This is a genomic window from Staphylococcus sp. HMSC063A07, from assembly GCF_001836955.1.
GTDB lineage: Bacteria > Bacillota > Bacilli > Staphylococcales > Staphylococcaceae > Staphylococcus > Staphylococcus lugdunensis.
Genome location: NZ_KV830932.1, coordinates 1 through 57,671, shown reverse-complemented (window position 1 = coordinate 57,671; position 57,671 = coordinate 1). Strand labels below are relative to the sequence as shown.

The following is a 57,671-nucleotide window of genomic DNA, read 5'->3' as shown; positions in this document are numbered from 1 at the left end:
TGAACTTGTATACGGAACAATTAAACGAAAATTCACACTAGACTATTACTTGAGACCTTTTGTACAAACGAAAATTAAAGGCTGGGTGCGACAATTACTATGGATGAGCATCTATCAATATGTTTATTTAGATAAAGTACCTAATCATGCGATTATCAATGAAGCTGTTGAAATAGCTAAACATAGAGGTGGGCCACACAACGGTAATATTGTTAATGCTATTTTACGTCAGATAATGCGTAGTGATTTACCTAATGTGGATGATATAACTGATGAAAAGAAGCGAATGTCAATTGCATATAGCTTGCCTAAATGGATTGTTGATCATTGGGTAACTCATTATGGCCTAGCTCAAACGCATCGTATAGGCCAAGCATTGCTCACACCCACAGAGACGACTGTTAGGGCTAATATTGTTAAAGCGTCAATAAATGATATTATTGATGCATTAGAACAAGACGGGTACACGGTTACAAAGGATTCTGATATATTAAGTTGCTTGCATATACAAGGACGCCCCGTTATTGAGGCACGTGCATTTAAAGAAGGTTTAATATCCATACAAGATAAAAGTTCTATGTTTGTAGCACAATTGGCAAATTTACAAGCACATGATAAAGTGTTAGATGCTTGTAGTGCGCCTGGTGGTAAAGCATGTCACATGGCAGAAATTTTAGCTCCAACAGGGAGCGTCGATGCTACAGATATCCATGCACATAAAATTAATTTAATAAAATATAATATCAAAAAATTAGGCTTAAACAACGTACATGCATTTCAACATGATGCAACTCAACCATATACAGAGATGTATGATAAAATCTTGGTGGATGCACCATGTAGTGGTTTAGGAGTGCTGAGACATAAGCCAGAAATTAAATATACGCAATCCAAAGAAGGCACACAAGCACTAGTAGACTTGCAATTAAACATTTTAAATAATGTAAGACATCATTTAAAACCTGGTGGGACAATTATTTATTCAACTTGTACTATTGAACAATTAGAAAATGAAAATGTAATTTATAGTTTTTTAAAGGAAAATAAAGATTTCGAATTTGAGCCAATGATACACCCACAAACAGGTGAGCAAATCAAAACCCTTCAAATTTTGCCACAAGATTTTAATTCAGATGGCTTCTTTATCACGAAGATAAAAAGAAAGGAAAGTTAAGCATGATAACCACTCAAAAAAAGAAGAAGAATAAGTTTTTACCTGATTTTGATAAGCAATCGATTTATTCGTTGCGTTTTGATGAAATGCAACAATGGCTAGTTGAGCAGGGGCAACAAAAATTTAGAGCGAAACAAATCTATGAATGGTTATATCAAAAGCGGGTTAATTCTTTTGAAGAAATGACTAACTTATCCAAAGATTTGCGTAAACTACTGGCAGATCATTTTGTTATGACGACATTAACGACAGTGGTTAAACAAGAAAGTAAAGATGGCACTATTAAATTTCTATTTGAACTGCAAGATGGTTATACAATAGAAACCGTATTAATGCGTCATGATTATGGCAACTCTGTATGCGTAACAACACAAGTGGGCTGCCGCATTGGGTGTACATTCTGTGCGTCTACTTTAGGTGGCTTAAAACGTAATTTAGAGGCTGGAGAAATAGTGTCACAAGTACTTACGGTACAAAAAGCGCTCGATGCAACAGAGGAACGAGTATCACAAATTGTAATTATGGGCATTGGTGAACCATTCGAAAACTACGATGAAATGATGGACTTTTTACGAATAGTTAATGATGATAATAGTCTAAACATTGGTGCACGTCACATTACGGTATCTACCTCTGGAATTGTGCCGCGCATTTATGACTTTGCAGATGAAGGAATTCAAATTAACTTTGCTGTAAGCTTGCATGCTGCGAAAGATGATGTACGCTCTAAATTAATGCCAATCAATCGCGCTTATAATGTTGATAAATTAATGGAAGCCATTCGTTATTATCAACAAAAAACAAACCGACGTATTACATTTGAGTACGGCTTATTTGGTGGCGTCAATGATCAACTTGAACATGCACGAGAATTAGCACATCTAATTAAAAATCTAAACTGTCATGTTAATTTAATCCCAGTCAATCATGTTCCAGAGCGAAATTATGTAAAAACATCAAAAGATGATATCTTTAAGTTTGAAAAAGAATTAAAAAGATTGGGTGTAAATGCTACAATAAGACGAGAACAAGGTTCAGATATTGATGCTGCATGTGGTCAATTAAGAGCAAAGGAACGACAAGTAGAAACGAGGTAAGAGACAATGCTAAACGCACAATTTTTCACTAATACAGGTCAACATAGAGATAAAAATGAAGATGCTGGTGGTATATTTTTAAATAAAACGCATCAGCAATTGTTAGTATTATGTGATGGTATGGGTGGTCACCAAGCGGGTGAAATAGCGAGTCAGTTTGTAACAAATGAACTTCAATCGCGTTTTGAACAAGAAAATTTGATTGAAGAGTCTCAAGCTGAAACGTGGTTGCGTACAACATTAAAACAAATTAATCTCGAATTATATTATTATGCACAAGAAGACCCAGGATATAGAGGCATGGGGACGACATGTGTCTGTGCCTTGATTTTTGAGAAAAAAGTCGTTATTGCTAACATTGGAGATTCAAGAGCATATGTCGTCAATTCAAGAGAGATAGAACAGCTTACACAGGATCATTCATTTGTTAATCATCTAGTGATGACAGGTCAAATTACTGAAGAAGAAGCATTTCATCATCCGCAAAAAAATATTATTACACGTGTAATGGGAACAGATAAACATGTGACACCTGATATTTATTTTAAGCGAATCAATTACTATAATTATTTATTATTATGCTCTGATGGATTGACAGATTATATAAGAAATGACGTAATCAAGGATGCGCTTTTAGAAGAGTTAACTATAGAACAGTTAGGAAATAAGCTCATACAATTAGCACTTGATTATCAATCTAGAGACAACATAAGTGTAATTCTTGCAGCTATAGAAGGTGACAAAGTATGATCGGAAAAATAATTAGTGATCGTTATAAAGTGATTGATAAGCTTGGTGGCGGCGGAATGAGTATGGTTTACTTGGCTGAAGATATGATTCTTGAACGTCAAGTAGCGATTAAGGCAATTTCTATTCCACCAAACGAAAAGGAAGAAACTCTTCGCCGTTTCGAGCGTGAAGTGAATAACTCGACGCAACTTTTCAGTGAAAATATCGTCAATGTTTATGATGTTGATGAAGAAGACGATTGTTTCTATTTAATTATGGAATATATTGATGGACCAACGTTATCTGAATATATACATACACACGGGCCACTTAACATTGATACTGCAATTCAGTTCACGCAACAAATATTGAATGGAATTCAGGAAGCGCATCATAAAAGAATTGTTCATCGTGATATTAAACCCCAAAATATTTTAATCGATAAAAATAAAACACTAAAAATATTTGATTTTGGGATTGCAAAAGCGCTAAGTGAGACATCATTAACTCAAACAAATCACGTATTAGGTACCGTGCAATATTTATCACCAGAACAAGCAAAAGGTGAGCCAACAGATGAATCAACCGATATATATTCGATTGGCATCGTATTGTATGAAATGTTAGTTGGTGAGCCACCTTTTAATGGAGAAACGGCAGTTAGTATTGCAATTAAACATATCCAAGATGCAATTCCGAACGTTACAGATATTAGACAAGATGTACCTCAAGCACTTAGCAATGTTATCTTAAAAGCGACGGAAAAAGATGTAAGCGATCGTTATATTAATATACAAGCTATGATGGATGATTTGAGTAGTGCACTTATCGATAGCCGTGCAAATGAGGATAAATATCAACACGAAGAAGAAACTGTAAAAACATTGGCTATCGATAAAAATGATATTAAAAGTAAAATGAAAGAATCTGACAATAAAGGTAAAATTGCGCAAACAATGCAAATACCTATTGTAAATCAACGACAATTTCAATCAGCAGAGGAGCATGTTTTTGTTCCTCAAAAGAAAAAATCGTCAAAAGGGAAAAAGTTTTTAATTGCTTTAATCATAATATTATTAATTGCTAGTTTAGCTGGTTTTATCGCATGGGGTGTCTTTGGAGATAAATATGAAGAAACACCAGATTTAAGTGGTAAAACGGAAAAAGAAGCAGAACAATTACTCAAAGAGAAACATTTGAAGTTAGGCAATATATCTAGAAGTTATAGTGATAAGTATGCGGAAAATCAAATCATTAACTCTAAGCCAGAAGCAGGTTCACGTATCAATCAAGGTGATGCAGTAGATATTGTGTTATCAAAAGGTCCTGAAAAGGTCACAATGCCTTATGTTGTTGGAATGACAAAGGCAAAAGCCCAAGAAAAATTAAAGTCATTAGGTTTGAATCATATCTCTATCAAAAAAGATTACAGTCGCACAGTGGCTAAAGGATTGATAGCAAAACAAAATCTACCAGCTGACAGCAAGGTTAGGCTTAATGACCATCATATTGAACTAATTGAATCACTAGGTGTTAGACAAGTATTTGTTAAAGATTATGAGGGCAAAGCCTATTCAACTGCGAAAAAAGAATTAGAAGAAGATGGTTTAAAAGTTAAAGTAACTACAGAAGCAAGTGATAGTGTCAAAAAAGGAAACGTCATTTCACAATCACCAAAAGATAAAGAAGTAGATGAAGGTTCGACGATTCAATTGAAAGTTTCAAAAGGCGAAGATACAGATTCAGACGAGGATAAAAATGATGAAGATGGTGATTCAGATGATGTTAAAACCCATTCTGAAACAGTAGATATTCCATACTCTGGAAAAGATGATGAAAGCCAAACAGTAGATATTTACATTCGTGATGAGGACCATAAAGCGTCAGAAGTTGCACGAAGTTTTAAAATTAAAGATGATAAAAGCACTACGATTTCTTTGAAAATAAAAAAAGGAACAACGGCAGGCTATACAGTGCGTGTTGATAATAAAATTGTATTGGATAAAGATGTGGATTATTAATATCATTAAGTGTTGAGTCACCATTATATGATTACCGGATAAACAAAGATAATGTTAACTTTGTTTATCCGTTTTTTTAATGTCTAGACAACAAAATATTATATAATAAGTGAATTACAGATATATTAATATGATGCATTTTGATATAATAACCTCGTATCATAAAAATTGAGAGGTGTCAGTTTGAAAACAGGACGCATCGTTAAATTAATAAGTGGCGTGTATCAAGTAGATGTCAATGGTGATCGGTTTAATACTAAGCCACGCGGATTATTTAGAAAAAATAAGTTTTCACCAGTAGTTGGAGATATTGTAGATTTTGAAGTACAAAATAACACGGAAGGTTATATTCAGCATGTTCGAGAGCGTAAAAATGCTTTAAAACGTCCGCCAGTTAGCAATATTGATGGTTTAGTTATCGTGATGAGTGCCGTAGAACCGCAATTTTCAACACAATTGTTAGACCGTTTTATCGTTATTGCACATTCTTATCAACTTCATCCATCTATTTTAGTAACAAAAAGAGATTTAGCAAATTCTCAACAAATTAAAGATATTGAAGAAGTATTAAACATATATAAACAAATAGGTTATATGACTCAATTTGTTGGTATAGATGATGATAAAGCAACAATGATGCAACAATGGCCATCAGGATTAATCGTATTGAGTGGTCAGTCTGGCGTTGGAAAAACGACGTTTATCAATCACTATCGTCCCGATTTACAATTAACCACAAATCATATCTCAAAATCTTTAAATCGCGGTAAACATACAACACGACATGTTGAATTATTTGATCGTAATCAAGGATATATTGCCGATACACCAGGATTTAGTGCTTTAGATTTTAATCATATTGAGAAAGATGAAATCAAACATTATTTTGTAGAATTTAATCAGTATGGTGAACATTGTAAGTTTAGAAATTGTAATCACATTAATGAACCCCAATGCCAAGTAAAAGCTGCACTATCAGAAGGCAAGATTGCACAATTTAGATATGATCATTATTTACAACTTTATAATGAAATTGCAGACAGAAAGGTAAGATACTAGTGAAAAAATTATATCCATCGTTATTATCAGCTGATTTCAGCCAATTAAATCAAGAACTTCACAAACTAGAACAAGCAGGCGTTGATGGTCTTCACTTTGACGTGATGGATGGTCAATTTGTGCCTAACATATCGGTTGGGTTTCCAGTATTAGAGGCTGTGAGACGTGAGACTACTTTACCAATTGACGTACATCTGATGATTGCGCAACCTGAACGTTATATAGAACAATTTGCTCAAGCTGGGGCCGATTTTATTTCTGTTCATGTTGAAGCAACGCCACATATTCATCGTGCACTTGAACTCATCAAGTTACAAAATATTAAAGCAGGCGTTGTAATTAACCCAGGTACACCAGTAGAACTGATAAAGCCGGTGTTAAGTATTGTTGACTATGTCTTAGTGATGACAGTAAACCCGGGATTTGGTGGACAACATTTCATTCAAAGTTGTGTTGCAAAAGTTCAACAATTGGCAGAACTTAAAGCAATCAATTCCTATGATTTTGATATTGAAGTCGATGGTGGCATTAATGATCAAACAATTAAACTGTGTGCTGAAGCTGGTGCATCAATGTTTGTCGCTGGTTCTTACTTCTTTAAACATCATGACTATGCAGTTGTAACTCAAGATTTGAAAGGTTGAGACGTCATGAAAATCAATTTGCTTTGTGCGGATAGACATTTACCTATAGGTGTATTAGAACAGTATCGTAATGAAGCGTGGGCAGGTATTGACCGTGGTGCGCTTATATTGGTCGAACATGGAATAAACCCAGTTTATTCGGTTGGAGATTTTGATTCAGTTAGCGAGCATGAGCGACAACAATTAATTGAAAAATTAGATATTCATCCTGTTAAAGCAGAGAAAGATGATACGGATTTAGCTTTGGGAGTGGAGCAAGCTGTAGCACATGGTTATACGGATATTTTTATCTATGGCGCTACGGGTGGACGTTTAGATCATTTTATGGGAGCACTTCAGATATTACTTAAAAAACATTATCGTCGCCACGGAATTGCTATTAAAATGGTTGATGCCCAAAATGTCATTCAATTGTTGGAAATGGGACGACACAAAATAGCTAAAGATGAACATTTCCCTTATATTTCATTTATACCTGTCAACGGTGAAGTCGTACTTTCATTAGAAGGTTTTAAATACAATTTAGAACGACGACAATTAGAAATTGGTTCGACTTTAACAATTTCAAATGAAATTAATCATCCATATGCATGGATCGACATACATCAAGGACAAGTATTGCAAATAAGGAGTCGCGATAATGATTAACATAAGAGTAAACATAAAAGGAGCACATCGACTTAAAACGATGTGCTCCTTTATGACTAGATAATCAAACTAGTGAATTAACATGGTCACCACATATGATCATGTTAATGTGTGCATTATATTTATTAAACTCTAGTAACTTTACCAGATTTTAAAGCACGTGCAGAAACCCAAACTTTTTTAGGTTTTCCGTCTACAAGGATTCTAACTTTTTGAAGGTTAGCGTTCCATCTGCGTTTGTTCGCATTTAAAGCGTGTGAACGATGATTACCTGTTGATGCTTTACGACCAGTTACGTAACATTGTTTACCCATCAAAGTACCTCCTTTAATAAATATAAATACACTTAGATACTTATATACTTGAATAAGATACCATAATCACACTATATAAGCAAGAAAATTTCGTTTGATTTTCATTATTATCTATCGTTTACAAATTTTTGTGATATAATTGTTAGCTGTGGAGTTATATAGTATGATACTTTTAAAGATAAGTTAAAGTATAGTGAATGTGAGGACATAGCTAAAGCAAATAGCAAAGTTCCAAAATGAATAAGTAAATAAGATGAATCGGTCAGAGTTTGTCGACCAAGTTAAATTCAAGTTGAAAGAGATGTAATGGCTTGTCATAAGACAATGTTTAGCCATCATCTCAGCATGCGTCATTTTATATTTAACCAATAATCAGGAGGACTTTAAGATGACATTAGAAATTTCAAACGAATATGGCAAAATTGATATTTCAAATGAAGTAATAGCATCTGTGGTCGGTAGTAAAGCCGTAGAAAGTTATGGAATTGTAGGCATGGCTTCCAGACAGCAAGTGCGCGATGGAATTGCTGAAATATTAGGTCATGAAAATTACGCTAAAGGCATTGTAGTTCATGAAAACAATGGTATTTTAGATGTTGATATGTATATCATTGTTAGCTATGGTGTGAAAATTTCTGAAGTAGCTAATAATGTTCAATCTACAGTGAAATATACATTAGAGCAAGCACTTAATGTAAAGGTAAATTCAATTAATATATTTGTACAAGGTGTACGAGTGAATACTAAGGGCAAGAAGGTTTAGGAGGACAATCATAATGATTAGCGAAATAAATGGTAAATTATTTGCCGATATGATTATACAAGGGGCACAAAATTTATCTAATAATGCAGATTTGGTAGATTCATTAAACGTTTATCCTGTACCCGATGGTGATACAGGCACAAATATGAATCTGACGATAACGTCTGGAAGAGAAGAAGTTGAAAATAATCTTTCTCAAAATATTGGAGAATTGGGCAAAACGTTTTCTAAAGGTTTATTGATGGGTGCACGAGGAAACTCAGGCGTTATTTTGTCTCAATTATTCAGAGGTTTTTGTAAAAATATCGAAGATGCTAAAGTCATAGATGCACAACAATTTGCAGCTAGTTTTCAAGCGGGGGTAGATACAGCTTATAAAGCAGTGATGAAGCCGGTTGAAGGGACAATTTTAACTGTAGCTAAAGATGCTGCTAAGGGTGCTGTAGCAAAAGCGGAAGAGACTAGTGATATTATTGAAATTATGACACATACAATTGAAGAAGCTAAAAAATCATTGGATAACACTCCTAATTTATTAGCAGTACTAAAAGAGGTTGGTGTTGTTGACAGCGGTGGCAAAGGTTTACTATGTGTTTATGAAGGCTTTTTAAAAGGACTTAAAGGTGAGCAAGTTGAAGCTCAAGCACCTAAATTAGATACAGAAACATTTGTCAATGAGGAACATGATTTCCATGGTGTAATTAATACAGAAGATATTATTTATGGTTACTGCACAGAAATGATGGTGCGCTTTGGCAAAGACAAAAAGCCGTTCGATGAACAAGAATTTAGAAGTGATATGAGTAAATTCGGCGATTCGTTACTTGTCATTAACGATGATGAAATTGTAAAAGTTCATGTACATACCGAAACGCCAGGTGACGTTTTTAACTATGGACAACAGTATGGTGAGTTAATCAAGCTAAAAGTAGAGAACATGCGTGAGCAACATCGAGAAGTAATTCGCAAAGAAGCTAGTGGGAATCAAAAGAAACAAGATAAGCACGAAACAGTTGAAACAGCAATTATTACTATTTCTATGGGTGAAGGCATTTCAGAATTATTTAAATCGATGGGTGCAACACACATTATTAGCGGTGGACAAACGATGAATCCATCAACAGAAGATATTGTTAAAGTAATCGAACAGTCACAATGTAAACGTGCTATTATTTTGCCAAATAATAAAAATATTCTAATGGCTAGTGAACAAGCAGCAAGTATCGTTGATGCTGAGGCAATCGTAATTCCAACCAAATCCATTCCTCAAGGCATCGCAGCTTTATTCCAATATGATGAAGGCTCGTCATTAGAAGATAATAAGGCGCACATGGAAACGGCACTTGAAACTATTCAGTCTGGTTCTTTAACGTTTGCAGTTCGAGACACTAAAATTGATGGTGTTGAAATTAAAAAAGATGAATTTATGGGCTTAGCAGAAGATAAGATTGTGATTAGTGATGCCGATGAATTTGCTGCATTACAAGGCTTATTAAAGCAATTGCTAACAGATGATAGCGAAATTTTAACGGTTATAACTGGGAAAGATGCAACACAAGCCGTAACAGATGAACTTTCGGAATGGCTTGAGGAAAGTTATCCAGACTTAGAGGTTGAACTCCATGATGGTGGTCAACCAATATACAACTATTTATTATCAGTTGAGTAGTCTGTAACCATCTGTTCTCAATTGCAGATATGTGAAGATAATTTATTAGTGAACGGTTGACAATTTAAATGATATATAGTGAGATTTGTATTATTTGTACGATGTGTATCCATAAGTCAACTCATATGATGAGAGTGTTACAGAATTTTTATCTGTGCGCTCTCTTTCTATTTTAAAATATAAGATGGTAACATAAGTGTAGTGAATAATATGAAAAATAAACGAATCAAATATAAATAAAGCTTGTCATAATTTAGATATAATAAGGTGATTGATATGACTAAGGTAAATTTAATAGAGAGCCCGTATCCATTGTCTCATATAAAAGGACTAGGCCCTAAACGTATAGCAATATTAAATGAACTAAATATATATTCAGTTGGTGACTTAGTGTTGTATTTACCTACACGCTATGAAGACAATACAGTAGTTGATTTATCGACGGCTGAAGATCAAACGATGGTAACAGTTGAGGGTGAAGTTTATTCAATGCCAACCGTTGCATTTTTTGGACGTAATAAATCAAAATTAACGATACATTTAATGATTAACAATATTGCTGTTAAATGTGTGTTTTTCAATCAACCTTATTTAAAAAATAAAATCGCCTTAAATCAACGAGTTACGGTTAAAGGGAAATGGAATCGTGCTAAGCAAGAAATAAATGGTAACCGTATGTTCTTTAATCAGTCTAGCAGTAAACAGGACGAACTCGAACCCATTTATCGTATTAAAGATGGGATTAAACAAAAAAATATGCGGGATATGATACGCGAAGCGCTTCGTGATGTGAAAATTCATGAATGGCTTTCTGAGGATCTAAAAGCAAAATATAAGCTAGAATCTCTCGAATCAACAATCAAAATTTTACACCACCCAAAAGATAAGGCTGCGTTATTGCGTGCAAGACGTACATATGCCTTTACGGAATTGTTCATGTTTGAGTTGCGCATGCAGTGGTTGAACCGATTAGAAAAGGCCGCAGATAATGCAATAGAAATTAATTATGATTTAAGGCAAGTTAAAGACTTTATAGATGTGTTGCCTTTTGATTTAACAGATGCACAAAAACAAAGTGTGAATGAAATATTTAGAGATTTAAAAGCACCTATTCGAATGCATCGTTTATTGCAAGGTGATGTAGGATCAGGAAAGACAGTAGTTGCTGCGATTTGTATGTATGCCTTAAAAACAGCTGGATATCAGTCTGCACTTATGGTGCCAACGGAAATTTTAGCTGAGCAACATGCAGAAAGCTTAGTTAAACTTTTTGGTGAACGTATGAATGTTGCACTGTTAACTGGTTCGGTTAAAGGTAAGAAACGTCAGCTGTTATTAGAGCAATTAGCACAAGGTACGATTGACTGTGTAATTGGTACACACGCTCTGATTCAAGAAGATGTTCAGTTTAATAACATAGGATTAGTAATCACTGATGAACAACACCGTTTTGGTGTTAATCAACGACAATTACTGAGAGAAAAAGGTGCAATGACTAATGTCTTATTTATGACTGCAACACCTATTCCAAGAACACTAGCTATATCTGTTTTTGGAGAGATGGACGTATCCTCTATTAAACAGTTGCCTAAAGGACGAAAGCCTATTAAAACAAGCTGGGCGAAACACGAGCAATACGAACAAGTATTACATCAAATGACTTCAGAGTTACAAAAAGGTCGCCAAGCTTATGTGATTTGTCCGTTGATTGAGAGTTCTGAACATCTCGAAGATGTGCAAAATGTTGTCGCTATTTATGAATCGCTGCAGCACTATTATGGAGCTGAACGTGTCGGACTATTACACGGGAAATTATCAACAGAAGATAAAGACGACGTAATGAATCAATTTAGTTGTCATCAAATAGATATATTAGTATCAACAACCGTCGTTGAAGTAGGCGTAAATGTCCCAAATGCGACATTTATGATGATTTATGATGCTGATCGTTTTGGATTGTCGACATTACATCAATTGCGTGGTCGTGTGGGTCGTAGTGAACATCAAAGTTATTGCGTATTAATCGCTTCCCCAAAGACTGAAACTGGTATTGAACGCATGACGATAATGACACAGACGAATGATGGATTTGAGCTAAGTGAACGAGATTTAGAAATGCGAGGTCCAGGTGACTTCTTCGGTGTCAAACAAAGTGGTCTACCTGACTTCATGGTTGCCAATGTAGTTGAAGACTATCGCATGCTAGAAGTTGCCCGAGATGAAGCATCTGAATTAATACAATCTGGTGAATTTTTTACAGCAACATATCATCATTTACGCAGCTTTATAGAAGATCATTTGTTGCATACAAGTTTTGACTAATGACATATGCAAATTTTAAGCTCAACTTAGGTTATTTGTTGAGCTTTTTAAATATAAAATGTTATGATATGTGAAGATGTTTAAGACTTGGTACTAAATAAAAGGGGGGATGGCATGAAATTGAAAAAAAATGAACGACGCATCGCCATTCAACAAGCGATTGAGCATAACCCTTTTATCACTGATCATGAACTTTGTGAGCAATTCAGCGTCAGTATACAGACGATACGACTAGATCGTACACATCTCAAAATTCCAGAGTTGCGCAAGCGAATCAAATTGGTTGCTGAACAAAATTATCAACATTTAGAATCACTAGAAGCAAATGAAATATTTGGTGATATCATTAAGATGAATCCCAATATCGAGGCAGAATCGATCATTCATATTGCCTCAGATTCTGTCTTTTCAAAGAATAATATCGCACGAGGACATATTTTATTTGCACAAGCGAATTCATTATGTGTTGCTTTAATTCATAAACCGACTGTATTAACATCTGAAAGTAATGTAACGTTTGTCGAGAAAGTGAAATTAAATGATACAGTAAGAGCACGCGCTAAAGTGGTAAAGCATAGTGAAAACTATTATCATATTGATGTTACATCATATGTTAAAGAAATATTAGTTTTTAAAGGTCATTTTAAAATGTTCTATATAAGCGAGGATGAATATAATGGTTAAAATTGCAATTGATATGATGGGTGGCGACGATGCACCTGGTATTGTTTTAGAAGCAGTTGATCAAGCAATTAAAGATTTCAAAGATTTAGAAATCATTCTATTTGGGGATAAGCAACAATATACACTCAATCATGAACGTATAGAATTTAGGCATTGTACGGAAAAAATTGAAATGGAAGATGAGCCTGTAAGAGCAATTAAACGAAAAAAAGATAGCTCTATGGTCCGCATGGCTGAAGCAGTGAAAAATGGCGAAGCAGATGGTTGTGTTTCTGCTGGTAATACAGGTGCTTTAATGTCAGCGGGATTATTTATTGTTGGACGTATTAAAGGTGTTGCAAGACCAGCACTTGTTGTTACTTTGCCAACAATAAATGGTAAAGGATTTGTGTTCTTGGATGTAGGCGCGAATGCTGATGCTAAGCCAGAACATTTATTGCAATATGCACAATTAGGTAATATTTATGCACAAAAAATACGCGGTATTGCTGAACCTAAAGTATCATTATTGAATATTGGTACAGAAGCAGCTAAAGGCAATACCCTAACGAAAAAATCTTATACATTATTACAAGATGATGGTAGTTTTAATTTTACTGGTAATATTGAGGCTAAGACGTTGATGGATGGCACGACAGATGTTGTTGTTACCGATGGTTATACCGGAAACATGGTATTAAAAAATATTGAAGGTACAGCAAAGTCAATTGGCAAGATGTTAAAAGAAACATTATTAAGTAGCTTTAAAAATAAATTAGCTGCTTTAGTGTTAAAGAAAGATTTAGCTCATTTTGCTAAAAAAATGGATTATGCCGAATACGGTGGTTCAGTGCTATTAGGCCTTGATGGTACGGTAGTCAAAGCACATGGAGGATCAAATGCTAGAGCATTTTACTCTGCAATTAGACAAGCAAAAATTGCAGGGGAACAACATATTGTGCAAACAATGCGAGAAACGGTAGGTGCAAACGATGAGTAAAACAGCAATAATTTTTCCAGGTCAAGGTGCGCAAAAAGTTGGTATGGCTGAAGATTTATATCAACATAATGAAGCTGCAACGAAGATACTTAATCAATCCCAAGAAGTGATGGATTTTGATTTATTCGAAACCATGTTTACAGACCAAGAACAAAAATTAAGTCAAACAGAATATACGCAACCCGCGCTTGTTACGCATAGTATTGCATTACTGCATGCATTAGAACATATTGATGCAGATTATACGTTAGGACATAGCCTAGGCGAATATGCTAGTTTAGTGGCAGCCGGCGTACTTGACTTTGAGGATGCTGTAAAAATTGTGCGCAAACGTGGTCTATTAATGGCTCAAGCTTTTCCTAATGGTGTAGGTAGCATGGCAGCTGTCTTGGGGTTAGGCTATGAAGAGGTAAACCACATATGCCAAACCTTATCTACACAAGATGAAATCATCGAACCAGCAAACATTAATTGTCCAGGACAAATTGTAGTATCTGGCCATAAAACTTTAATAGATAAGCTTGTAGAAGAAGGAAAAGCTTTAGGAGCAAAACGCGTAATGCCTTTAGCTGTTTCTGGACCATTTCATTCTTCAATGATGCAGGTCATTGAAGATGCATTTTCTACATATATTGATCGATTTGAATGGCAGAATGCCAAATTCCCAGTAGTACAAAATGTGAATGCACTGGGTGAGACAGATGCACAAGTGATTAAAGAAAATATGGTTAAGCAATTATATTCACCAGTACAATTTATTCAATCTATTGAATGGTTGCTTGCACAAGGTGTCGATCATTTTATTGAAATAGGACCAGGAAAAGTACTATCAGGGTTAATCAAAAAAATTAACCGAGATGTTAAATTAACGTCAATTCAAACTATAGAAGATGTGAAAGGATGGAATCAAAATGGCTAAAAGTGCATTAGTTACAGGTGCTTCTCGCGGAATTGGACGAAGCATTGCATTACAATTAGCAAGTGAAGGTTACAATGTTGCAGTAAATTATGCTGGCAATAAAGAAAAAGCAGAGGAAGTCGTATCCGAAATAAAAGAACTTGGTGTGGATGCTTTTGCGATACAAGCAAATGTAGCAAATGGTGATGAAGTAAAAGCGATGATAAAAGAAGTTGTAGCACAATTTGGCGCGATTGATGTGCTTGTTAATAATGCTGGTATTACAAGAGATAATTTATTAATGCGTATGAAAGAACAAGAATGGGATGATGTGATTGATACCAACTTAAAAGGTACATTCAATTGTATTCAAAAAGTGACGCCACAAATGTTGCGTCAACGCAGTGGTGCAATTATCAATTTATCTAGTGTTGTTGGAGCAGTAGGAAATCCAGGACAAGCGAATTATGTTGCTACTAAAGCAGGTGTGATCGGCTTGACTAAATCTGCTGCACGTGAGCTTGCTTCACGAGGTATTACTGTTAATGCAGTAGCCCCAGGATTTATTGTGTCAGATATGACCGACGCACTTAACGATGATCTTAAAGAACAAATGCTACAACAAATACCATTAGCTAGATTTGGTCAAGATACTGATATCGCTAATACTGTCGCCTTTTTAGCATCAGATAAAGCTAAATATATTACAGGTCAAACCATTCATGTTAACGGCGGCATGTATATGTAAAGTATATATCGCATGTTCATTTAAAATATTTACGTCATGCTAAGTAGAATAACCAGATTTAACTATGTCTAAAATTCAAGCAGCATTTTAAAATTACCATAAAACTTTAGCTTGTATTTTGGCTTTTAAAATGGGAAAATGTAATAGTCTATGAATGGACTTTTTAAAGGAGGTGAATCGACGTGGAAAACTTCGACAAAGTAAAGGATATCATCGTTGACCGTTTAGGTGTAGATGCTGATAAAGTAACAGAAGACGCATCTTTTAAAGATGATTTAGGCGCTGACTCACTTGATATCGCTGAATTAGTAATGGAATTAGAAGACGAATTTGGTACTGAAATTCCAGATGAAGAAGCAGAAAAAATCAACACTGTTGGTGATGCTGTTAAATATATTAACAGTCTTGAAAAATAATAAAATGACATCTGGGTCGTCGAGGAGATGGCTCAGATTTTTTCTTTAGTTTTTAATTTAATTCACTTAAAATAGGGAGTGAAGTGTTTTATTATACACTGAATTAGGAGGTATCTGTGTGGCTAACGTAAAAAAAGATGAGATGATTAAAGATTTCAGACAACGGTTTGAACAAAAGATGAATGAATTAGGTATCCATTTTGATAATATAAAATTGTACCAACAAGCGTTTTCTCACTCTAGCTTTATTAATGATTTTAATATGAATCGTTTGGAGCATAATGAACGATTAGAATTTTTAGGAGATGCGGTATTAGAAGTGACGGTTTCACGTTATTTATTTGATAAACATCCGAACTTACCGGAAGGCAATTTGACAAAAATGCGTGCAACAATTGTATGTGAGCCCTCACTTGTAATATTTGCTAATAAAATTCAATTAAACCAATTAATATTATTAGGTAAAGGAGAAGAAAAAACGGGTGGTCGCACACGCCCTTCACTTATTTCTGATGCCTTTGAAGCATTTGTCGGTGCACTTTATTTGGATCAAGGATTAGGAGCTGTGTGGCATTTTGCTGAAAAAGTAATTTTCCCTTATGTAGAAGATGATGAACTTATTGGAGTTGTAGATTTTAAAACGCAGTTCCAGGAATTTGTTCATAGTCAAAATAAAGGGGATGTGATGTATCGTCTTGTTAAAGAAGAAGGGCCAGCACATCACCGTTTGTTTACATCTGAAGTGATATTAGAACAACAAGCGATAGCACATGGTCAAGGAAAGACTAAAAAAGAATCAGAACAAAAAGCAGCTGAACGCGCATATCATATTATGCGACAACATAAATAATGGCATTTCGACAATGTTTAAAATAAGCTGTTAACAAGCTTTATGTTTATAACTTAACAACGAGGTAAAGATTGAGGAGATTAACATGGTTTATTTAAAATCAATAGATGCCATTGGCTTTAAATCATTTGCAGAACATACAAATGTACAGTTTGATAAAGGCGTCACTGCTATCGTAGGGCCAAATGGAAGCGGTAAGAGTAATATCACCGATGCGATTAAATGGGTGTTGGGTGAACAATCAGCCAAATCTTTACGTGGTTCTAAAATGGAAGATATTATTTTTTCTGGTGCAGAACATCGTAAGGCACAAAATTTTGCTGAAGTAAAACTACATTTGGATAATGCCAAAAAAGATTTGCAAATAGATGCAGATGAAGTCGTTGTCACTCGACGTTTATATCGCAGTGGTGAAAGTGAATATTTTTTAAATAATGAGCGTGCTAGATTAAAGGATATTGTAGATTTATTTTTAGATTCTGGGTTAGGTAAAGATGCTTTTAGCATTATTTCACAAGGTCGAGTTGATGAAATTTTAAACGCGAAACCAATAGATCGTCGTCAAATTCTTGAAGAATCTGCAGGTGTATTAAAGTATAAAAAGCGTAAGGCAGAGTCAGTTCAGAAACTTGATCAAACTGAAGATAACCTCACACGTGTGGAAGATATTCTATATGATTTAGAGGGACGCGTTGAGCCTTTAAAAGAAGAAGCTGCCATCGCAAAAGAATATTTGCAATTGACGAAAGAAATGAAAGAAAGCGATGTAATCGTTACTGTTTATGATATCGATACTTATACTGAAGACAATGAGCAGTTGGATGGACGCTTGAACGAGCTAAAAAGTCAACAAGCTCAAAAGGAAAGCAGTCAAGCACAAGTAAAACAACAATTACAAAAATATAAAGGTACTCGTCAACATATAGACAATCAACTGGAACAGTTAAATAAAGATTTAGTACAGACAACTGAAGATTATGAAAAATTTTCTGGTCAATTGAATGTACTTGAAGAGCGCAAAAAGAATCAGTCGGCTACCAATGCCCGTTATGAAGAAGAACAGGACAATTTGCAACAACAATTAGACAAGCTAAAGATAGAAGAACAGCAAGCAAAGGAACAACTTGAAACACTAAAAAAGAAACAAAAAGAGTTAAATTCAATAATTCAAACGTTAGAGAGTCAGTTATATTCTTCGGATGAACAACATGATGAAAAATTAGAGAACATCAAAAACGACTACTACGCTTTGATGTCTGAACAATCAGATGTCAACAATGATATTCGCTTTTTAGAACATACAATTAGTGAAAATGAAGCTAAAAAATCACGTCTTGATTCACGATTACTAGAAGCGTTTAACCAATTAAAAGAAATACAAAATGATGTGGCAGAAACTACAAAAGCATATAAGCAAGCTAAATCAAAGTTAACCCATGCTGAAAATGAAATTAAACGCCTTGAGCAACAAATGACCCAAGCTAAAAAACGTCAAACAGAACAAGAAAATCAATTATATCAAGCCTATCGTTATACAGATAAGTTAAAGTCAAGAATTGATAGTTTAGCTATTCAAGAAGAGGATTATACTTATTTCTTTAATGGGGTCAAACATGTGCTAAAAGCGAAAGATAAAGCATTAGATGGAATCCATGGTGCTGTAGCCGAAGTTATCCAAGTACCTTCGCAATTAACTCAAGCGATAGAAACGGCTCTAGGTGCTTCACTTCAACATATTATTGTGACATCTGAACAAGATGGGCGTCATGCAATTCAATATTTGAAGCAACGTAACTTAGGACGTGCAACGTTTTTACCGCTGAATGTGATACAACCTCGCCGAGTTGCGCAAGAAATTAAACAAACTGCACAACAAGCAGAAGGGTTTGTGAATATTGCTGCAGATGCGGTTAATGTTCATGCATCATATCGCAATATTGTTGAGAATTTATTAGGAAACACGATTATTATTGATAATTTAAAACACGCGAATGATTTGGCTCGTCAAATTCATTATCGGACGCGTATTGTGACGTTAGAGGGAGATATTGTTAACCCAGGCGGCTCTATGACTGGTGGAGGCGCTCGTAAAACGAAAAGCATATTGACCCAAAAAGATGAATTAAGTCAAATGCGTGCACAACTACAAGAATATGAAAGACAAACTCAACAATTTGAACAAGCGTTACAACAACAGAAATCGCAAACTGAACAGTTAGGTAATCAATATTTAGAAGTAAGTCAACAGTTTAATCAATTCAAAGCGCAAGTACACAATTACGAATTATCATTAGACCGCTTAACAACACAAGAACAACATTTAAAAGATGAACATGAAGAATTTGAGTTTGAGAAAAATGATGGCTACCGAAGTGAAAATAGTCGTCAAACCTTAGTAGAGAAACAACAGCGTTTACAGACAATACAAACAAAGTTAACTCAATTAGAAAATGACATTGAGCATTATACGCAATTAACAAAAGAAGATAAGGCATCAACGACTCAAACACAGCAAACATTGAACCAAAAACGTTCAGATCTTGCAGTTATCAAAGAGCGAATTCAAACGCAACGTGATGCTTTAGAACGTCTCACACAGCAACAAGCACAAACAACAAAAGAAATGACCAATGTTGCTGACAAAATTAAATTATTTAATTCAGATGAGATGATGGGGCAAGAAGTATTTGATAAATTACAAGCTCAAATCAACGATAAGCAACAAGAAAGAACCATATTAAACGATAAATTAACGGAACTTAAAGAACAGCGACAATTATTAAATAATAATATTGAAGACAGTGAACAGCAATTACAAAGCTATCATCAAGATATTTTATCAATAGAGAGTTATTACCAAGATATTAAAGCAAAGCAATCTAAACTTGATGTGCTGATTAATCACGCAATTGAACACCTTAATGAACAGTATCAATTGACTGTTGAGCGTGCACGTGATTTATATAAAGCTGAAGAGCCGATTGAGTCATTGCGTAAAAAGGTTAAACTTACAAAAATGTCTATCGATGAACTAGGACATGTCAATATCAATGCAATTGAACAATTTGAGGAACTCAATGAACGCTATACCTTTTTAAATGAGCAGCGTACCGATTTAAGAGAAGCTAAAGAAACACTGGAACAAATTATTTCAGAAATGGACCAAGAGGTTGCAGGACGCTTTAAAGCAACATTCCATCAAGTACAAACACATTTTACAAACGTCTTTAAATCGCTATTTGGTGGTGGACATGCTAAGTTAGAATTGACCGAAGATGATTATTTAGCAGCAGGTGTAGATATTATTGTGCAACCGCCAGGTAAGAATTTACAACATCTATCTTTACTTAGTGGTGGTGAACGTGCATTAAGTGCGATTGCTTTACTCTTTGCAATATTGAAAGTTCGTTCTGCACCTTTTGTTATTTTAGATGAGGTTGAAGCAGCGCTTGATGAAGCTAATGTTATTCGCTATGCCCGGTATTTAAATGAATTATCAGATGAAACACAGTTTATCGTTATTACACATCGTAAAGGTACGATGGAATATGCTGATAGACTATACGGTGTTACGATGCAAGAATCTGGGGTATCGAATTTAGTTAGCGTAAACTTAAACACTATAGATGAAGTAATGAAGGAGGAACTAGAATGAGTTTTTTTAAAAAATTAAAAGATAAGTTTTCTAGTAAGCCTAATGATGATAAAGAAAGAGATTTAACAGATAAAAGTGATGAGGAACAACAACTCTCATCAGATACATCGGCCGATAGTCCAGCTGATTCAGAACCAGCTAAAAAGAAACCGAGAAAATTGAGCGAAGCTGATTTTGATGAAGATGGCTTAATATCAATTGAAGACTTTGAAGAAATTGAGGCACAAAAAATTGGTGCTAAATTTAAAGCTGGTCTTGAAAAGTCACGACAAAATTTCCAAGAACAATTAAATAATCTTATAGCACGCTATCGTAAAGTAGATGAAGATTTCTTTGAAGCTTTAGAAGAAATGCTAATCACTGCTGACGTTGGTTTCAATACGGTAATGCAGTTAACTGATGAATTGCGTACGGAAGCACAACGACGTAATATTCAAGACACAGCTGATTTAAGAGAAGTAATTGTTGAAAAAATTGTCGAAATTTATCATCAAGAGGATGACCAATCAGAAGTGATGAATCTCGAAGATGGTCGCTTGAATGTTATTTTAATGGTTGGTGTTAATGGTGTGGGTAAAACAACAACTATTGGTAAATTAGCATATCGTTATAAAATGGAAGGCAAAAAAGTAATGCTCGCTGCTGGAGATACATTTAGAGCCGGCGCTATTCAACAACTTAAAGTATGGGGAGAACGTGTTGGCGTTGATGTTGTAAGCCAAAGTGAAGGTTCAGACCCTGCAGCTGTCATGTATGATGCTATTAATGCAGCGAAAAATAAAGGCGTGGATATTTTAATTTGTGATACGGCTGGACGTTTACAAAACAAAGCGAACTTGATGCAAGAATTAGATAAAATGAAACGTGTTATTGGTAGAGCTGTGCCAGGTGCACCGCATGAAGCATTACTATGTCTGGATGCTACGACAGGACAAAATGCGTTATCACAAGCCCGTTCATTCAAAGAAGTTACAAATGTATCAGGTATTGTGCTTACGAAACTTGATGGTACTGCTAAAGGTGGTATCGTCTTAGCCATTAGAAATGAATTGCATATTCCAGTGAAATACGTGGGTCTAGGTGAACAACTTGACGATTTACAACCTTTCAATCCTGAAAGCTATGTATATGGTTTATTTGCTGATATGATTGAACAAAATGAAGAAATACCTGAGCAACAACAAGAAACAGCAGCTAATGAGGGAAATAACCATGAGTGATTATGATTTAGTCAAAACGTTACGCATGAATTATTTATTTGATTTCTATCAAGCATTATTAACCAAAAAACAACGCAATTACTTGGAACTCTTCTATTTACAAGATTTTTCATTAAGCGAAATTGCGGATACATTTGAAGTGAGCAGGCAAGCAGTTTATGATAATATAAGAAGAACTGGTGATCTAGTAGAAGATTATGAGCAGAAGCTTAAACTATATGAAAAATTTGAACAACGACGTCAACTATACTATCAAATGAAGCAAGTCATACATCAACCAGATAAAGTAAAAGACTATATTGAACAATTAGAAGAACTAGAATAAATAAGGAGGGCAATATCATGGCATTCGAAGGATTGTCCGAGCGATTGCAAGCCACGATGCAAAAAATGCGTGGTAAAGGAAAAGTAACAGAAGCTGATATTAAAACAATGATGCGTGAAGTACGACTCGCATTGTTAGAAGCAGATGTTAACTTTAAGGTTGTAAAACAATTTATTAATACTGTGTCAGAACGCGCATTAGGCTCAGATGTCATGCAGTCATTAACGCCTGGTCAACAGGTAATAAAAATAGTCCAAGATGAGTTAACACAGCTCATGGGTGGTGAAAATACGACGATTAAAATGGCAAACAAACCACCAACTGTAGTGATGATGGTAGGTTTACAAGGTGCAGGTAAAACAACTACTGCTGGTAAATTAGCCCTTTTAATGCGTAAAAAATACAATAAAAAGCCAATGCTTGTAGCAGGAGACATTTATCGTCCAGCTGCTATAGATCAGTTACAAACAGTGGGTAAACAACTAGATGTTCCAGTATACAGTGAAGGTGATCAAGTTAAACCACAACAAATTGTTGAAAATGCTTTAAAACATGCCAAAGAGGAACATTTAGATTTTGTCATTATCGATACAGCTGGTCGTTTGCATATCGATGAAGCATTAATGAATGAATTACAAGAAGTTAAAGCGATTTCTAAACCAGATGAAGTCATGTTAGTTGTCGATGCAATGACAGGTCAAGATGCAGTTAATGTAGCACAATCATTTGATGAACAGCTAGATGTAACTGGTGTGACATTAACAAAGTTAGATGGGGACACACGCGGTGGTGCAGCGTTATCTATTCGTTCAGTGACACAAAAACCAATTAAATTTGTCGGTATGAGTGAAAAAATGGATGGACTAGAGCTGTTCCATCCTGAACGTATGGCTTCACGTATTTTAGGTATGGGTGATGTTCTAAGTTTAATAGAAAAAGCGCAGCAAGATGTTGATCAAGAAAAAGCGAAAGATTTAGAGAAAAAAATGCGTGATTCCTCATTTACGTTAGAGGATTTCTTAGACCAATTAGATCAGGTGAAAAACTTAGGACCGCTAGATGATATTATGAAAATGATTCCTGGTATGAACAAGATGAAAGGTATGAATAAGTTAAATATGGACGATAAGCAAATTGACCATATTAAAGCAATTATTCAATCCATGACGCCAATGGAAAGAGCAAATCCTGCAACGTTAAACGTATCACGTAAAAAGCGAATTGCTAAAGGTTCTGGACGTTCATTACAAGAGGTCAATCGTTTAATGAAACAATTTAATGATATGAAGAAAATGATGAAACAATTTACTGGTGGTGGCAAGGGTAAAAAGGGTAAACGTAGCCAAATGCAAAATATGCTAAAAGGTATGAATTTACCATTTTAAACCCATTAAAATCAGTCTGGAAATAAATAATTGTTAACAAGTTGAAGCAGGCAATTTCTATTAATTTTCAATAGAAATTGCCTGCTTCTTTTTTTATATTAACCGCTATTAAAACAATGTTCAGTGCTTTTAACTACTATCATAGGAGCATAAAGACGATTTTTAATTTCAAATCATTTTATGCGCTTATTTTGGAATTATGTCCCCATTTGTAATCTTAGTATGTTTTTTTAGCCAAAAAGTAATAGCATCATGTATAATTGTAAACACGAAATTATTTATAGTTAACAATATGGTGATGATAATGATTGAAACAATGACAAAAATAACGCAATATAGTAAAACACAACCTCATAATCGTGCATTAATCATAAATAATAATCATTTAACATATAAAGAACTTAATCATAAAATAATACAAGCATGTGGTGAGATGCCTTACTCGATACATAATAAAAGAGTAGGCTTAATGCACCCATCGTCAATGGTGAGAATAGTACATTATTTTATGGTGCATCAACTTGGAGGTATTCCAGTAATGATGAATTCGCAATGGCATCAGTCTATGGTTGCTGATGTAACAACTCAATGTCATATTCATATGATTATTGATGCTTCAGGCTATCATAAAACGGAATACTATGATGATGATACGTTAATACAACAGCCTAATCAGTTATTGCACATTGGTTTTACTTCAGGGACAACAGGGTTACCAAAAGCTTATTACAGAAATGAACCTTCTTGGATAGCGTCTTATAAAATGAACGAAACACTCATCAGTCAAAATCATGATGTTTTAGTGGCACCTGGGCCAATAGAGCACTCATTAACACTTTACACATGTATGTATGCACTTTATAGTGGGCGTACTTTTAGCGGGCAAGATGATTTTGATGCTAAGCAATTAATTCAATCACTTGAATCCACAAATCAGGCAACAATGGCCTTATTTGTTGTACCTACCATGTTGTCGACAATCCTTACTTATGACTTGTCGCATATTTCAATAGGCACGATATTGAGCAGTGGCGCAAAATTATCTACATCACTTTATCGTCGTATTCAAGATATAATGCCATCGGTTCATGTTGTAGAATTCTTTGGTACTTCTGAAGCAAGTTTTATCAGTTATAACTATAACCGTCATGCGCCATTAGATTCGGTTGGAAAGATATGTGAAAGTGTTGATATAAAGTTGACACACGTAGATAAACAAGGCATTGGTATGTTATCCATTAATAGTAAAATGGCTTTCAGTGGCTATATAGATCATACAAACTACAATCATATTGATTGGCTAGAGACGGGAGATTTTGCTTATGTGGATAAACAAGGCTTTCTCTATTTAATGAGTCGGCACAATGAACGTTTAATCATTGGTGGTAACAATATTTATCCGGCACGTATTGAACGGCTGTTACATAATCATCCGGATATAGATGAAGCAATCATCATTGGTAGACCGCATGCTAAATTTGGTGAAGTAGCAGTTTTGCTTTATACGGGAGAGGTTGCATTAACTTACCAAGATATTCGACAGTATTTAATTTCAAAAGTGACAAGATATGAAATACCTTCAATCGTACAACGTGTTAAAGAAATGACTTATACAGAAAGCGGTAAAATAGCACGGCATATGATGCAAGAAAAATACATAAAAGGGGAATTATCTACATGAGAGAAGCCGTTATTGTTGCAGCCAAACGCACAGCATTTGGTAAGTATGCGGGTCAACTTAAACATTTAGAACCAGAACAATTATTACTTCCACTATTTCAATTTTATCAGAATAAATATCCCAATATATGTGGTCATATTCAGGATGTTATCATTGGTAATACAGTAGGGAATGGAGGTAATGTGGCACGTAAATCATTGTTGACGGCAAATTTAGAATACGGCATACCTGGTTTAACATTGGATCGCCAATGTGGTTCGGGGTTGGAAAGTGTCATTTATGCATGTCGGATGATTCAATGTGGTGCAGGGTCAGTATATCTAGCTGGTGGCGTTGAAAGTACAAGTCGTGCGCCTTGGAAAATTAAAAGACCTCAATCAGTTTATGATACTAACTTACCTCAATTTTATGAGCGTGCTTCTTTTGCACCTGATAATCAAGATGTTTCAATGATTCAAGCGGCTGAAAATGTAGCGCAACATTATCATATAAGCCGTGATGAACAAGATGAATTTGCTTTTCGCAGTCATCAGAAGACTGCATCCTTTTATCAAAACGGTAAAATTAAGAAAGAGATTGTTCCGATTCACTCAAAAGGACAAACTTTTGCGCAAGATGAAAGTTTAAAACCACGATTAACACCAGCTAAATTTAGTCGATTTAAGCCACTTTTGCCAGGAGGAACGGTAACTGTAGGAAATAGTTGTATGAAAAATGATGGTGCAGCTTTGATATTGGTCTTAGAGAAACAACTCGCAAAACGATTTGGATTTAGCGAAGGACTCGTCTTTAAGCAAGCTGTAACAAAAGGTGTTGATCCAACCATGCTAGGCATTGGTCCAGTTGCTGCTGTCCAACAATTATTAACACAAACGCCTTTTTCTATAAATGATATTAATACATTTGAAATTAATGAGGCATTTAGTTCACAGGTATTAGCTTGTCAGCAACAATTACATATACCTATAGATAAACTCAATATTTGGGGAGGTGCGATAGCGACTGGTCATCCATACGCAGCGAGTGGTGCAGCGCTAATAACACGCTTATTTAATATGGAAGATAAGATGACGAGCATTGCTACAATGGGCATTGGAGGAGGAATGGGTAATGCGGCCCTCTTACAACGAGAACACTTTTAAAACCATTCAATTTATTGAAGCGGATGTACGTGCATATTGCGCTTTATTCCAACAACAATATACCGGCAAAGTACCTGTATTGATGTGTGCACAACTATGGCCTCATTTTGATTTATTTAGCCAGTTTCTTAACGATAAAATCATATTAACTGAAACTCGTGTGGCTAAAAATAAAGAGTTAATTGTCGATCAGTCATACCATGCACATTTAACGTGTATATCACAACGTCAAATCAAGAATATTACAAAATATCAGTTTTGTTTACAGCTTATTATACAAGAAGAGGTATGTGTTGAAATTGAGCAAACCTTTATTAAAGAAGGTGGTAGCGGTGCAGTTTGATTCAAAGATGGTACACACATATTTAAGGCTTGTTCATGATAAAAATCCATTACACTCACATATTGTGCCAGGACAACTTGTTTGTGAATATATTTTTCAAAATTATCAACTGACATGGTCTTCCTTCAAAGTAAAATATCAACGACCTATTCAGATTAATGAAAAATTATATATACAAAAAGAGCAGCAATCGGTAAAAGTATTCAATCAGCAACACGAACTAAAATTAATCATTTATAATAGACTTTAATAAGCGATGGCATTGAGATAATATTATCTTCAAATTTAACAGATGATTTAAGCTTTATGATAACAACACTTTTAATAGCACATTGGTCAAAAAAGTGAGATACATTTACAGAGTTAAAATTGGTAAAGAAAAAACTCTTTACAAAGTATAATAGACCTGTTAATATTTATTCTTGTAGAAAATAAATATTGAAATTTAAAGGAGCGTTTTATCAATGGCAGTTAAAATTCGTTTAACACGTTTAGGTTCTAAAAGAAATCCATTTTATCGTATCGTAGTAGCAGATGCACGTGCACCACGTGATGGACGTATTATCGAACAAATCGGTACATACAATCCAGCACATGTTAATGCACCAGAAGTTAAAATCGATGAAGAATTAGCATTAAAATGGTTAAAAGATGGTGCAAAACCAACAGATACAGTTCATAATATTTTATCAAAAGAAGGTATTATGAAAAAATTTGACGAACAAAAACACGCTAAATAATTAGCTTGTACTATAATTGCTGAATTTTATAAAGGCCGGGACAAACATAACTGTCTCGGCCTATTTTAAAAAGGTAAAAGTATATAGTTAGCGGCATTCATAACTTTAATGACCGAGGGAGCGAAGATAATGCAAGTTGAAGTTGGACAGATTGTAAATACGCATGGTATTAAGGGCGAAGTAAAAGTAAAATCTCATTCTGATTTTACAGATACGCGTTTTCAACCAGGAGAAGTATTAACCTTAAAGCACAATAACGACAATGTTGAGTTAACAGTGACATCATATCGTATTCATAAAGGCTTCCACATGCTAAAATTTGAAGGATTTGATAATATCAATGATGTTGAATCATATAAAGGTGACTATTTGTATCAAGAGCGAGATCATGAAGGCATTGAATTAGCAGAGCATGAATTTTATTATTCTGACATCATAGGATGTACGGTTTTTAATGGAGAAATACCTATTGGGCGTGTCACAAATATTATTGAAACCGGTGCGAATGATGTCTGGGTAGTAAAAGGCGATAAGGAATATATGATTCCTTATATTGCTGATGTAGTTAAAGATGTTGATATTGAAAATAAAACGATTATGATCACACCGTTAGAAGGGTTGTTAGATTAATGAAAATTGATTATTTAACGTTATTCCCCGAAATGTTTGAAGGCGTGCTTAACCATTCGATTTTAAAACGTGCACAGGATAAAGGAATCATCAATGTGAATACAATTAATTTTAGAGATTATGCAGTCAATAAACATAATCAAGTTGATGACTACCCTTTTGGTGGTGGGCAAGGTATGGTGCTGAAGCCAGAACCTGTGTTCAATGCAATGAAAGATATTCAGCATAATGATGAGACACGTGTTATCCTGATGTGTCCTCAAGGGCGTCCATTTACACAAAAGATTGCGCAAGAACTAAGCTCGACTGAGCATATTGTCTTTATTTGCGGTCATTACGAAGGATATGATGAACGTATTCGAGAACATCTTGTTACAGATGAAATTTCTATGGGTGATTATGTCTTAACAGGTGGTGAGCTACCAGCTATGACTATGACGGACGCTATTGTGCGCTTAATTCCTGGTGTCCTTGGTAACCAACAATCTCATCAAGACGACTCGTTTTCAGATGGCTTACTAGAATTCCCGCAATACACGCGTCCAAGAGAATTTCAAGGTATGACTGTACCCGACGTATTATTATCAGGAAATCATGCACACATTGAAAAATGGAGACATAAACAAAAACTTATACGCACATATCTTAAGCGTCCGGATTTATTAATGGCTTATCCTCTAAGTGAACAAGATAAAGAAATAATAGAAAGCTTTAAAAAGCAATTGAAAAAAGGCTGACCATGTGCTAACATAGTTTAAGTGTGAAAAGACACTAAAAATCACTATGATCCGCTGCTATACTTTTGTCTAGGCAAGAACATAGGTTGAAGGAGAGAAATTATAATGAGTAATCATAAGTTAATTGAAGCAGTAACAAAATCACAATTACGTACAGATTTACCTTCATTCCGTACAGGTGACACTTTACGTGTACACGTACGTATTATTGAAGGTTCACGTGAACGTATCCAAGTTTTCGAAGGTGTTGTAATTAAACGCCGTGGTGGAGGAATTTCTGAAACATTTACAGTTCGTAAAATTTCTTCAGGTGTTGGTGTGGAACGTACTTTCCCATTACACACGCCAAAAATCGAAAAAATCGAAGTTAAACGTCGTGGTAAAGTTCGTCGTGCTAAATTATACTACTTACGTAATTTACGTGGTAAAGCTGCTAGAATCCAAGAAATTCGTTAATCAGCATATCGAAGGTAATGATAAGACAAGGGTTAGTGTAATGCTTGTCATATACAAGAACTTCCAGCCTCATGTATGGTTTGCAGAGGCTGGAAGTTTTTCAATTTGAAATAGGCTATAAAAGTGCTCATAGAATAAAAAGTCACAGATACATGTTAATATTTAGTCCTATAATAAGGAGCGGAACAGACTTGATTATGAATCTGTGCCGCTCCTTATAAATTTTAGGTTTTCTGTCCCGGTTTGTTATACTTTTCTTTTAACCCAAAAACGAAATGCAATACTTAAAAATATTCCAAGTATACTCATGATGAAAAGTAAATGCCAGTGTGGAGGTGTATAGGTTAATCTGATATGTGTGTCTCCTTTGTTAACTGGAATTGCTGTCATAATACCATTCACTTTCTTAACATCTTCGTGGCGACCATTTACAGTAGCCTTCATGCCATCTGCATAAACCATAGGGAGAACGACATAGCCAGATGTTGATTTTGATTTCGAAATCGTATAACCGTTTTTATTTTCTTTTACACTAACAGCTTTTAAGTCTTTTGCTGATTGTTGCAAGGACGAGTAATCTTCGCCATATATTCCTTTAACTGATAAGCGATAAGTTCCTTGAGATAGATGTATATTTAGCTTATCAGCCGCTTTTACACGCATCGTGACGGGTGTAACAAAACGACGATATTTGTATGTTAATTCATTACGATTTTGCGCATATTCATTTACACCAACTTCATGATTTTTATCAGGTGTGAGCAACTCAACATCCATTTCAACATATAAATCTTTATATTTTTTAGCTACGTTTTTAGGTAAGGTATACGTAACGCCACCGTTATTTTTATCTACTTTTAAATGAGAATGATTTTGCCAAGTTGCATTATGAGTAGACCGCTTTGCTTCATCTATTAAATTTTGATTAGCTTTAAACGCTGTGTTTGCTTTAATTGAAGCATCGCTAGGGACGATGCCTTGTAACATGGCTTGCTCTCTATCTAACGGTGATTTTAAATCAGACGCATTAAATACTTTATTTGTTACATGGGCTGCAGGATAGTTTATTGTGTTTTTAGAATGGATTAATGTATCATTACCGTATTTAATAGTGTCTATCTTTTTAAATCCATAGGGTATATTGAGATCATTTGGATGTCTAAAACGATCTTGAACATTCCAGAGTGCTTCTAAATTCGCACGATTACTCAAATAACGATATGTACTATTTTTATCAACCGGCATATTGATTTGCATAAGATGATCATAGTAGTTTAAGATACTTCCATCAAAAATACTTGAATATAAGGATATGCCGTTATAATGATAAATAAATGGTGAGTTTAAAGCATAGAATGACATATAATCAATACGATGTAGTGGATTGTTATTTTTGTGATTAATCTGCTGAATTACTTTTGCAAGCTTCGTATTATAATAACTTGGATCTGTGATCGTTGACATCGTCGTTGAGTATGGACCTATCGTACGTTTACTTGATTCAATTGTCATCACGACTTGTTGAACAAAGAAGATGACAACGATACCAAGTAAAACCAATGGATGATAAAGCCATTTTTTTCTCCAAACTAACAAGGCTAAGATAATAATAAGTATGAGTGAGATTAGCATCCAATTGACAAAATGTTCCGCAAATAGATATCGACATAAGCCAAAGATAAATACAGGAATAGCAGTAAAGCAATACTGTTTTATCGATAATTCTGATATATGTTGGATATATAAAGCCATTAAAGCACTTGTTGAAAGCACTAAGAAGTATACCCAACGCCTTTGAGGCAATGAAAAGCCATTAAATGCGCTATCAAAATATTGTGTTAATGATCCGATTAATAAAAACCAAGTGATGATCGCGAATAATTTATAATAATAATGCTTATACAACTTGAAGCTTAACAAAGCGACAAGTGCAATAATCGAAATTGTGATGTAAAAGCCATTAGAAAAAATATAATAATTATCCTGTGTTAAATCGGTAAACAGACTGATTTTAAAATCAGAGTTTTGTTGTCTGTCATTATTTAAAAAGGATGATACTCCCGTATAAAAGCCAATGATACTTGAAAATAGTGCTAGTATCGTACCAAACATAAGTAGATAAAACTTTTGCCAACGTGTAACGATATCATAGCGATATTCAAAAATAATACGTAATAAGAAATATATTCCTAAAACAATCGCTTGATAATAACTAAAATAGAAATTAGAAAATAATGTTATAGCTATTGCGACGATAAAAACGCCTATCTTACCACGTTGAAAAAATCTTTCCATCCCCCACAATGAGAGTGGTAAAAAAATTAATAAATCTCCATAAAATGACCACGTGAAATTATAATAAAGACCAACAGTTGATGCGCCATATAAAATCGTGGCTATCATCAAGGGTGCTTGTTTTAATTTTAAATATCTAAAATAATAAAATGCACAAATAAATGTCAATAGTGAACGACCTAAAGCAACAATAAGTTGATTGAATGGCCAAAATCCAATGACATGAGGATTCCAATGTAATAAGCGTTCGCCCAACCATATCATGATAAAGTTACACCACATTGTTGGCGATAGCGAATAATAATAGGCAAGACTTTTAACATAATCGCCACCCAAACCAAATGAGTGATCATAAAATCCTTTTAATTGTGTGTAATGTTCATATAAATACATTTGAAAAGGCATCATTTGTCTAAAACCATCACCAACACCACTAAATACATATCCCTTACTTATCCAATCTTTAATAAAAGGAAAATAAATGATTAGTGTTGCTATAAATGAGATTAAAGTGATCATTACAAATGTCTTCATCGCTTGAACAGTTCTTTTTTGCATCACGTTATTCCTCATCTTTCCTTTTTTTAGTGAAAATACGTGTGATCATTATGCTACAAAGGATACTTATTGATGATAACAGCAGCATGACTATCCAATGTGGTGGTAAATATTTAATGATAATTGAAGTTGTACTTTTCTTAACAGGAATACCTGTCATCATGGTGTTTACTCTGATTGGATTGATACGTTTACCATCTACATACGCCATCATACCTTTACGATAAGGTATATTAACAACCGCCATTCCTTGTAAATGTGGAGCTAAAGTAATACGAACGCCATCGTGAATATCTTGATAACGATGGTCAAAATTAGCTTGACGATGCGTCTGAACTAACTTATGATAATTTTCACCATGTAACGAAATTAACTTCATATCAAATGTACCAGAAGGTGTGAGCTGAATGCTAATATTACCATTCTCATCAGGTTGCGTGCGATACAATTGTGTATTGACGCCTGTGCGATACGTAGATTGATTATACAACCTGTGATTAACATAACCATTGATAGCTACACTATAATTACTATCGGGTTGACCACGTTTAATATACATAGTGAGATAAAAATCAGTGTAGTGTTGACGTATTGATTTGGGTACATGTAATTTAATCATGCCACCTTGTTGGCTGTTTACTTTTATATGTTTATTAGATAAGCATTGAATATGTTGGGATGATTGTGAAACTTTATTTAATAAATTTTTACTGTGCTTACGATAATTGTTTCCACCATTATGTACAATGACACCATCTAACATGGCATGTTCTCTATCAATCGAAGTTTTTATTGACTGGTCATTATAAAGATGGTTGGTCACTTTCACTGCAGGTAAATTCAATTTATTTTCATATATGGCATATTGTCCACTTGATTTTATCTTTTGAAAATAGGCAGGTAAATTATTTTGATAGTCTTTTAACATCATATAACGAACAGAGAATAAACTTGCAATATTTTGACGTCCATTAGTAGATTGATAACGACTTAATGATTCTTCAGCTAAATTAATTTTCAAGTTATCATAATATAAATCTAAAATATTATGATGAAAAATACTTGAATACAGACTTAAGCCTTTAAACTTCTGATACATAGGTGTATTATCTTGCTCATTGACACGCCAATCAATACGCTCCCATGGCTCTTTTGTATGTGTCATATATGATAAAAGCTGCTGTTGTAACTCAGAATTGTATAGGCTAGAATGGATATACATATTATTCGCACGCTGTTCGTGATCTTTAAAATAAATTTGATTTTTAATAAAAACAGCAGAAACAAGAATACTTAATGAAATAATGGAAAATACATAAATCTGCTTTATTATTAAACGTGATGTAGCATCTTTTATGATTAAAGTGAATAGTCCAATCAAAGAAACTATGGGCACTAAAACTAACCAAGGGACATATTGATGATAAACAATGACGCTAATAAAAACAGCTGATTGTGCTACAATATTTGTCCATATATACGTTTTTAAACGAATTGTACTAAAATATTTTATAAACAGTCCGATAACCATCGCAGAATTAAACGCTAGTAAAAAATGCCAACGTTTTTGCGGTGCCGAAAAACCATTAAATATTTGATCTACGATAGGCATAAAATTAAAAAGGATAGTAATACACGTTAAAAATGCAAAAAGTCTAAAATAATAGTGCTTATATAGCTTAAATGTTAGCAATGCTTGTATCGTGATAAATAACAAGATGATTAAGTAATTGTCAATAAAGATATTATTATTAATATTTAAAGATTCGAATACAGGAACATGATCTTTATACGGAATACGGCGATTGTTAATATAACTTTGAGCACTATAATAAAACATAAATAAGGCATTAGCTAAACCTAGAAACGCGCACAATACAGATAGCCATAAAGCTGTTATGCGTTTCATCCTATCATCTTTATGTGGAAAGGTGATGCGAATAAGCAAATAACCTGCACCAATGAGTAAAAAGTAATAGGCGAAATAAAAGTTATTTATCATGATGATGGTAATGGCTAAAATTAACAGACCTATCTTTTTTTGTTGTAGCATGTGTTCGATTGCATAAAGTAATAAAGGTAATCCGATAAATACATCACTAAAGAATGGCCAATAGACAGTAAAACGATAATACAATGGTGACATAACAAAGAGAAAAGCAATTAAACTACTGTTCACTCGATGTTTAACAATTCGCATACTAAATAAATATGTAACAAGCATCGCAATTGTAGCTTTGACAATTGATATAACAATTGCATTTATGGTCCAAAAAGTAACATTTCCGGTAGGTAACGATACTATTAAGTTAGTAATATATATTATGATGGCATTTATAATGAACAATAAATTAGTTGAAAAATAGTAACTTAAATCGCTAAAAAAGTCTCCTCCTAGACCAAAGTCAGTAGCATAGAAAAATTGACCTTGACTCCATTTGTCATATAGATACATTTGCATTGGAATCATTTGTTCTATGCCATCATTTGGACCAGTAAACAAAATACCATCGTGAATGAAGCGGTAAAGAATATATGTATGTCCAATAATAGCAAGTGTTAAAAATAGCATAATCATGAGTAACTTTTTTGTCATAACTTAGCCTCGATTAAGTCAATTTGTTATTGTCTTTTTGTGACTCTGTTTAAATTGTAGGGGATGCTGGTTACGATGAAAAGTATTTGTACTTAGCAATATGCATTTAAACATAACATTAAATTTTTACTATTACAGTTAAATTCTATAAAATAAAAGTGATAGTTGACATAAATTCTTTCTCAATGTTGGGAAGCACTGTGAATATACAGTTTAATCAAACAGTTAACAATACATAGGAAGTAAGGTGACAATGATGGCAATACAATGGTATCCAGGACACATGGCAAAAGCAAAAAGGGAAGTGACGGAACAACTAAAAAAAGTAGACGTGGTGTTTGAATTAGTAGATGCAAGAATACCATATAGCTCAAGAAATCCAATGATAGATGATGTCATCAAACAAAAGCCACGTGTGGTTATTTTAAACAAAAAAGATATGACTAACTTAAAAGAAATGTCAAAGTGGGAACACTATTTTGTTGAACAAGGATTCTATCCAGTTGCTGTAGATGCAAAACATGGTAAAAATTTAAAAGGCGTTGAAGCAGCAGCGATCGAAGCAACCAAAGATAAATTTGCGAAAGAACAAGCTAAAGGTCTTAAACCAAGAGCAATAAGGGCAATGATTGTAGGCATACCCAATGTAGGGAAATCGACATTAATTAATAAACTCGCGCGCAAAAATATTGCGCAAACAGGTAATAAACCAGGTGTTACAAAGCAACAACAATGGATTAAAGTTGGAAAAGTATTGCAATTACTTGATACACCAGGTATTTTATGGCCAAAATTTGAAGATGAACTTGTAGGTAAAAAGCTCAGCTTAACAGGTGCAATCAAAGATAGTATTGTACATTTAGATGATGTAGCTATCTTCGTACTTAATTTTCTTATCCAACATGATATCGAAACACTGCGCCAACATTATCATATTTCTGTAGAAGAAGACGCAGCAATTTTGGAATGGTTTGATGCAATTGGACGGCGTCGAGGATTATTACAAAAAGGGAACGAGGTCGATTATGAAGCGGTAATTGAATTGCTCATTAATGATTTACGTAATGCCAAAATGGGTACCTACTGTTTTGATTTATATTCAGAAATGAAAAGGGATATTGCACATGAAAATAACGATTAAAGAAGCTAAAGCTCAGTTAAATAAGGTAACAACATTAGAAGCACTTTCAAATCATGCTTTACACCTTGATGAACGTAAAGGTGTAAAGCAAGCAATTCGTGTTAGACAGCGCCAACTTGAAAAAGAGTTAAAGTTAGAGCAGGATTATCAAAGAATGATGAAGTATGAACAAGAAATATTGCAGCAACAACCAGACGCTATAATATGTGGTATCGATGAAGTAGGTCGAGGTCCATTAGCTGGGCCAGTAGTTGCATGTGCGGTTATTTTAAATGCAAATCATCATTATTTAGGATTAAATGATTCAAAGAAAGTTTCGGCGGTTAATAGAGCACAGCTGAATCAAGATTTAATGGCTAATGTTAGGGGTTATGCCTATGGAATTGCTTCAGCAGCTGAAATTGATCAATTAAACATCTATAGAGCAACGCAAGTAGCGATGCAACGTGCTATTAATCAACTACAAGTTCGTCCAACACATTTATTAATTGATGCAATGTCAATAGATAGTACGATTTCACAAACAGCTATCATCAAAGGAGATGCCAAAAGTGTATCCATTGCTGCAGCGAGTATTATGGCAAAAGAATATCGTGATCATTTAATGCGTGACTACGCACAAGTATATCCATATTATGGATTTGATAAAAATGTAGGATATGGTACAAAAGCACATTTAGCAGGTTTAAAACAATATGGTGTCACACCTATACACCGAAGAACCTTTGAACCAGTTAAATCTATGTTATAATTATTAGAATTTTAAATAAATTGCAAAAAGTAAATGACTTACAGTTTACAATAGCGCTTTCATTTTTTATAATTGAGTAGAACTTAACCTAAGAAACAGGAGGATGGAAGATGAATATCCACGAGTATCAAGGTAAAGAAATATTTCGTTCTATGGGCGTAGCTGTTCCAGAAGGACGTGTCGCATTTACTGCTAAAGAAGCGGTGGAAAAAGCGAAAGAATTAAATTCAGATGTATATGTGGTTAAAGCACAGATCCACGCTGGGGGTAGAGGTAAAGCAGGTGGTGTTAAAATTGCTAAATCACTTTCTGAAGTTGAAACATACGCAAATGAATTATTAGGTAAACAATTGGTAACGCATCAAACTGGTCCAGAAGGTAAAGAAGTGAAACGCTTATATATAGAACAAGGTTGCGATATTCAAAAAGAGTATTATGTCGGTTTTGTTATTGACCGTGCAACCGATCGTATCACTTTAATGGCTTCTGAAGAGGGCGGTACTGAAATTGAAGAAGTAGCTGCAACAACACCAGAAAAAATCTTTAAAGAAACGATTGACCCAGTGGTAGGTTTATCGCCTTACCAAGCGCGTCGAATTGCATTTAATATTAATATTCCTAAAGAATCTATCAACAAAGCTGCAAAATTTTTAATTTCTTTATATAACGTATTTGTAGAAAAAGATTGTTCTATTGTGGAAATTAACCCGTTGGTAATAACTGGAGACGGTGAAGTATTAGCTTTAGATGCTAAAATTAACTTTGATGATAATGCATTATTCAGACATAAAGATATTCAAGAATTGCGTGATTTAGAAGAAGAAGATCCAAAAGAAATCGAAGCATCTAAATATGACTTATCATACATCGCATTAGATGGAGATATCGGTTGTATGGTTAACGGTGCTGGTTTAGCAATGGCAACAATGGATACAATTAATCATTTTGGTGGAAATCCAGCTAACTTCCTAGACGTAGGTGGCGGTGCTACGAAAGAAAAAGTTACTGAAGCTTTTAAAATTATCTTAGGTGATGACAATGTTAAAGGTATCTTTGTAAACATTTTCGGAGGAATTATGAAATGTGACGTTATTGCAGAAGGTATTGTAGCAGCAGTGAAAGAAGTAGAATTAACTTTACCATTAGTTGTGCGCTTAGAAGGTACGAATGTTGAACGCGGTAAAGAGATTTTAAATGATTCAGGTTTAGCAATCGAGCCAGCAGCTACTATGGCTGAAGGTGCTCAAAAAATTGTTAAGCTTGTTAAAGAAGCGTAAGGAAAGGATGGGAACACTAAGATGAGTGTATTTATAGATAAGAATACTAAAGTAATGGTGCAAGGTATTACAGGGTCTACTGCCCTTTTCCATACAAAACAAATGCTTGATTATGGTACACAAATTGTCGCAGGGGTAACACCAGGTAAAGGTGGACAAGTTGTTGAAGGCGTACCAGTATATAACACTGTAGCTGAAGCTAAACAAGAGACAGGTGCTAACGTATCTGTAGTATACGTACCAGCTCCATTTGCAGCAGACTCTATTTTAGAAGCAGCAGATGCCGATTTAGATATGGTAATCTGTATCACGGAACATATTCCTGTAGTGGATATGGTCAAAGTGAAACGATATTTAGAAGGCAGAAAAACACGTTTAGTAGGACCAAACTGTCCAGGCGTTATTACTGCTGATGAATGTAAAATTGGTATTATGCCAGGCTATATTCATAAAAAAGGTCATGTTGGTGTCGTATCACGGTCTGGGACATTAACTTACGAAGCAGTTCATCAATTAACTGAAGAAGGTATTGGTCAAACAACTGCTGTAGGCATTGGTGGTGACCCAGTTAATGGAACAAACTTTATCGATGTACTTAAGGCATTTAATGATGATGAAGAAACTAAAGCGGTTGTTATGATTGGTGAAATCGGTGGTACTGCGGAAGAAGAAGCAGCAGAATGGATTAAAGCAAATATGACTAAACCAGTTGTTGGTTTTGTTGGTGGTCAAACGGCCCCTCCAGGAAAACGTATGGGACATGCTGGTGCAATTATTTCAGGAGGAAAAGGAACTGCAGCTGAAAAAATTAAAACATTAAATAGCTGTGGCGTGAAAACAGCTGATACACCATCTGAAATTGGTACAACATTAATTGCAGCTGCTAAAGAAGCAGGCATTTATGAACAATTATTAACAATAGATAAATAACTGTCTAATAAAGATAATATTTGATTAGCAGATAGATGACTAATAAGCCATCTATCTGTTTTTTTGTTGGGCATTTAATCTTAAAGAGTAATACTTAGATTTTATTTTTGTCACATATACAAACTACAAAGTTGATTATATATCTTAAAGTGATATTATAATATTGTAAACAATATTAACAAGAAGGTAGATCATCATGGAAAGACAACAACTATATTGTAAAAAAGTTATCAATCCCAAAGTATTGATAACTAGCTTAATTTTTTTTGCTAGTTTTCTAATGATAGGAGAATTAAATCATGCATGGGCAGCAGAAGAAACTGTAAATAGTCAAAAGAATATTAATGTAAATAATACAATTAATTTAGTTGAAAAAAATTCACTAAAATCTGTAGACGATAAAGCAAGCTATAAAGAAACTATTAACAATAAAATTTCTGTTTTTAATAATGAAAATAAAAAAGGAAATTTAATAGGTAATAAAACTAAAAAAAGAAATATTATAGTGAATTATAGCGACTCGAAACATAATCAAAAGACGACAAAGAATAATAAATTTAAATTATCCAATGATTATTTAAATAGAAAAGATAGAAATAATACTAATATCAAAATAACTAAATCTAAAGATTCAAAAGAAAAACCGCAAAAACAATTGTTGAATAAAACATTTAGTAATAGTGGCTTAGTCGGTTTTAGATCTGCTGAAAACTATAATGAAAGAACTCAAAATTATGTTGTGAAAAAAGGAGATTATTTAGGAGCTATCGCAAAAAAATTTAATACAACTGTTTCCAAAATACAAAAATTAAATAATATTAAAAATCCTAATTTTATATTAATAGGGCAAGTTTTGAAAGTTCCTTTCATTTCAAGCAATAATTCTAGTACTAATACCAATAGAAGAAATAATAGCTCTAGTACACTTAATTATTTGAATAGTTTAGCTTATAAAGGCTGGGACTTTGATGGTGCATATGGTAACCAATGTTTTGATTTAGTTAATGTTTATTGGAATCACTTATATGGTCATGGCTTACGTGGATATGGAGCAAAAGATATACCTTTTGCAAATAACTTTAGAGGAGAAGCTACGGTATATAGAAATACACCTACTTTTAAAGCAGAACTAGGAGATGTTACTGTTTTTAGTGGTCGATATGGTGGAGGCTTTGGTCATACTGCGATAGTTTTAAATGGCAATTATGATGGAAAACTAATGAAATTTCAAAGTTTAGATCAAAACTGGTATGGTGGTGATTCTAGAAGAGCTGATATCGCACATAAGGTAGTTCATAACTATGATTATGATATGTATTTCATCAGACCATACAAAAAAGCATAAAAGGTAGGGAACAATGAATTTTACAACTTTGACTTGTGAGGAGTTTAATACCTATGTATCAAAACACTTCTCACATTATACTCAATCAATACAACTATATGAATATCGTAAGCAGCAGCATAAAGGGGTTCATCTCGTTGGTGTGAAAAATATTTATGGGGAAGTTATAGCAGCATGTCTATTAACAGAAGCACGGGTACTCAAAATATTTAAATATTTTTATAGTCATCGTGGACCTGTGATGGATTATAATGACTTATCACTTGTTAAATTTTTCTTTAAGCATCTTACGCGCTACCTAAAGAAACAGCGTGGTTTATTTGTTCTTATTGACCCTTATATTTTAGAAAATATTCGTAATGCAGAGGGGGAAATTATTCATACGTATAACAATGAAAAGTTGATTGATACGATGCATCGTTTAGGATATGAACATCAAGGTTTTAGCGTTGGATACTCCGATATGAGCCAAATTAGATGGCATTCAGTACTTAATTTACAACAAAAATCTGAAGATCAATTGTTAAAAGAAATGTCGTATCAAACAAGACGTAATATTAACAAAACCTTTGAAATGGGTGTTGAAGTCATTACCTTACCTATAGAAGAGACGGATAGATTTTATCGATTGTTTAAAATGGCTGAAGAAAAACATGGCTTCAATTTCAGAGAAGAGTCATACTTTGAAGAAATGCAAAAGATTTATCATGACAATGGATGTATTAAATTAGCGTATATCAATTTAGCTGAGTATTTGACGCGGCTTGAAAAACAACGACAAAAATTAATAGTATTATTAAACGATGTAAAAGAAACTTTAGAAATTAATCCAAATTCTAAGAAAAGTAAAACAAAATATCAACAGTTAACACAACAATTAGCGAGTATCGATAAAAATATTGCTAAAACTCAAGATTTACAACAGGAAGATGGTAATATTCTTGATTTAGCAGCTGCATTATATGTCTATAACAATCATGAGATGTATTATTTATCAAGTGGTTCAAATCCTAAATATAACCAATATATGGGGGCATATCGTTTACAATGGGATATGATTTGTTTTGCCAAGTCTCATCATATTCATCGTTATAATTTTTATGGTATAACAGGTGATTTTAGTTCACAGGCGGAGGATTATGGTGTGCAACAATTTAAAAAAGGCTTTAATGCGTTTGTAGAGGAATATATTGGTGATTTCATTAAGCCTTTGCGACCATGGTTGTATAAATTCTATTTAAGAAAATAGGATAATTTATAAAATGGACTAGAATTAAAATAAGCTTATTATAAGCGCATTTTCAATCCGGTCAACTACTGCCAATATGGAGTTAAGAGCCTAAAGCACAATCATTATGTTTTAGGTTCTTCTTTATTTACAATACTTTGAATTATCGACTTGTATAGAAGATAGCCGAACCCCAACTTGCTTTGTTTGTCGAATTTCATTTCGAAATTCTCTCTGTTGGGGCCCCTTTAAATAAGGCCTTTTTGTCTCATTTATAAACTAAATGAATGAGGTGTTTTATGAATAAGAGTCAATATAGGCTGCCAATAGAAACTTCAATTTTAATACTTTCAAATGATGTTTCATATCATATTAACTATATTGTGGAGATAATATTGAAGAAAAGGTTTTGGCATCACAATTTTAATCTGTTACTTTTATTTTTAGACTGTTTATTTTATGTAGATGCATCACAATCAGTCATTTATATAGAAGAAACTGATATAGAAATAAGCATTTTTACTCGTTTCAATTAGATTAAATTAAAGCTAGAATTGTTAAACAATTGAGATATAGATTGTTGCATTGGCAAGTTATAATGAGTAAAAAAGGAAGTGGCCTAGTGGACGATATTGTTTTATTAAAATTACGTTATAGTGGCATACAAGCGCCTCAATTTCAACGGCTTATACATGCGTACCCTAACTTTTTATCATTTTCAGAGTATGATTTACTTAATTTATTATCGAAGACAGAAATTAAAAAATGGTTCGGAGACATAGCTGCACAATACAAACGGATTTCTGAAGATTATATTTTAACATCATTATACGATGCCTCTGTCAAATTTATCACTATCAATAGCCAATGTTATTCTACCTTATTAAAAGAAATTTATGATTTTCCACCAATCCTATTTTATCGTGGTGATATTTCACTCCTTAATTCAAACACTACATTAGCCGTTGTCGGTTCTCGTAAAGCCACAAGTTATTCCTACAAAGCTTTAGACTTTTTATTTAGCCAATTTAATCGTCGCTTCACGATTGTTTCAGGTTTAGCTAAAGGAGCCGATAGCATGGCACACGAATTAGCTATACAACACCATCATGCGACAATTGCAGTACTTGGATTTGGACATCTCGCACATTATCCTAAAGAAACATATATTTTACGTCAAAAAATTGAAGCACATCACTTATCAATCAGTGAATATTTACCTTTCGAACCAGTAACGAAATATCATTTTCCACAACGAAATCGCTTAATAAGCGGTATTTCTAAAGGTGTACTGATTACCGAAGCTGAAAAACGTAGTGGTAGTCAGATTACAATCGCACATGCACTTGACCAAAATAGAAATGTTTATGTTCTTCCAGGAGATCTATTTAATCCACTTACACAAGGTAATTTATATCGTGCACGAGAAGGAGCGTGTATTGTTACAGGAGCTGAAGATATTTTAATGGATTATGATATTAATAAAGTTTTTTGAAATTATTAAATAATGTGTGCTCAGATAGAAAAAATATAGTATCTTAATTTATGCAATTTTTTTAACAATATCGTTATAAAATGAAAAATAGAACATTAAAAGATTGACAAAAACAAAATTAAGCGTTTATCATTTATCTTTAGTAATTAGTTCAGCGAGGGGGAAATCACTTTGGCAGATAATTTAGTCATTGTTGAATCGCCTGCAAAAGCAAAAACCATTGAAAAATATCTAGGTAAAAAATATAAAGTTATCGCTTCAATGGGACACGTACGTGACTTACCACGTAGCCAAATGGGCGTGGATGTTGATGATAACTTTGAACCGAAATATATAACGATACGCGGTAAAGGGCCGGTAGTAAAGGAATTAAAGAAACATGCGAAAAAAGCTAAAAAGGTTTTTCTTGCTAGTGACCCCGACCGTGAAGGTGAAGCGATTGCTTGGCATTTATCAAACATATTAGAACTTGAAGATTCAAAAGAAAATAGAGTCGTATTTAATGAAATTACAAAAGATGCGGTGAAAGAAAGCTTTAAACATCCACGAGATATTGAAATGGATTTAGTTGATGCGCAACAAGCACGACGTATTTTAGATCGACTTGTAGGATATAACATTTCACCTGTATTGTGGAAAAAGGTAAAAAAAGGATTGTCAGCAGGGCGTGTACAGTCTGTTGCTTTAAGATTAGTCATAGACCGTGAAAATGAAATTCGCAATTTCAAACCAGAAGAATATTGGACAATTGAAGGTGAATTTAGATATCAAAAATCCAAATTCACGGCTAAATTTTTACATTATAAAAATAAACCATTTAAATTACAAAACAAAGATGACGTTAATAAAATAACTGCTAAATTAGATGGTGACCAGTTTGAAATAACAAATGTGAATAAAAAGGAAAAAACTAGAAATCCAGCACAACCTTTTACAACTTCAACATTGCAACAAGAAGCAGCGCGTAAATTAAATTTCAAAGCGCGTAAAACAATGATGATTGCACAACAATTATATGAAGGTATAGATTTAAAACGGCAAGGTACTGTTGGTTTAATCACATATATGCGTACAGATTCTACTAGAATATCAGACGCTGCTAAAAATGAAGCTAAATCATATATTACAGAGAATTATGGCAGCAATTATGTATCTAAGCGTCAAGCCAAAGGTAAACAGGGGGACCAAGATGCCCATGAAGCAATTCGTCCTACAAGTGCAATGCGTACGCCTAATGAAATGAAATCATATTTATCAAGAGATCAACATCGTTTGTACAAATTAATTTGGGAACGTTTTGTTGCAAGCCAAATGGCCCCAGCGATACTTGATACCGTTGCCTTAGATGTAACGCAAAATGACATTAAATTTAGAGCGAACGGTCAAACGATTAAATTTAAAGGCTTTATGACATTATACGTAGAAGCAAAAGACGATAAAGAAAATGATAAAGAAAATAAATTGCCAAATCTTAAAGAAGGAGATAAAGTTACTGCAACTCAAATAGAGCCAGCACAACACTTTACTCAACCACCTCCACGTTATACCGAAGCTAGATTAGTCAAAACGTTAGAAGAATTAAAAATTGGTCGACCTTCAACATATGCGCCAACAATAGATACAATCCAAAAACGTAACTATGTCAAATTAGATAGTAAGCGTTTTGTGCCTACAGAATTAGGTGAAATTGTCTATGAACAAGTGAAAGAATACTTCCCTGAAATCATTGATGTTGAATTTACAGTTAATATGGAAACATTATTAGACAAAATTGCGGAAGGCGATATGAAGTGGCGCAAGGTTATTGATGACTTTTATAATAGTTTTAAACTAGATGTCGCTAGAGCAGAAAAAGAAATGGAAAAAATAGAAATTAAAGATGAACCTGCTGGCGAGGATTGTGAAGTATGTGGGTCTCCAATGGTCATTAAAATGGGGCGTTATGGCAAATTTATGGCATGTTCTAATTTTCCAGATTGCCGTAACACTAAAGCGATTGTTAAAACAATTGGTGTTACATGTCCAACTTGTAAAAAAGGCGATGTTGTTGAAAGAAAATCTAAGAAAAATCGCATATTTTATGGTTGTTCTAATTATCCAGAATGTGATTTTATTTCATGGGATAAACCAATTGGAAGAGACTGTCCAAAATGTGAGCATTATTTAGTAGAGAAGAAAAAAGGACGCAGTAGTCAAGTAGTTTGTTCTAATTGTGATTATCAAGAAGAAGCTCAAAAATAGTATTATCAATAAAGCCTTAAAATAAAGTATGGCTAAAATAGGAGGATTGAAATGACACAAACAGTCAATGTGATTGGTGCTGGACTTGCAGGTTCTGAAGCTGCGTATCAATTAGCCCAACGCGGGATTAATGTCAATTTAATAGAGATGAGACCAGTGAAACAAACACCAGCGCATCATACAGATAAATTTGCTGAACTCGTGTGTTCCAATTCTTTACGTGGAAATGCATTAACAAATGCGGTAGGCGTGTTAAAAGAAGAAATGAGAAGGCTTGATTCGTTAATAATTAAAGCAGCGGATCAGGCTAAAGTCCCTGCTGGGGGTGCATTAGCAGTAGATAGACATGATTTTGCTGGTTATGTTACCGACGCATTACGCAGTCATCCCAATGTAACTGTATTAAATGAAGAAATAACACAAATTCCTGACGGGCATTCAATTATTGCCACCGGACCATTGACAACTTCAAGTTTAGCGCAAGAAATCGTTAATATAACTGGTAAAGATCAACTTTATTTTTATGATGCTGCTGCACCTATCATTGAAAAAGATTCAATTGATATGGACAAAGTATACTTAAAATCACGTTATGACAAAGGTGAAGCTGCTTATTTAAATTGTCCGATGACTGAAGAAGAATTCAACCGTTTTTATGATGCGGTATTAGCAGCAGAAGTTGCGCCAGTTAATGAAGTTGAGAAAGAAAAATATTTTGAAGGATGTATGCCATTTGAAGTTATGGCAGAACGTGGGCGTAAAACATTACTATTTGGTCCAATGAAGCCGGTTGGGTTAGAAGATCCTAAGACTGGGAAACGCCCATTTGCAGTTGTGCAACTCAGACAAGATGATGCCGCAGGAACGCTCTACAATATTGTAGGGTTCCAAACGCATTTGAAATGGGGCGCACAAAAAGAGGTTATTCAATTAATTCCAGGATTAGAAAATGTTGAAATTGTAAGATATGGTGTAATGCATAGAAATACTTTTATTAATTCGCCGGATGTACTCAATGAAAAATATGAACTTATTGGGAATGAACACATACAATTTGCTGGTCAAATGACTGGTGTTGAAGGATATGTTGAAAGTGCGGCGAGTGGTCTTGTTGCTGGCGTCAATTTAGCACATAAATTACTTGCAAAAGGTGAAGTGATTTTCCCTAGAGAAACGATGATTGGTAGCATGGCTTATTATATTTCGCATGCGAAAAATGACAAAAACTTCCAACCAATGAATGCTAATTTTGGCTTATTGCCGGTGCTTGAAAAGCGTATAAAAGATAAAAAAGAGCGGTATGAAACACTTGCAAACCGTGCATTAGAATATCTTGAAAAGTATAAAAAAACATTATAATTTATACAAAAACAAGTCTTAAATTGTAAACTAATTTTGACAAATTCTCAAAAAATTTTGAATAAAATATCAAATTATTTTAGCCCCCTTCATGTAATATGCTACAATGCATATGATGGAGGGGATTTTTGTTGAACGAGATTCAGAAAGCGTTTTTATATATGTTAAAAGTAGAAAGAAATTTCTCCGACCATACGATTAAGTCCTATCATGATGATTTGATGCAATTCAATGAATTTTTAGCACAAGAGATGTTGACTTTATCAACGTTTGAATATAAAGATGCTAGAAATTACTTGAGCTACTTGTATAATAAAAATTTGAAAAGAACAACAGTTTCACGCAAAATTTCGACGTTGCGTTCGTTCTATGAATATTGGATGACACAGGACGAAACTGTTATTAATCCATTTGTGCAGTTAGTACACCCTAAAAAAGAGCAGTACTTACCACAATTTTTTTATGAGGCAGAAATGGATGCACTTTTTGAAACGGTATTACACGATGCTAAAAAGGGATTACGTGATCGAGTAATATTAGAATTGCTTTATTCTACTGGAATGCGTGTTTCAGAACTTGTCCATATTAAGAAAATGGACATTGATTTAACATTGCCAGGAGTTAAAGTGCTAGGAAAAGGGAGCAAAGAGCGTTTTCTTCCTTTTGGAGAGTTTTGTAAGCAAAGCATAGAACAATACTTATTAGAATTTGGTCCTGTAAAACAGAATGACCATCCATTTTTATTAGTAAATATGAATGGACAACCGATAACTGAACGTGGTGTGCGCTATGTGTTAAATGATATTGTAAAACGTACGGCGGGTGTTACAGACATACACCCTCATAAACTACGCCATACCTTTGCAACGCATTTGCTTAATCAAGGCGCAGATTTACGGACAGTTCAGTCTTTATTAGGACATGTTAATTTATCGACGACAGGACGATATACACATGTTTCAAAAGATCAATTACGAAAAGTGTATTTAAATGCTCATCCTAGAGCAAAAAAGGAGCGTAATTAAATGAGTACATCAATACATGCAACAACAATATATGCTGTAAGACATAATGGTGAAGCAGCAATGGCTGGGGATGGCCAAGTGACGCTAGGGCAACAAGTCATCATGAAACAAACAGCACGAAAAGTTAGACGGTTATATGATGATAAAGTTTTAGCAGGATTTGCTGGAAGTGTCGCGGATGCCTTTACCTTATTTGAAAAATTCGAAACTAAATTACAACAATTTAGCGGTAATTTAGAACGTGCAGCTGTTGAGCTTGCCCAAGAATGGCGTGGTGATAAACAACTACGCCAATTAGAGGCAATGTTGATTGTTGTGGATAAAAGTGGCATTTTAGTGGTGAGTGGTACAGGAGAAGTTATTGCACCTGATGATGACATTATTGCGATTGGTTCAGGTGGCAATTACGCATTAAGTGCTGGTCGCGCATTAAAACGCCATGCAGCACATTTGTCTGCTAAAGAAATGGCTTATGAAAGTCTTAAAGTAGCATCTGACATTTGCGTCTTTACTAATGATAATATCATTGTTGAAACACTATAAAAATAATACTACACATGATTTGAGTTAAATTGATGGAGGTAACAAAATGGATACAAATGGGATTAAACTTACACCCAAAGATATTGTTTCTCAACTTAATGAATACATCGTCGGTCAAGATGATGCTAAAAGAAAAGTAGCCATTGCTTTAAGAAATCGCTACAGACGAAGTTTATTAGATGAAGAAACAAAACAAGAAATCGCGCCTAAAAATATTTTAATGATTGGGCCAACTGGTGTGGGTAAAACGGAAATTGCTCGGCGCATGGCTAAAATTGTTGGTGCCCCGTTTATCAAAGTAGAAGCAACAAAATTTACTGAAGTTGGCTACGTGGGACGCGATGTTGAAAGCATGGTCAGAGATTTAGTAGACGTAGCAGTTAGATTAGTTAAAAATCAAAAGAAAGCCATGGTTAAAGATGAAGCTGTGGCCAAAGCAAATGATAAATTAGTTAAATTGCTAGTTCCAAGTATGAAGAAGAAAGCAGCACAAGGCAATAATCCTTTAGAAAATCTTTTTGGTGGTGCCATTCCAAATTTTGGAAATAACCAAGAAGATGAGGAAGAACCACCAACAGAAGAAATTAAAACTAAACGCTCTGAAATAAGACAGCAATTGCTAGCAGGAAAACTCGAAGACGAAAAGGTGCGCATTAAAGTAGAGCAAGATCCTGGGGCCTTAGGAATGCTTGGTACAAATCAAAATCAACAAATGCAGGACATGATGAATCAGTTGATGCCTAAGAAAAAGGTTGAACGAGAAGTGCCAGTAAAAACAGCAAGAAATATTCTAGCCGATGATTTTGCCGATGAACTTATCGACCAAGAAACAGCCAATCAAGAAGCAATAGAACTTGCAGAACAGATGGGGATTATCTTCATTGATGAAATTGATAAAGTAGCTACAAATAATCAAAGTAGTGGCCAAGATGTTTCTCGTCAAGGCGTCCAAAGAGATATTTTACCAATACTTGAAGGTAGCATGATTCAAACTAAATATGGTACTGTTAATACTGAACATATGCTCTTTATTGGTGCTGGCGCGTTTCATGTCTCTAAACCTAGCGATTTGATTCCAGAATTACAAGGACGCTTTCCAATTAGAGTAGAACTCGAAAGTTTAACGGTTAATGATTTCTATCGTATATTAACTGAACCTAAACTTTCATTAGTTAAACAATATGAAGCATTATTGAAAACTGAGGAAGTAACTGTTAACTTTACAGATGGAGCAATTACGAAATTGGCAGAAATTGCGTATCAAGTTAATCAAGATACGGATAATATTGGTGCACGTCGCTTACACACAATTTTAGAAAAAATGCTTGAAGATTTATCATTTGAAGCACCAAATATGCCTAATGCAGTCGTCGATATTACACCGCAATACGTGGATGAAAAATTGAAGTCTATTTCAACAAACAAAGATTTAAGTGCATTTATTTTATAATATATATAAAGGAGAAAAATTATGAGCTTATTATCGAAAACGAGAGAGTTAAACACATTATTACAAAAACATAAAGGTATTGCAGTTGATTTTAAAGATGTTGCACAAACGATTAGTAACGTGACTGTAACCAATGTATTTATAGTATCACGAAGAGGTAAGATATTAGGTTCAAGTTTAAATGAGTTATTAAAAAGCGAACGCATTAATCAAATGTTAGAAAGCAAACATATCCCAGAAGAATATACAGAGCAACTTATGGAAGTAAAACAAACACAATCTAATATAGATATAGACAACGTGTTGACTGTTTTCCCACCAGAAGATAGAGAAACATTTATTAATAGCAGAACAACTGTTTTCCCAATATTAGGTGGGGGAGAACGTTTTGGGACGCTTGTTTTAGGTCGAGTTAAAGATGACTTTAATGAAAACGATTTGGTTCTAGGAGAATATGCTGCAACAGTCATTGGTATGGAAATTTTACGTGAGAAACACAATGAAGTAGAAAAAGAAGCGCGTGATAAAGCAGCAATTAATATGGCTATCAATTCTTTATCTTATTCTGAAAAAGAAGCTATTGAACATATTTTTGAAGAATTAGGCGGAAATGAAGGATTATTAATCGCATCTAAAGTAGCAGATAGAGTAGGCATCACACGTTCAGTTATTGTCAATGCATTACGTAAACTTGAAAGTGCTGGTGTCATAGAATCTCGATCCTTAGGAATGAAGGGTACATTTATTAAAGTTAAAAAAGAAAAATTTCTTGATGAATTAGAGCGAAATAAATAAAGTAACGTATTAGTAAGGAAGTCATACACAATATGATAAATTTAAAATGTCAAAATATGTACTCAAGTATTGCTTTGACGTACTATTTATGATATATTAATTTTCGGCTATAAAGCCAATACACACATAATAAATGAATATATAAAGGGTGCAATCCGAGGATTGTCTTTATATTAGTTTGTTATGGAGGTAAATAACCAAACAGGAGGAAATGAAACATGGCAGTTATTTCAATGAAACAATTGTTAGAAGCTGGTGTTCACTTCGGTCACCAAACACGCCGTTGGAACCCAAAAATGAAAAAGTATATCTTCACTGAAAGAAATGGTATTTATATCATTGACTTACAAAAAACAGTGAAGAAAGTTGAAGAAGCTTATAACTTCATTAAACAAGTATCTGAAGATGGCGGTAAAGTCTTATTTGTAGGTACTAAAAAACAAGCACAAGAATCAGTGAAAGCAGAAGCTGAACGTGCTGGACAATTCTACGTTAACCAAAGATGGTTAGGTGGAATCTTAACAAACTATAAAACAATCTCTAAACGTATTAAACGTATCTCTGAAATCGAAAAGATGGAAGAAGATGGTTTATTCGACGTTTTACCTAAAAAAGAAGTTGTTGAACTTAAAAAAGAATATGACCGTTTAATCAAATTCTTAGGCGGTATCCGTGATATGAAATCAATGCCTCAAGCATTATTCGTTGTTGACCCTCGTAAAGAGCGCAATGCGATTGCTGAAGCACGTAAATTAAATATTCCAATCGTTGGTATTGTTGACACTAACTGTGATCCTGATGAAATTGATTACGTTATCCCAGCAAACGATGATGCGATTCGTGCCGTTAAATTATTAACTGGTAAAATGGCTGATGCTGTCTTAGAAGGTCAACAAGGTGTATCTAATGAAGAAGTAGCTGCAGAGCAAAACATCGATTTAGATGAAAAAGAAGAAGCTAAAGATGCAGAAACAACTGAAGAAAACACTTCTGTTGAATCAAACTAAGAAATAGTTTAAATGGGTGATAAGATGTGATGCTTATCACCTTTTTTTCAAATCAAATTGATTGAGTCGGCAGTAAAGTGAAAAAATATTTAAATGACAATAGAGTATTGGAAATATCACTACTAATAATGGTAATATTTAAGTATATTGATTATTACAATGAAAATATTGGAGGAATAATGAATGGCAATTTCAGCAAAACTTGTTAAACAATTACGCGAAAGAACTGGCGCTGGTATGATGGATTGTAAAAAAGCGCTTACTGAAACTGATGGTGACATCGATAAAGCAATTGATTACTTACGTGAAAAAGGCATTGCTAAAGCAGCTAAAAAAGCAGACCGTATCGCTGCAGAAGGTTTAGTACATGTTGAAGTTAAAGGCAATGAAGCAGCTATCGTTGAAATTAACTCTGAAACAGACTTCGTAGCACGTAACGAAGGTTTCCAAGAATTAGTAAAAGAAATTGCTAATCAAATTCTTGATACTAAACCTGAGTCAGTAGATGCATTAATGGAAACTAAATTACCAAACGGTCAATCTGTTGATGAAAAAATGAAAGAAGCAATCTCAACAATTGGTGAAAAACTAAGCATCCGTCGTTTCGCAGTAAAATCAAAATCAGATAACGATGCATTTGGTGCGTACTTGCACATGGGTGGACGCATTGGTGTATTATCAGTAGTTGAAGGTTCTACAGATGAAGAAGCAGCTAAAGATGTGGCAATGCACATTGCTGCTATTAACCCTAAATATGTTTCTTCTGAACAAGTTAGTGAAGATGAAATCAATCATGAAAGAGAAGTATTAAAACAACAAGCATTAAATGAAGGTAAACCAGCAAATATCGTTGAAAAAATGGTCGAAGGTCGTTTACGTAAATATCTTCAAGAAATTTGTGCAGTTGATCAAAACTTCGTTAAAGATCCAGATCAAACAGTTGAAGCTTTCTTAAAATCAAAAGGTGGAAAACTTGTTGACTTCGTACGTTATGAAGTAGGCGAAGGCATGGAAAAACGTGAAGAAAACTTTGCTGACGAAGTTAAAGGACAAATGAAATAACCCGTCATAAAGTTTACAAGGAAGAAGGCACCTTTGAGGTTTTCTAAATATAAATGATTATATTTATTTTAGAAGACGCGACCGTGTCTTCTTTACTTGTATCTGTTACATATTTTTTAATGGAGAGGACAAAAAAATGACTCAAACTTCTAAATATAAACGTGTCGTATTAAAATTAAGTGGTGAAGCACTAGCTGGTGAAAAAGGTTTTGGCATTAATCCAATTATCATTAAAAGTGTTGCTGAGCAAGTAGCTGAAGTTGCCAAAATGGATTGTGAAATTGCAGTCATTGTTGGTGGTGGAAATATTTGGAGAGGTAAGACAGGTAGCGACTTAGGTATGGATCGCGGTACAGCAGATTACATGGGTATGTTAGCAACTGTGATGAATGCACTTGCCTTGCAAGATAGTTTAGAACAACTTGATTGTGATACTCGAGTATTAACATCCATTGAGATGAAACAAGTAGCTGAACCCTATATTAGACGTCGAGCAATTAGACACCTTGAGAAGAAGCGGGTAGTCATCTTTGCTGCTGGCATCGGCAATCCATACTTCTCAACTGATACAACCGCAGCTTTACGTGCTGCTGAAGTTGAAGCAGATGTTATTTTAATGGGCAAAAATAACGTGGATGGCGTATATTCTGCTGATCCAAAAGTTGACCCTAATGCAGTTAAATATGAACATTTAACACATATTCAAATGTTACAAGAAGGATTACAAGTTATGGATTCTACTGCTTCGTCATTCTGTATGGACAACAATATTCCATTAAATGTATTCTCCATTATGGAAGAAGGCAATATTAAGCGCGCAGTAATGGGCGAGAAAATTGGTACGTTAATAACAAAATAATCATATTGAAATTTTAATAAATGGCATATAGTATATATAGTGAAGTATATAATATTATAGTCGAAAACTTTGAGGTGTAAAAAAATGGCTGACATAATTAAAGATACAAAAGCAAGAATGAACAAATCAATTGAAAATTTATCTCGTGAACTTGCGAATATTAATGCAGGTAGAGCAAACTCTAATCTTTTAAACGGTGTGACAGTTGATTATTATGGTGCACCTACGCCTGTACAACAATTAGCCAGCATTAATGTTCCTGAAGCACGTTTATTGGTGATTTCCCCATATGATAAAACATCGGTAAAAGACATTGAAAGAGCAATTATCGCTGCGAATTTGGGTGTAAACCCTACAAGTGATGGAGAAGTGATTCGTATCACAGTTCCTGCATTAACTGAAGAACGTCGTAAAGAATTAGTTAAAGATGTTAAAAAAGTTGGAGAAGATGCAAAAGTATCAATCCGTAACATTCGTCGTGATATTAATGATCAATTGAAAAAAGATGAAAAAAATGGCGACATCACTGAAGATGATTTAAGAAGTCAAAGTGATGATGTACAAAAAGCAACTGATGATTCAATCAAAGAAATTGATCAATTAGTTGGAGACAAAGAAAAAGATATTATGTCTGTTTAAAACTAATTTCAACAGATTTATTACAAAAATTAGATATAAACACGAATAGTCTGAGTCTTAACTGTATCAAGCTGTATGTGTTATTTCACTTGAGGTTTAACAAGAAATGTACCTTTTTTAGAGAAATATTGCATCAGACTTTGGTACAGTTTTTCTATTTGCTTATTCAATGCCATGAATGAGTATGATAAAATGATAGATGATTTCTTATATAATGATATTTATAATACTACAGAGATGATCAGGCTCGGAGGAAAGACCATGTTCAAGAAGCTAATAAATAGAAATAAGATTGAGATAACAGATGATATTGATTTAGACATGCGTAATATACCTGAACATGTAGCAATTATCATGGACGGGAATGGTCGATGGGCTAAAAAGAGAAAGATGCCGCGTATAAAAGGCCACTATGAAGGTATGCAAACAATCAAAAAAATAACAAGAGAAGCCAATAACCTTGGTATTAAGTATTTAACACTTTACGCTTTTTCAACAGAAAATTGGTCTAGACCTGAAAGTGAAGTTAACTATATTATGAGTTTACCTGTTAATTTTTTAAAAACATTCTTGCCAGAGTTGATTGAAAAGAATGTTAAAGTAGAAACGATTGGATTTATGGAAGGATTACCAGAGTCTACGATAAAGGCTATTAATGAAGCCAAAATTAAAACAGAACATAATACAGGATTAAGATTAATTTTTGCGATTAACTATGGTGGGAGAGCAGAAATTGTACATAGTGTGAAAGCAATTTATAAAGAACTTCAAGCTCAAGGTTTAGATGAAGAAAGTATTAATGAAAATATGATTTCAAGTCATTTAATGACTAAATCATATCCAGAACCTGAATTATTAATTCGAACTTCTGGAGAACAACGGATCAGTAATTTCTTAATTTGGCAGGTTTCATACAGTGAATTTATTTTTAATGAAAAGTTATGGCCGGATTTTGATGAGCAAGAATTGAAATCGTGCATAAAAATATATCAATCTCGCCAACGACGGTTTGGAGGATTATAGTAAGGAGTCTTTTATGAAAGTTAGAACACTGACGGCAATTATTGCATTACTTATATTTCTGCCCATTTTATTAAAGGGTGGATTTATTCTCATGTTATTTGCATTCTTATTAGCGTTGATTGCGCTGAAAGAATTGCTCAATATGAATATGATAAAGTTTTTATCTATTCCAGGCATTTTTAGTGCTATTGCTTTAATAATTATCATGTTACCGCAAGATGCGGGAGCATGGGTTCAAATGATTCAACTTAGAAGTTTAATTGCAATGAGTTTTATCTTATTAAGCTATACTGTTTTATCAAAGAATCGATTTAGTTTTATGGATGCAGCATTTTGTTTAATGTCAGTTGCCTATGTAGGCATTGGTTTCATGTATTTTTATGAAACGCGTTCAGAAGGTTTACATTTCATACTCTATGCATTCTTAGTTGTTTGGCTTACAGATACAGGTGCATATATTTTTGGGAAATTATTAGGAAAGCATAAATTATGGCCGGTTATCAGTCCAAATAAAACAATTGAAGGTTTTATTGGAGGATTATTTAGCAGTTTAATCGTGCCGTTAGTTATGATATTCTTTGTGGATTTTAACATGAATATTTGGCTCATCTTGCTCATCACCATTATATTAAGTATGTTTGGTCAACTTGGAGATTTAGTTGAGTCTGGTTTTAAAAGACACTTTGGTGCAAAGGATTCAGGAAGAATTTTACCAGGACATGGTGGTATTTTAGATCGTTTCGATAGTTTTATGTTTGTCTTACCTTTATTAAATATTTTGCTTATTCAAATTTAAATTTTGGAAATGGCTCATTTTATGTGATAGTGTAAAATGAGTCATTTTTGTGTATATTCAAAAACTTAATAATTGATTTTATTGAAATTTGCCTGTATAATGCTATCTTATTGCATAAACGTTAATTAAAGTCTTATTCTATAAATAATACAATTATTAGTACACGTTTAAATTAGGGGCATAATCATATCAATCAAAGGAGAGATTAAATGAAACTAACAAAGAAAAGTTTTCAATTCGGAAGCATAAATTTGGCGTATCATCCATACTGGTAGGTAGTATTATTGGTCTGACAATGTTAATGACTAAAGAAGCTGAAGCTGAAGAAGTGGAGCGTAATTTGTCAAAACAACAAATACAGCATAATAATGATGCTACTGGTGACACTCAAGATGATAATAATTATAATAATGAAATATCAAATCAGGAAGCAACAACGCAGAACAAACAAATAACTCAGTCTGACAATGTAAATAGCGAGGCACAAGCAATAAATGAAATAAGCGACAGCCATCGTACAGTAAATAAAGCCACTGAAGCACTAGACAATAACTCTACTTTAAATACATCCACCGATGTATCACCTGCAACGAAACAAGATACAACTACTAGCAATCAAACAACTCAGGAAAACAATGATGCAACAACACAAACCAAAACAAATTATAAGCAAGATGGTAATAACAACGTATTATCCCAAGTAGCAACCAATGACAATCAGTCTTCAAATCAACCACGTAACAGTCACCTAAATACATCCACAGTAACATACAACAATAATCATCAAGTAAGAAGATTAGCAAAAGTTGAAGCAACAAATACAGATAATAACGTTACTCAGACTTCAGACATATCGAATAAACTCTCAAATGTAACAGCGACAATTGAAGCGGCAGATACGATTTACCCACATAAAGCAGAATATGTAAATTTAAATTATCGTTTCCAAGCCCCAGATGATGTTCAAGCAGGAGATAGTATTAAAATTACTATTCCTCAAGCATTAAACTTAAATGGTGTAACAGCTACTGCTAAAGCACCTAATATTATGGCAGGTGACCAAATATTAGCTACTGGGACAATCGATGAAGAAGGAAATTTAATTTATACGTTTACAGATTATGTAACAAATAAAAATAATATTACAGGACAGATATCAATTCCTGGGTATATTGATCCTAAAAATGTAACACATACGGGTAAAGTGAATTTAGAGACATCTATTGGCCAAACAACTGCAAAGAAAACTGTGACAGTTGATTATGAAAAGTATGGAGAGTTTCGTAACTTGTCAATCAAAGGAACTATTGATCAAATTGATAAGGTGAATAACACATATAGACAAACCGTATATGTAAATCCTAGTAGTGATACTGTAGTGGATCCTTATTTAAGAGGCGGTTCAATACCGGGTACCAATAGTAATGTAATTATAGATGAGCAGAATACATCAATAAAAGTTTATAAAGTTAAAGAAAAAGCGCATCTAACAGACAGCTATTATGTTGATCCATCAAATTATGAAGATGTTACAAGTGACGTCAAAATTACTTTCCCTGAAAAAGGAATATATCAAATCAACTTTAATACTGAAGATGATCAAATTAATTCTCCATACGTAGTTGTTATTAATGGTCATGTTGATCCGAATAGTAATGGCAATTTGTATTTACGTTCTACATTATATGGTTACGATTCTAATTTCACTAGAGTTTCTATGGCATGGGATAATGAAGTAGAATATCATGCAGGAAGTGGTAATGGTGACGGTATAGATAAACCTGTAATACCGGATCAACCGGGGGATTCCGATAGTGATGCAGATTCCGATAGCGACGCAGACTCCGACAGTGATGCGGACTCCGATAGTGACGCAGATTCCGACAGCGATGCGGACTCCGACAGCGACGCAGATTCCGATAGTGAT

Annotated in this window: 50 protein-coding genes and 1 pseudogene (1 of these 51 running past the window's edge); 48 read left to right on the top strand and 3 right to left on the bottom strand. The window is 34.1% G+C overall.

What is annotated here, in order from left to right; all coding sequences use genetic code 11:
- The 7 genes from rsmB to HMPREF2597_RS10210 all read left to right on the top strand — a co-directional run.
- Positions 1-1,174 carry the 3' portion of a 16S rRNA (cytosine(967)-C(5))-methyltransferase RsmB gene (gene rsmB / locus HMPREF2597_RS10240; RefSeq protein ID WP_002478311.1) on the top strand. Its footprint begins 134 nt before the window's first position, so only the last 1,174 of its 1,308 coding nucleotides appear in the window; the start codon falls outside the window, past its left edge; the stop codon is at positions 1,172-1,174.
- 2 nt (positions 1,175-1,176) lie between these two features.
- Positions 1,177-2,271: a dual-specificity RNA methyltransferase RlmN gene (gene rlmN, locus HMPREF2597_RS10235; RefSeq protein WP_012990871.1), complete on the top strand. Its 1,095-nt coding sequence runs from the start codon at positions 1,177-1,179 to the stop codon at positions 2,269-2,271.
- A gap of 6 nt (positions 2,272-2,277) precedes the next feature.
- Positions 2,278-3,021: a Stp1/IreP family PP2C-type Ser/Thr phosphatase gene (locus HMPREF2597_RS10230; RefSeq protein WP_002478309.1), complete on the top strand. Its 744-nt coding sequence runs from the start codon at positions 2,278-2,280 to the stop codon at positions 3,019-3,021.
- Positions 3,018-5,021: a Stk1 family PASTA domain-containing Ser/Thr kinase gene (pknB, locus tag HMPREF2597_RS10225; RefSeq protein ID WP_002478308.1), complete on the top strand. Its 2,004-nt coding sequence runs from the start codon at positions 3,018-3,020 to the stop codon at positions 5,019-5,021. Before HMPREF2597_RS10230 ends, pknB begins: the two co-directional genes overlap by 4 nt.
- Before the next feature lie 183 nt (positions 5,022-5,204).
- Positions 5,205-6,080, top strand: coding sequence for a ribosome small subunit-dependent GTPase A (rsgA, locus tag HMPREF2597_RS10220; RefSeq protein ID WP_012990870.1), 876 nt, complete (start codon positions 5,205-5,207; stop codon positions 6,078-6,080).
- Positions 6,080-6,724 carry a ribulose-phosphate 3-epimerase gene (gene rpe / locus HMPREF2597_RS10215; protein WP_002478306.1) on the top strand — a complete coding sequence of 215 codons (645 nt, stop codon included), beginning with the start codon at positions 6,080-6,082 and terminating at the stop codon, positions 6,722-6,724. The genes rsgA and rpe overlap by 1 nt, the downstream gene beginning before the upstream one ends.
- 6 nt (positions 6,725-6,730) lie before the next feature.
- Positions 6,731-7,372 (top strand): thiamine diphosphokinase, encoded by a 642-nt coding sequence (locus tag HMPREF2597_RS10210; protein WP_002478305.1) that lies wholly within the window; start codon positions 6,731-6,733, stop codon positions 7,370-7,372.
- Positions 7,373-7,497: 125 nt separating this feature from the next.
- Here HMPREF2597_RS10210 and rpmB read toward each other — a convergent pair whose 3' ends face one another.
- Positions 7,498-7,686 carry a 50S ribosomal protein L28 gene (gene rpmB, locus HMPREF2597_RS10205; RefSeq protein WP_002459324.1) on the bottom strand — a complete coding sequence of 63 codons (189 nt, stop codon included), beginning with the start codon at positions 7,684-7,686 and terminating at the stop codon, positions 7,498-7,500.
- A 388-nt stretch (positions 7,687-8,074) separates the two neighbouring features.
- On the opposite strand from rpmB, the gene HMPREF2597_RS10200 reads away from it, so the two are divergent.
- From HMPREF2597_RS10200 to rplS, 21 genes are all read left to right on the top strand, one after another.
- A complete protein-coding gene (locus HMPREF2597_RS10200) occupies positions 8,075-8,449 on the top strand; it encodes an Asp23/Gls24 family envelope stress response protein (protein ID WP_002459323.1) in 375 nt (124 codons plus the stop codon).
- Between the two features lie 13 nt (positions 8,450-8,462).
- Complete coding sequence (gene fakA / locus HMPREF2597_RS10195) at positions 8,463-10,118, top strand: fatty acid kinase catalytic subunit FakA (protein ID WP_002478304.1); 1,656 nt, start codon at positions 8,463-8,465, stop codon at positions 10,116-10,118.
- 276 nt (positions 10,119-10,394) lie between these two features.
- Positions 10,395-12,440 (top strand): ATP-dependent DNA helicase RecG, encoded by a 2,046-nt coding sequence (gene recG / locus HMPREF2597_RS10190; protein WP_002478303.1) that lies wholly within the window; start codon positions 10,395-10,397, stop codon positions 12,438-12,440.
- Between the two features lie 114 nt (positions 12,441-12,554).
- On the top strand, positions 12,555-13,124 hold the full coding sequence (gene fapR / locus HMPREF2597_RS10185) for a transcription factor FapR (protein WP_002459320.1): 570 nt from the start codon (positions 12,555-12,557) through the stop codon (positions 13,122-13,124).
- A complete protein-coding gene (gene plsX, locus HMPREF2597_RS10180) occupies positions 13,117-14,103 on the top strand; it encodes a phosphate acyltransferase PlsX (RefSeq protein WP_002478302.1) in 987 nt (328 codons plus the stop codon). The genes fapR and plsX overlap by 8 nt, the downstream gene beginning before the upstream one ends.
- On the top strand, positions 14,096-15,022 hold the full coding sequence (gene fabD, locus HMPREF2597_RS10175; protein WP_002478301.1) for an ACP S-malonyltransferase: 927 nt from the start codon (positions 14,096-14,098) through the stop codon (positions 15,020-15,022). Before plsX ends, fabD begins: the two co-directional genes overlap by 8 nt.
- On the top strand, positions 15,015-15,749 hold the full coding sequence (fabG, locus tag HMPREF2597_RS10170; RefSeq protein WP_002459317.1) for a 3-oxoacyl-[acyl-carrier-protein] reductase: 735 nt from the start codon (positions 15,015-15,017) through the stop codon (positions 15,747-15,749). Before fabD ends, fabG begins: the two co-directional genes overlap by 8 nt.
- Positions 15,750-15,931: 182 nt before the next feature.
- Positions 15,932-16,165 (top strand): acyl carrier protein, encoded by a 234-nt coding sequence (locus tag HMPREF2597_RS10165; protein WP_001830184.1) that lies wholly within the window; start codon positions 15,932-15,934, stop codon positions 16,163-16,165.
- 142 nt (positions 16,166-16,307) lie between these two features.
- On the top strand, positions 16,308-17,015 hold the full coding sequence (rnc, locus tag HMPREF2597_RS10160) for a ribonuclease III (RefSeq protein WP_207754609.1): 708 nt from the start codon (positions 16,308-16,310) through the stop codon (positions 17,013-17,015).
- An 85-nt stretch (positions 17,016-17,100) separates the two neighbouring features.
- Entirely contained in the window at positions 17,101-20,670 is a 3,570-nt protein-coding gene (smc, locus tag HMPREF2597_RS10155; RefSeq protein ID WP_002478300.1) for a chromosome segregation protein SMC, read from the top strand.
- Positions 20,667-21,890, top strand: coding sequence for a signal recognition particle-docking protein FtsY (gene ftsY / locus HMPREF2597_RS10150; protein ID WP_002478299.1), 1,224 nt, complete (start codon positions 20,667-20,669; stop codon positions 21,888-21,890). The genes smc and ftsY overlap by 4 nt, the downstream gene beginning before the upstream one ends.
- The gene (locus HMPREF2597_RS10145; RefSeq protein ID WP_002459313.1) at positions 21,883-22,215 is read left to right on the top strand and encodes a putative DNA-binding protein; all 333 of its coding nucleotides are present in this window, start codon (positions 21,883-21,885) and stop codon (positions 22,213-22,215) included. The genes ftsY and HMPREF2597_RS10145 overlap by 8 nt, the downstream gene beginning before the upstream one ends.
- Before the next feature lie 17 nt (positions 22,216-22,232).
- Positions 22,233-23,600 (top strand): signal recognition particle protein, encoded by a 1,368-nt coding sequence (gene ffh, locus HMPREF2597_RS10140; protein WP_002459312.1) that lies wholly within the window; start codon positions 22,233-22,235, stop codon positions 23,598-23,600.
- A 304-nt stretch (positions 23,601-23,904) separates the two neighbouring features.
- Complete coding sequence (locus tag HMPREF2597_RS10135) at positions 23,905-25,281, top strand: AMP-binding protein (RefSeq protein WP_012990868.1); 1,377 nt, start codon at positions 23,905-23,907, stop codon at positions 25,279-25,281.
- On the top strand, positions 25,278-26,423 hold the full coding sequence (locus HMPREF2597_RS10130; RefSeq protein ID WP_002478296.1) for an acetyl-CoA C-acyltransferase: 1,146 nt from the start codon (positions 25,278-25,280) through the stop codon (positions 26,421-26,423). Before HMPREF2597_RS10135 ends, HMPREF2597_RS10130 begins: the two co-directional genes overlap by 4 nt.
- Positions 26,392-26,766: a hypothetical protein gene (locus HMPREF2597_RS10125; protein WP_002459309.1), complete on the top strand. Its 375-nt coding sequence runs from the start codon at positions 26,392-26,394 to the stop codon at positions 26,764-26,766. The genes HMPREF2597_RS10130 and HMPREF2597_RS10125 overlap by 32 nt, the downstream gene beginning before the upstream one ends.
- On the top strand, positions 26,756-27,016 hold the full coding sequence (locus tag HMPREF2597_RS10120; protein WP_002459308.1) for a hypothetical protein: 261 nt from the start codon (positions 26,756-26,758) through the stop codon (positions 27,014-27,016). The genes HMPREF2597_RS10125 and HMPREF2597_RS10120 overlap by 11 nt, the downstream gene beginning before the upstream one ends.
- A gap of 214 nt (positions 27,017-27,230) precedes the next feature.
- A complete protein-coding gene (gene rpsP, locus HMPREF2597_RS10115; RefSeq protein ID WP_002459307.1) occupies positions 27,231-27,506 on the top strand; it encodes a 30S ribosomal protein S16 in 276 nt (91 codons plus the stop codon).
- Between the two features lie 129 nt (positions 27,507-27,635).
- Positions 27,636-28,136 (top strand): ribosome maturation factor RimM, encoded by a 501-nt coding sequence (rimM, locus tag HMPREF2597_RS10110; protein WP_002478295.1) that lies wholly within the window; start codon positions 27,636-27,638, stop codon positions 28,134-28,136.
- Positions 28,136-28,873 (top strand): tRNA (guanosine(37)-N1)-methyltransferase TrmD, encoded by a 738-nt coding sequence (gene trmD, locus HMPREF2597_RS10105; protein ID WP_002459305.1) that lies wholly within the window; start codon positions 28,136-28,138, stop codon positions 28,871-28,873. Before rimM ends, trmD begins: the two co-directional genes overlap by 1 nt.
- A gap of 105 nt (positions 28,874-28,978) precedes the next feature.
- Complete coding sequence (gene rplS / locus HMPREF2597_RS10100) at positions 28,979-29,329, top strand: 50S ribosomal protein L19 (RefSeq protein WP_002459304.1); 351 nt, start codon at positions 28,979-28,981, stop codon at positions 29,327-29,329.
- 246 nt (positions 29,330-29,575) lie between these two features.
- On the opposite strand, the gene HMPREF2597_RS10095 is transcribed toward rplS, so the two are convergent.
- Both HMPREF2597_RS10095 and HMPREF2597_RS10090 read right to left on the bottom strand, forming a co-directional pair.
- Positions 29,576-32,182: a YfhO family protein gene (locus HMPREF2597_RS10095; protein WP_002478294.1), complete on the bottom strand. Its 2,607-nt coding sequence runs from the start codon at positions 32,180-32,182 to the stop codon at positions 29,576-29,578.
- 4 nt (positions 32,183-32,186) lie between these two features.
- Positions 32,187-34,778: a YfhO family protein gene (locus tag HMPREF2597_RS10090; protein ID WP_002478293.1), complete on the bottom strand. Its 2,592-nt coding sequence runs from the start codon at positions 34,776-34,778 to the stop codon at positions 32,187-32,189.
- 256 nt (positions 34,779-35,034) lie between these two features.
- Between HMPREF2597_RS10090 and ylqF the strand changes: the two genes are divergently transcribed.
- From ylqF to fbl, 20 genes and pseudogenes are all read left to right on the top strand, one after another.
- Entirely contained in the window at positions 35,035-35,919 is an 885-nt protein-coding gene (ylqF, locus tag HMPREF2597_RS10085) for a ribosome biogenesis GTPase YlqF (RefSeq protein WP_002478292.1), read from the top strand.
- A complete protein-coding gene (locus HMPREF2597_RS10080; RefSeq protein ID WP_002478291.1) occupies positions 35,903-36,670 on the top strand; it encodes a ribonuclease HII in 768 nt (255 codons plus the stop codon). The genes ylqF and HMPREF2597_RS10080 overlap by 17 nt, the downstream gene beginning before the upstream one ends.
- A gap of 110 nt (positions 36,671-36,780) precedes the next feature.
- Positions 36,781-37,947, top strand: coding sequence for an ADP-forming succinate--CoA ligase subunit beta (gene sucC, locus HMPREF2597_RS10075; RefSeq protein WP_070817293.1), 1,167 nt, complete (start codon positions 36,781-36,783; stop codon positions 37,945-37,947).
- Between the two features lie 21 nt (positions 37,948-37,968).
- Complete coding sequence (gene sucD, locus HMPREF2597_RS10070; protein WP_002478289.1) at positions 37,969-38,877, top strand: succinate--CoA ligase subunit alpha; 909 nt, start codon at positions 37,969-37,971, stop codon at positions 38,875-38,877.
- Positions 38,878-39,073: 196 nt separating this feature from the next.
- On the top strand, positions 39,074-40,222 hold the full coding sequence (locus HMPREF2597_RS10065) for a CHAP and LysM peptidoglycan-binding domain-containing protein (RefSeq protein ID WP_002478288.1): 1,149 nt from the start codon (positions 39,074-39,076) through the stop codon (positions 40,220-40,222).
- A 13-nt stretch (positions 40,223-40,235) separates the two neighbouring features.
- The gene (locus HMPREF2597_RS10060) at positions 40,236-41,471 is read left to right on the top strand and encodes an aminoacyltransferase (protein ID WP_002478287.1); all 1,236 of its coding nucleotides are present in this window, start codon (positions 40,236-40,238) and stop codon (positions 41,469-41,471) included.
- 601 nt (positions 41,472-42,072) lie between these two features.
- The gene (gene dprA / locus HMPREF2597_RS10050) at positions 42,073-42,945 is read left to right on the top strand and encodes a DNA-processing protein DprA (protein WP_012990865.1); all 873 of its coding nucleotides are present in this window, start codon (positions 42,073-42,075) and stop codon (positions 42,943-42,945) included.
- Between the two features lie 165 nt (positions 42,946-43,110).
- On the top strand, positions 43,111-45,186 hold the full coding sequence (topA, locus tag HMPREF2597_RS10045) for a type I DNA topoisomerase (protein WP_176746553.1): 2,076 nt from the start codon (positions 43,111-43,113) through the stop codon (positions 45,184-45,186).
- Positions 45,187-45,237: 51 nt separating this feature from the next.
- Positions 45,238-46,545 carry an FADH(2)-oxidizing methylenetetrahydrofolate--tRNA-(uracil(54)-C(5))-methyltransferase TrmFO gene (gene trmFO / locus HMPREF2597_RS10040; RefSeq protein WP_070817292.1) on the top strand — a complete coding sequence of 436 codons (1,308 nt, stop codon included), beginning with the start codon at positions 45,238-45,240 and terminating at the stop codon, positions 46,543-46,545.
- Positions 46,546-46,676: 131 nt separating this feature from the next.
- Complete coding sequence (gene xerC, locus HMPREF2597_RS10035; RefSeq protein WP_002459293.1) at positions 46,677-47,570, top strand: tyrosine recombinase XerC; 894 nt, start codon at positions 46,677-46,679, stop codon at positions 47,568-47,570.
- Positions 47,571-48,113 carry an ATP-dependent protease subunit HslV gene (gene hslV / locus HMPREF2597_RS10030; RefSeq protein WP_002478283.1) on the top strand — a complete coding sequence of 181 codons (543 nt, stop codon included), beginning with the start codon at positions 47,571-47,573 and terminating at the stop codon, positions 48,111-48,113.
- 46 nt (positions 48,114-48,159) lie between these two features.
- Positions 48,160-49,563 (top strand): ATP-dependent protease ATPase subunit HslU, encoded by a 1,404-nt coding sequence (gene hslU / locus HMPREF2597_RS10025; RefSeq protein WP_002478282.1) that lies wholly within the window; start codon positions 48,160-48,162, stop codon positions 49,561-49,563.
- A 21-nt stretch (positions 49,564-49,584) separates the two neighbouring features.
- On the top strand, positions 49,585-50,358 hold the full coding sequence (gene codY, locus HMPREF2597_RS10020; protein ID WP_002459290.1) for a GTP-sensing pleiotropic transcriptional regulator CodY: 774 nt from the start codon (positions 49,585-49,587) through the stop codon (positions 50,356-50,358).
- A 218-nt stretch (positions 50,359-50,576) separates the two neighbouring features.
- Complete coding sequence (gene rpsB / locus HMPREF2597_RS10015; RefSeq protein WP_002459289.1) at positions 50,577-51,365, top strand: 30S ribosomal protein S2; 789 nt, start codon at positions 50,577-50,579, stop codon at positions 51,363-51,365.
- A 183-nt stretch (positions 51,366-51,548) separates the two neighbouring features.
- Positions 51,549-52,427, top strand: a complete 879-nt coding sequence (tsf, locus tag HMPREF2597_RS10010) for a translation elongation factor Ts (RefSeq protein WP_002459288.1) — start codon at positions 51,549-51,551, stop codon at positions 52,425-52,427.
- 136 nt (positions 52,428-52,563) lie between these two features.
- Entirely contained in the window at positions 52,564-53,286 is a 723-nt protein-coding gene (gene pyrH / locus HMPREF2597_RS10005; protein WP_002459287.1) for a UMP kinase, read from the top strand.
- An 84-nt stretch (positions 53,287-53,370) separates the two neighbouring features.
- Positions 53,371-53,925, top strand: a complete 555-nt coding sequence (gene frr, locus HMPREF2597_RS10000; protein ID WP_002459286.1) for a ribosome recycling factor — start codon at positions 53,371-53,373, stop codon at positions 53,923-53,925.
- 261 nt (positions 53,926-54,186) lie between these two features.
- Positions 54,187-54,948, top strand: coding sequence for an isoprenyl transferase (locus HMPREF2597_RS09995; RefSeq protein ID WP_002478281.1), 762 nt, complete (start codon positions 54,187-54,189; stop codon positions 54,946-54,948).
- Positions 54,949-54,961: 13 nt separating this feature from the next.
- Positions 54,962-55,744 (top strand): phosphatidate cytidylyltransferase, encoded by a 783-nt coding sequence (locus HMPREF2597_RS09990; protein WP_012990864.1) that lies wholly within the window; start codon positions 54,962-54,964, stop codon positions 55,742-55,744.
- Positions 55,745-55,958: 214 nt separating this feature from the next.
- Positions 55,959-57,671 (top strand): annotated as a pseudogene (gene fbl / locus HMPREF2597_RS09985) (MSCRAMM family fibrinogen-binding adhesin Fbl); the annotation flags it as partial.

What these genes read in the sequence shown, in the direction of transcription:
- recG (WP_002478303.1), top strand. Translation starts at nt 10,395, where the DNA reads ATGACTAAGGTAAATTTAATAGAGAGCCCGTATCCATTGTCTCATATA.
- HMPREF2597_RS10090 (WP_002478293.1), bottom strand. Translation starts at nt 34,778, where the DNA reads ATGACAAAAAAGTTACTCATGATTATGCTATTTTTAACACTTGCTATT.
- HMPREF2597_RS10060 (WP_002478287.1), top strand. Translation starts at nt 40,236, where the DNA reads ATGAATTTTACAACTTTGACTTGTGAGGAGTTTAATACCTATGTATCA.
- ffh (WP_002459312.1), top strand. Translation starts at nt 22,233, where the DNA reads ATGGCATTCGAAGGATTGTCCGAGCGATTGCAAGCCACGATGCAAAAA.
- smc (WP_002478300.1), top strand. Translation starts at nt 17,101, where the DNA reads ATGGTTTATTTAAAATCAATAGATGCCATTGGCTTTAAATCATTTGCA.
- HMPREF2597_RS10210 (WP_002478305.1), top strand. Translation starts at nt 6,731, where the DNA reads ATGAAAATCAATTTGCTTTGTGCGGATAGACATTTACCTATAGGTGTA.
- fapR (WP_002459320.1), top strand. Translation starts at nt 12,555, where the DNA reads ATGAAATTGAAAAAAAATGAACGACGCATCGCCATTCAACAAGCGATT.
- plsX (WP_002478302.1), top strand. Translation starts at nt 13,117, where the DNA reads ATGGTTAAAATTGCAATTGATATGATGGGTGGCGACGATGCACCTGGT.
- frr (WP_002459286.1), top strand. Translation starts at nt 53,371, where the DNA reads ATGGCTGACATAATTAAAGATACAAAAGCAAGAATGAACAAATCAATT.
- fabG (WP_002459317.1), top strand. Translation starts at nt 15,015, where the DNA reads ATGGCTAAAAGTGCATTAGTTACAGGTGCTTCTCGCGGAATTGGACGA.
- rpsB (WP_002459289.1), top strand. Translation starts at nt 50,577, where the DNA reads ATGGCAGTTATTTCAATGAAACAATTGTTAGAAGCTGGTGTTCACTTC.
- HMPREF2597_RS10065 (WP_002478288.1), top strand. Translation starts at nt 39,074, where the DNA reads ATGGAAAGACAACAACTATATTGTAAAAAAGTTATCAATCCCAAAGTA.
- ftsY (WP_002478299.1), top strand. Translation starts at nt 20,667, where the DNA reads ATGAGTTTTTTTAAAAAATTAAAAGATAAGTTTTCTAGTAAGCCTAAT.
- rnc (WP_207754609.1), top strand. Translation starts at nt 16,308, where the DNA reads ATGATTAAAGATTTCAGACAACGGTTTGAACAAAAGATGAATGAATTA.
- rlmN (WP_012990871.1), top strand. Translation starts at nt 1,177, where the DNA reads ATGATAACCACTCAAAAAAAGAAGAAGAATAAGTTTTTACCTGATTTT.
- fakA (WP_002478304.1), top strand. Translation starts at nt 8,463, where the DNA reads ATGATTAGCGAAATAAATGGTAAATTATTTGCCGATATGATTATACAA.
- trmFO (WP_070817292.1), top strand. Translation starts at nt 45,238, where the DNA reads ATGACACAAACAGTCAATGTGATTGGTGCTGGACTTGCAGGTTCTGAA.
- HMPREF2597_RS10125 (WP_002459309.1), top strand. Translation starts at nt 26,392, where the DNA reads ATGCGGCCCTCTTACAACGAGAACACTTTTAAAACCATTCAATTTATT.
- rpsP (WP_002459307.1), top strand. Translation starts at nt 27,231, where the DNA reads ATGGCAGTTAAAATTCGTTTAACACGTTTAGGTTCTAAAAGAAATCCA.
- sucC (WP_070817293.1), top strand. Translation starts at nt 36,781, where the DNA reads ATGAATATCCACGAGTATCAAGGTAAAGAAATATTTCGTTCTATGGGC.
- HMPREF2597_RS10080 (WP_002478291.1), top strand. Translation starts at nt 35,903, where the DNA reads ATGAAAATAACGATTAAAGAAGCTAAAGCTCAGTTAAATAAGGTAACA.
- HMPREF2597_RS10130 (WP_002478296.1), top strand. Translation starts at nt 25,278, where the DNA reads ATGAGAGAAGCCGTTATTGTTGCAGCCAAACGCACAGCATTTGGTAAG.
- pyrH (WP_002459287.1), top strand. Translation starts at nt 52,564, where the DNA reads ATGACTCAAACTTCTAAATATAAACGTGTCGTATTAAAATTAAGTGGT.
- sucD (WP_002478289.1), top strand. Translation starts at nt 37,969, where the DNA reads ATGAGTGTATTTATAGATAAGAATACTAAAGTAATGGTGCAAGGTATT.
- hslV (WP_002478283.1), top strand. Translation starts at nt 47,571, where the DNA reads ATGAGTACATCAATACATGCAACAACAATATATGCTGTAAGACATAAT.
- HMPREF2597_RS09995 (WP_002478281.1), top strand. Translation starts at nt 54,187, where the DNA reads ATGTTCAAGAAGCTAATAAATAGAAATAAGATTGAGATAACAGATGAT.
- rimM (WP_002478295.1), top strand. Translation starts at nt 27,636, where the DNA reads ATGCAAGTTGAAGTTGGACAGATTGTAAATACGCATGGTATTAAGGGC.
- hslU (WP_002478282.1), top strand. Translation starts at nt 48,160, where the DNA reads ATGGATACAAATGGGATTAAACTTACACCCAAAGATATTGTTTCTCAA.
- pknB (WP_002478308.1), top strand. Translation starts at nt 3,018, where the DNA reads ATGATCGGAAAAATAATTAGTGATCGTTATAAAGTGATTGATAAGCTT.
- ylqF (WP_002478292.1), top strand. Translation starts at nt 35,035, where the DNA reads ATGGCAATACAATGGTATCCAGGACACATGGCAAAAGCAAAAAGGGAA.
- HMPREF2597_RS09990 (WP_012990864.1), top strand. Translation starts at nt 54,962, where the DNA reads ATGAAAGTTAGAACACTGACGGCAATTATTGCATTACTTATATTTCTG.
- HMPREF2597_RS10230 (WP_002478309.1), top strand. Translation starts at nt 2,278, where the DNA reads ATGCTAAACGCACAATTTTTCACTAATACAGGTCAACATAGAGATAAA.
- rplS (WP_002459304.1), top strand. Translation starts at nt 28,979, where the DNA reads ATGAGTAATCATAAGTTAATTGAAGCAGTAACAAAATCACAATTACGT.
- trmD (WP_002459305.1), top strand. Translation starts at nt 28,136, where the DNA reads ATGAAAATTGATTATTTAACGTTATTCCCCGAAATGTTTGAAGGCGTG.
- HMPREF2597_RS10135 (WP_012990868.1), top strand. Translation starts at nt 23,905, where the DNA reads ATGATTGAAACAATGACAAAAATAACGCAATATAGTAAAACACAACCT.
- rpmB (WP_002459324.1), bottom strand. Translation starts at nt 7,686, where the DNA reads ATGGGTAAACAATGTTACGTAACTGGTCGTAAAGCATCAACAGGTAAT.
- HMPREF2597_RS10095 (WP_002478294.1), bottom strand. Translation starts at nt 32,182, where the DNA reads ATGCAAAAAAGAACTGTTCAAGCGATGAAGACATTTGTAATGATCACT.
- HMPREF2597_RS10200 (WP_002459323.1), top strand. Translation starts at nt 8,075, where the DNA reads ATGACATTAGAAATTTCAAACGAATATGGCAAAATTGATATTTCAAAT.
- tsf (WP_002459288.1), top strand. Translation starts at nt 51,549, where the DNA reads ATGGCAATTTCAGCAAAACTTGTTAAACAATTACGCGAAAGAACTGGC.
- HMPREF2597_RS10145 (WP_002459313.1), top strand. Translation starts at nt 21,883, where the DNA reads ATGAGTGATTATGATTTAGTCAAAACGTTACGCATGAATTATTTATTT.
- fabD (WP_002478301.1), top strand. Translation starts at nt 14,096, where the DNA reads ATGAGTAAAACAGCAATAATTTTTCCAGGTCAAGGTGCGCAAAAAGTT.
- codY (WP_002459290.1), top strand. Translation starts at nt 49,585, where the DNA reads ATGAGCTTATTATCGAAAACGAGAGAGTTAAACACATTATTACAAAAA.